Source organism: Halorubrum sp. BV1, from assembly GCF_000746205.1.
In the GTDB taxonomy this organism is placed as follows: domain Archaea; phylum Halobacteriota; class Halobacteria; order Halobacteriales; family Haloferacaceae; genus Halorubrum.
In genome coordinates this window covers 1-57,122 of sequence record NZ_JQKV01000005.1, presented here as the reverse complement: position 1 = coordinate 57,122, position 57,122 = coordinate 1, and the positions used below count along the sequence as shown (strand labels likewise).

Here is a 57,122-nt window from a genome sequence, read left to right as displayed (position 1 = left end):
CGTGCTGTACGTGTTCGTCCGGGTGTTCGGGTTCTGTGGGTGCCTCATCCGCCGCAGTGTGTGCTTCGTGCTCCGAGGGGTGGGACTGCTGCTCGGATGACGCGTGGGCTGATGCTCGTGGTTCCGACTCTGTTTTTAACCGGCAAATTCGACAACAGTAGACGGGTCCTTCGGATTGGTTCGAGGTGTGACCCTCTGCAGAGGGGGTTTCGGAGTTCTCGTGGTCTGGATGGTTGCTCATGGTGTGGGTGTTGGTGCCGTCCCTCATTATGCTGTCCAGACCCTGATACGGAGCGGTACCGTCAAGAGGGCCGGTGTCGAACGAGAACGGCGGTGCGCTCGTGGACGTGCGTTCCGGCGTTTCTCAGGCGTGGGAGGTGTATCCGGCGTCCTCGACGGCTTGAACGAGTGACGTGACGTCAGCGTCGCCGTCGACGCTCGCCTGTTCGGCCTCTCGATCGGCGGTCGCGTCGGTCACGCCGCTCACTTCTCGAAGCGCGTCTTCGACTGTCTGTTCACAGTGGCCGCAGGTCATGCCTTCGACGGTGATCGTCTGCGTCATACAGCTATACGTATGAGATGCACGTCTTTGTCAGTTACTGCTTCGAATCCAAAGTCAATCCTGAAAATGAAATGGCATACGAAGCCCAACGCTGGGAAACAATATTGTAATTCGAGATACCTACAGATAGATATGCGTGATTTAGATGAGACTGACATGAAGATCCTCTCGCTACTGGCAGAGGACGCGCGACGTCCGTTCAGCAGCATCGGTGAGGAGGTAGATCTCTCTGGTCCGGCCGTATCAGACCGCGTGAAACGGTTAGAGGAATCCGACATCATCAACGGGTTCACCGTCGACGTGAATCGCGCACAACTGCGAGCTGGCGTTCCGGTGTTCGTCCGGCTCGAAAACGATACCTCTGTCATCGAGCCACTTCGAAGCCGACTCCACGACGCGGATGGTATCGAACACCTCTTCGTTACTGCCGAGGGGAAAATATGGTTCTACGGTCGTGCGGAGGGGCAGAACGTTCGACGGTGGATCGATGGGCTTCTCGAGGAGACGCCATCGACGGACTACTCGGTAACGCTCGTCGACGACCTCGAATGGACACCCTCGCTCGACGGCACTGAGTTCGCAATTACATGTGCCGAGTGTGGGAATACGGTCGATAGCGAGGGCGAATCCGCTCGAATCGACGATGATGTCTATCACTTCTGTTGTTCGTCGTGCCGTGGTCGCTTCGAAGACCAGTATCAGCGACTCGAAGAAGGAGCGTAAGCTGTAGTCGCTGTTTCCTCTCTGGGTGGGGTCGTTGATATTGGCTTCCTTCGGCGGTGTAACGTTAATTTGCTTTAGAATCTGAATTCTATACTTGTCTAAAGCCCTGTTCTCGAAACAGTAACTGCACTAAGTAAGGACCACGTATTGTAGGGTACGAATGGGAACGCGAACTGTCCACCTCGATATCACGGGAATGTCCTGCGCCAACTGTTCGGCGACGATCCAGGACACCCTCGAATCCCTCACCGGGGTATCGGAGGCGAACGCGAACTTCGCCACCGACGAGGGCTCCGTCGAGTACGACCCCGAGGAGGTATCGCTCCGCGAAATCTACGACGCTATTGATGATGCCGGCTACGGCGCCGTCTCGGAGACGGCCACCATCGCCATCTCCGACATGACGTGTGCCAACTGTGCTGAGACCAACGAAACCGCGCTGGAGGCCACACCGGGCGTCATCGACGCCGAGGTCAACTACGCGACCGACGAGGCGCAGGTCACGTACAATCCTGCCGACACGTCGCTAGACGCGCTGTACGACGCCATCGAAGACACGGGGTACTCACCGGTTCGTGAGGACGACGGGGAATCCGGTGAAGATGCCCGTGACGCCGCACGACAGGCCGAGATTCGGAAACAGCTCCGGCTGACCCTGTTTGGCGCGGTGCTGTCGGCCCCGCTGCTGTTCTTCCTCGCCGAGAAGTTCCTGCTCGGCGGTGGCGTCCTCCCGGAGACGATTCTCGGGGTCGAGTTCGGCTGGGCAGAGTTCCTGCTGGCGACACCCGTCCAGCTGGTACTCGGCTGGCCGTTCTACAAGAACTCCTACAAGGCGCTCGTGAAGAACGGTCGCGCCAACATGGACGTGCTGATCGCGCTGGGTTCGACCACCGCGTACGTCTACTCCGTCGCAGTCTTGCTCGGCGTGATCGCCGGTGGGCTGTACTTCGACACCGCAGCGCTCATCCTCCTGTTCATCACGCTCGGGAACTACCTCGAAGCCCGCTCGAAGGGGCAGGCCGGCGAGGCGCTGCGGAAACTGCTGGAGATGGAGGCCGACACCGCGACCCTCGTCGACGAGGACGGGAACGAGGAGGAGATTCCCCTGGAAGACGTCGAGGTCGGCGACCGGATGAAGGTGCGACCGGGCGAGCAGATTCCCACGGACGGCGTCGTCGTCGACGGGCAGTCGGCGGTCGACGAGTCGATGGTCACGGGAGAATCGGTCCCCATCGAGAAGAGCGAGGGCGACGAGGTGGTCGGCTCCACCATCAACGAGAACGGCGTGCTCGTCGTCGAGGCGACGAAGGTCGGGAAGGACACGGCGCTCCAGCAGATCGTGCAGACGGTCAAGGACGCCCAGTCGCGCCAGCCCGACATCCAGAACCTCGCTGACCGCATCTCCGCGTACTTCGTGCCGGCCGTCATCGCGAACGCCGTTCTCTGGGGCGTCGTCTGGTACCTGTTCCCCGGAACTCTCGCGAGCTTCGTCGAGTGGCTCCCGCTGTGGGGTGCCGTGGCAGGTGGACCCGCAATTGCTGGAGGGACCGTCACCGTCTTCGAGTTCTCGATCATCGTGTTCGCGTCGGCCGTACTGATCGCCTGCCCCTGTGCGCTCGGGTTGGCGACGCCTGCCGCGACGATGGTCGGAACGACCATCGGCGCACAGAACGGCGTCCTGTTCAAGGGAGGTGACATCCTCGAGCGAGCGAAGGACGTGGACACGGTCGTCTTCGACAAGACCGGGACGCTGACGAAAGGAGAGATGGAGCTGACCGACGTGGTCGTGTTCGATAGTGACGGCCAACCGGTCGCGGACGGCGGCGACACCGCTGCCGATGGGGGTCAGCTAACCGCACGTGACCGCCTTAGCGAGGAAGACGTCCTTCGGCTCGCAGCCACGGCCGAGAGCGGGAGCGAACACCCGCTCGCCCGCGCTATCGTCAACGGAGCCAAGGATCGTGGCATCGACGTGACCGACCCCGAGGACTTCGAGAACGTCCCCGGACACGGCATCAAAGCGACCGTCGGTGACAGCGAGGTACTGGTGGGCAACCGGAAGCTGCTCCGCGACAACGGGATCGACCCCTCGCCCGCCCAGGAGACGATGGAACGCCTAGAGAACGAGGGGAAGACAGCCATGCTCGTCGCCTACGAGAACGAACTGGTTGGAGTGGTCGCTGATGCCGACACGATCAAAGAGAGCGCGAAGGACGCCGTACACCAACTACAGGAACGTGGTGTCGACGTGATGATGATCACCGGCGACAACGAGCGGACCGCCCGCGCGGTCGCCGAGCAGGTCGGCATCAACCCCGAGAACGTTCGCGCGGGGGTTCTCCCCGAGGACAAGTCCGACGCCGTCGAGACCATCCAGGACGAGGGCCGGAAGGCGATGATGGTCGGTGACGGCGTCAACGACGCGCCCGCCCTCGCCGTCGCGTACGTGGGGACGGCCATCGGCTCGGGGACGGACGTCGCCATCGAGGCCGCCGACGTCACGCTGATGCGCGACGACCCGCTCGACGTCGTGAAGGCCATCCGCATCTCGGACGCGACGCTCGCGAAGATCAAGCAGAACCTCGTCTGGGCGCTCGGGTACAACACCGCGATGATTCCGCTGGCGTCGCTAGGCCTGCTCCAACCGGTGCTCGCTGCCGGGGCGATGGCGTTCTCCAGCGTGTCGGTGCTGTCGAACAGCCTGCTGTTCCGACGGTACACCCCCGATCACGACTACAAACTGCTCGGGAAACTCCGCTGAACGCCAAATCCACTTGCTCCATGTCGTCTATTTCCCGCCGCACGGTGCACGCGTACCTCGTCGAGACGGCCGATACTGAGCCCACGTACCTTCGGGCTCGGGATATCGCCAGCGACCTCGACGGATCGCCGAAAGCCGTCGCACAGTATCTGAGCCAGCTCCAGGACGACCTCACCGACGTGTCGCTCGAACAGTGGGGACGCTCGAAGAGCACGACGTGGCGACTGGAGGTGAGCGAGTCGTGAGCACCGTCACTCACCGCGTCGAAACCGCCCTCCCCGCCACTGGAACTCGGGAGTGGTGGGTCCTGTATCTGCTCGCCCCGGTCGTCCTCGTCGGTGCAGCACTCCTCGCATTCCCGACGCTCGTCTACGACCGATTCGTCTGGCAGTATCTCTGGGGCCCGGTCGTCGCTGACGCTGCCGGCCAGCCAGTCACGCACGAGGGAATACGGGCCGTCCGCGGATACAACGCCGTGAACACGGTGACGTACCTCGCGGCAGTCGTGTACAGTCTCCCCGGGCTCCGAGCGTATCTCGACTCCCTCGATGTCACGTACGACGCTCGACTCGCGTACGGGTTCGCGCCAATCATCGTTGCTGGCGGAGCGATGCGCGCCCTCGAGGATATCGGCCTGCTCGGTGACTACGCCGTGCTGTTCATCACGCCGTCGATCTACTTCGTCGTCACCGCCGTCACCGTCCTCTCACTCGGCGTCGGCGCACTCGCGCGTAACCGGAATATCGGATCCATCCCGTCGATAGTCGGTCTCGTTGGAACGGTCTGGGCGATCGGTGCCGTCGGGTGGGCGCTCTGGTATGGGCTCTCGACGTCGGCTCCACTCCGCGTGTGGGTGCCGGTCGCGACGACGGGGATCGCCCTCGGCGTGACCGCGCTCTACTACTGGGGCGCGAGTCTTGTGGATATCGCACACCTCCGACACCCGTTGTCCCTGCTGGCCGTCTTCGGCCAGATGTGGGATGCGGCGCAGAATCTCATCGGCGTCACGTTCCTCGGCTATTCACCCAAGCTGGTCGTGACGAATCTCGTGTACCAGGCGACCGGATTCTCGGGATCGACGTTCGTCCTCAAACTCCTCGTGACTGGCGGTATCGTGTGGTACCTCGCGGACGCGAAAGAAGAAATGAATCACACTTGGTGGTGGCTCATGACGTTCTTCATCGGGGCGATTGGGCTCCCGATGGGCGTCCGTGGATCGCTTCGGATGATGCTCGGAGTCTAACAATGGAGACGATGAACACGAACGGTACGACACGGCAGTACGGCGCGGCAATCGCACTCGTCTCGGGAGTCTACTCGCTGCTCTCGGCGGTAACCGGCAGCGGGATGATGGAATCGAACAGCGGGCTCCTCATGGTGCTCCTCGGCGTCATCGTAGTCGTGCATGGCGTCGTTCTGCTGACGCCGTACGCGGATCGGCTCGGGAACACGAGCGGACCGCTGATGATCGGCTACTCGCTCGTGATGTTGCTCAATCAAGCGCTCGTCGGCGTCACCGGGAGTATGAACTGGGGAATGGGGTCCGGTATGAACGGCGGAATGGGTGGCGGGATGAGCGGCGGCATGGGGTCGTCGATGACTGCCGGGATGGGCTGGGACCTCGGAATGGTCGCGCTCGCAGTCCTGATGTTGATCAGCGGCGTGATTATGACGAACCGACGAAACGACAGCTCAGGGATGTAATTCGGCGAGACGAATGACATCCGCACCTACAGCGACCACGAATCGACTGCCCAGCTATCTCGCCCCACTCCCCCGGCGCGTTGAGGACCTCGCACTTCGGTACGCGTGGGTCATCGTCGCGATTAATCTAGCCGGGACTGCGTTCGGGTTCTGGTACTACCGCTTCCAGCTGGCCCAAACCCCGATAGTGATGTGGCCGTTCGTCCCCGATAGCCCCGCCGCGACGCTGTTTGTCGCGCTTAGTCTCGCCGCGTGGAAACTGGACTACGACGTCGAGTGGCTCCACATGCTCGCCTTCTTCGGCAATATCAAACTCGGGCTCTGGACGCCGTTCGTCCAGCTGGTTCTCAACGGGCCAGGTGGTATCGAACCCTGGCTCTACTGGTTCCTCATCGTAAGCCATCTCGCGATGAGTCTGCAGTCGTTCCTGATCTATCGCTACGCCGAGTTCTCGGTTGGTGCGGTCGCCGTCACCACCGTCTGGTACGGCCTCAACGACATCGTGGACTACTTCGCGCCGCTCGTCGGGGAGTTCCACCACACGTTCCTGCGGGCCGAACTCGTCAACGGCGCACTCGATCACTCGGTGCGAGCGCACGACCTCGCAGCGGCCGCGGCCGTGACGCTGACGCTCGCCGCGACGTTTCTCGCACTAGCGACACGGGTGAAGAAGCTCGAAACAACTGAGGAGTCCTCCGCACGAGGGGTGCGCCGATGAACGGCTATTCACGACGGTCGGTACTTCGCCGGAGCCGGAGTGTGCTAGCAGTCGGGGCAACCGCGATTGCTGGCTGTCTCGGAGGTAGCGGCCCGTCGGGTCCGACGGTGACGATGACGGGCGACCTGCGATTCGATCCGGCTGACGTCGCAATCGACCCCGGTCAGCAGGTCACCTGGGTGAACGAGAGTGGAGTCCCCCATACCGCATCGGCATACGAAGAAGGGATTCCCGACGAGGCGTCGTACTTCGCAAGCGGCGGCTACGAGTCCGAGCAGGCTGTCCGGCAGAGTACGTCAGCGAGAGGGTTTCTCGAACGAGGCGAAACCTACAGTTACACGTTCGACGTCACGGGGACGTACCAGTATTTCTGCCTGCCACACGAGGAAAGCGGGATGGTCGGACGTGTCATCGTCGAATGACCACGAGAGTCGACCTCACTCGATCACTGACGGTGGGTCGATGGGTATCCCGGCATTCCATCGGCCATCCATAGCCAGAGCCCCAGTATCGTGACGACGGTTTGCCCGAGTACATACGGGGTCGGAGACAACAGCGCGAGCAGGTCTCCGACCGTCTCGACGTGGTGATAGTCAGTTACGACCGGCCAGAACAGAAACAGTAGCGTCTCCTCGGGGACGAACAGGTAATCCACGAGGTCCGCAGCGAGGTGTGATCCATATCCGAGCGCGTACGCCGCGCCGACCCCCCACCGGTCCCTGTGTTTCGTGACATAGAAGACAATCAGGACGACGAGTGCCGCGGTGAACACCGAGTGCGCGACCGACCGACTCGGGAGCGATGGAAGTACAAACGCGAGTGGTTTGTCGACGAGATCCGGGAGCAACGCACCTCCGAACAGGGCGAAGATCGGGACATCGTCACATCGGTCAGTAGGGCCACCAGAAATGCCTCGGTAAACGAGATACGCGACTGCAGCGTGGACCCAAAAGAGCACACTCGACAACACTGTCCAGGCTATTTAAATCGTTCACGCACTGCTGCCCCGTCAGCATCACACGCTATCGATTTCGGAGCGAATAGTCTCGCGCTCGAAGTAGAGGATCTCCAGCCCCAGGAGGACGACCGTCACAACGAGAACCACACTGAAGACGGCGGGTTCCATCACGGCGAGGTGGTACACTAACGAAGGAAAGAACAGTACTGCACCCACCACGCCGACAGCGGGGAGGATACCTGTTCGAAGCCCCGCTCGATGCCTGAACGCGAGGAAACTCATCGACCCAAAGACGGTGATGAAGGCAAGCGACGCGAACGACGTGATTCCCTGAAGACTACCGTAGGCGGTGAACGCGGCCGTTATCAGGCCCAAGACGAGAAGTGTTCGCGTCGGAGCACCGTCGGCATCGGCGTCTCCGATCCGGTCGGGAAGTAGGTCGTCTTCAAGCATTCCCGTCGCAAAGTGGGCCGCCGAGAACAGCGTGGCGTTGATCGCGCTCCCAGTCGAGAACAGCGCCGCCACGGAAATGAGGATGAACCCCATCTGCCCCATGAACGGTTCGGCCGCGATGGCGAGTGACACCTCGGGGTTCGCGGCGATCGTTTCGGGCTGAAGCAGACCCGTCGTGACGACTGCTACGAGGACGTACAGCCCGAGAGAAGCGGGAATTGAGAGATAGATCGCCTGCGGGATGGTCGTCCGGGCGTTCCGAAGATTTCCCTCGTCGTAAAAGAGTAGCTGCCAGCCCTGAAAGGCGACAAATGAGAGGGCAGCGGACATGAGCAACCCGCCCGTCGCGACGGAGGAGAACCCGGTCGTCAGCTGTCCTGTCCGCGCTCCAAAATAGAACCCCCACACACCGAAAATGAGGAGAATCCCGACCTTTGCCGCGACGAGGAGCACCTCGGTCACGCCACTCGCCCGGGCGCCGAGGACGTTCAGCAGTACAAACCCCAGGACGCTGAGAACCGACACGACGGGGCGGAGTGGAACCCCGAGGGCTGTTTCGACGCCGAGAAGTTTCGTCGCGAAACTACCGAACGCGAACGCGTACATCCCCATCGACCCGATATAGCCAAACAGAAGCGTCCACCCGACCATCCCAGCGACCGTCGTCGACTCACCGAACTCCTGTAAGAAACTGACCGAACCGCCGGACACGTCGCCAAGCCGCTGGAGACGAACGTACGAGTAGCCAGCGCAGAACGCGACGACACCGCCGCCGGTAAAGGCGAGCCACGCCGCAGGCCCCGACATTTCCGCAACGACGCCAAGTACGGCGAAGATCCCACCCCCGATCATACCACCGAGCGCAATCGAGACTGCACCGAGACGGCCCAGCTTCTCGCTCATCGTCTCTCCGTTGGGGTGCCATCTTTAGACTTCTTGTTGTTTAGAATCCAAACCACCTCAGCCCGAGAAGTAGAAATCGTCTACTTCGATGCTCAGGTTCCGAAAAGCGAGTAGAACCACGCTTCAGTGTCCGGATGGAGACCGTTATGGACTGTCCGGACCGCCGCAGCGATTGATACTGCGAAGATAGCGTGAAGAAGATGTGTCGGAACCCAGCCGACCACGACTGCACTTGCCCCGAGGACGGCAGCACAGAGCGCTCCAACGCCGATTCTAAAAAAGAACGGCCGCTGAATCACCAGCACGGAGTCCCCGTAGAGCAGAGTGTAACAAAGGAACGCAAGCCCACCAGCGACGACTGCCGAGAGTAACGAGAAGAGGAGCGCCATCATCGGGATTCTCCCCCAGAATACCCAAGTCGCGGGTGAATATATCCGAGTGCGCCGAGTACGACTATGACACCGAGGAGAGCTCCGGTTTCCACTGCAGCGAGCAGGCCATGCGGAAGCGGTGTGAGCATCCCGAGATGGGCGATCCCGAACAGTAGCCCAACGAGCGGTACGCCAACGAGTAGGTGTCCATATATTCCCTCGTACTGGTGCCAGATAGCGGGCGTTTTGCTCACCGTGTACGCGGTGCTCGCGAGAATGATACCCGTCAAGAGAAGTTCGCTGTAGGACGTAAGCATACGACTATCTTCCCCAGCCAGCCACAAGTCAATTACTCCGCACCCGAAGTGGCATACCCCTTGATTCTAAATTCTGCTAGGGTTGTGATGCTGGTATCCAAAGGATCACAAACGATATATCCCACAGATGTAGCCACAACCGCATTAGGAGAGGAGCCCCTAAATGTAGGCCACCAAGACAATGGACAGATCAGATTACGCGATCCTCACGGTCATCGCCGTAATCACCGTCACCATCGGCATCGTCACGACGACGAAACCGCTCGGGACGTTCATCGTGGAGAGTGCGAGGCAGGCCGCGACGACGACCGCCGCGATGGCGTGGATCACCTGGTGGGCACTCGTCATCGGCTTCGCCATCGCCGGCGGCGTCGAGGCGTGGGTCTCGACCCAGCGGATCTCAGAGCTGCTCGAAGGCCACGGACCCCGCTCCATCGGCCTCGCGACGTTCTTCGGGTTCGTCTCCTCGTCGTGTTCGTACTCGGCCATCGCCACGGCGAAGAACCTCTACAAGAAGGGGGCGTCGGCTGCGGCGGCGCTGGCGGCATTCCAGTTCGCCTCGACGAACCTCGTCATCGAGATCGGCATCGTCATCTGGCTGCTGCTGGGTTGGGAGTTCCTGCTTGCCGATGTGGTCGGTGGACTGCTCCTCATCGGCCTGATGTCGGTCGGCTTCGTCTACGTCGTTCCCGACGAGGTCCTCGATGAAGCACGCGAGAACGTCACCGACGACGAGGGCATCACTGTCCAAGACCCGGTCTGTGGAATGGAGGTCGATCCTGAGGAAACCGACTACTCCATCGAACACAACGACCAGACGTACTACTTCTGCTCGCAGTCCTGCAAGGACTCCTTCGACCCCGAGGAAGCGAACACGTCGATTCCGGAAAAGGCGACCTCGTGGTCCGGGTGGAAATCGCTCGCGGACAAACAGTGGAAGGAGTGGGCGATGCTGTGGGACGAGATCGCCATCGGGTTCATTTTCGCCGGGCTCATCGCCGGGTTCATCCCCGAAGCCGTCTGGACGAGCGTCTTCTCCGGAGCCGTATTCGGCTTGCCGGTATACGTCCTCTGGACGGCCGCGCTGGGTGCGATCATCGGCGTCGTCACCTTCGTCTGTTCGGTCGGGAACGTCCCGTTCGGGACCGTCCTCTGGACGCGCGGGCTCCCCTTCGGGTCGGTGCTGTCGTACATCTTCGCGGACCTCATCGTTCCGCCGATCATGAAAGCCTACGACGAGTACTACGGGACGACGTTCGCGGCGGTGCTGTCCCTGATGATCTTCGTCACCGCCGTTATCGCCGGGTTCGTGGTTCACTTCCTGTTCTTGGGCCTGGGCCTCATCCCGTCGCGGGCCTCCGCGCAGATCGCCGAAGTGTCCATCGAACTCAACTACAAGCTCGTGTTGAACGTCCTCGCGACGGCGTTCTTCGCGTTCCTCTACTGGCTCCACAAACAGGATTCGGTGGCTGGCGGGGAACGCGGTGACGAGGGACATGTAGCAATGACGGACTGATTCTACCCCTGAGTGAGTAGCCGGCGAAGAACGAGGTGAAGGATGCCCCCGTTCTCGACGTATCGAACGGCTGCAGGCGTCCCGACCTGCGCAGTAACGGGGAATTCAACGGTCGATCCGTCGTCACGTTCGGCAACCACCGTGAGTTCCTCGTTCACGTTGAGACCATCGTCAAGCCCGTGAATCGCGACCCGTTCAGAACCGTCGAGACCGAGTGATTCCCACGAGTCGCCCTCGGCAAATTGGAGCGGGAGGACACCCATGCCGACGAGGTTGTCACGGAAGATGCGCTCGTAGCTCTCCGCGATGGTTGCGCGAACGCCGAGAAGGTCGGTCCCCTTCGCCGCCCAGTCGCGGCTCGATCCAGTGCCGAGTTCCTCGCCGGCGAACACGACCAGCGGCGTGTCGTCCTCGCGATAGCGACGGCTGGCCTCGAAGACAGTCGTTTGCTGGTCTGTAGGCTGGTGGATCGTGTAGCCACCCTCGACATCGTCGAGCATCTCGTTCTCGATGCGGACGTTGGCGAAGGTGCCGCGCATCATCACCTCGTGGTTGCCCCGGCGAGCGCCGTACGTGTTGAAATCGTGGGGTTCGACGCCCTGTTCGACGAGCCACTCCCCGGCCGGCTGCTCACGAGAGAACGGGCCCGCCGGGCTGATGTGGTCGGTCGTGACCGTGTCACCGAGCAACATGAGCGTCCGAGCGTCCTCGATATCCGCGACGCCCGGTTGCTCCAGCGGGAAGTCCTTGAAGAATGGCGGTTCTCGGATGTACGTCGAAGAATCGTCCCACTCGTAGACGTCACCGGTCGGCGCGTCGAGCGCCTCCCACCGCTCGTCACCCTCGAATACCTCAGCGTATTTCTCCTCGAACATCGACGAGTCGACGCTGTCGTGAACCGCCGCGTGGATCTCGTCAGCGCCGGGCCAGATATCCGCGAGGTAAACCGACTCGCCGTTGTCATCCGTTCCGAGCGGGTCTCGTTCGAGGTCGATATCCATGCGACCAGCAAGGCCATAAGCGACCACGAGCGGCGGACTGGCGAGGTAGTTCGCTCTGACCTTCGGGTGGATGCGCGCCTCGAAGTTCCGATTGCCCGAGAGGACGCTCGCCGTCCAGAGGTCCTCGGCGTCGATGGCGCGCTCGATGGGTTCGGGGAGTGGCCCGGCGTTCCCGATGCAGGTCGTACAGCCGTAGCCGACGACGTTGTAGCCGAGGTCTTCGAGATACGGCAGTAATCCCGAGGCTTCGAGGTATTCGGTGACGACGCGGCTCCCGGGCGCGAGGCTAGTCTTGACGTACTCGGGGACATCCAGGCCGTACTCGACGGCGTTGCGGGCGAGCAGGCCTGCGGCGAGCATCACCGAGGGGTTCGACGTGTTCGTACAGCTGGTGATGGCGCTGACGACGACGCTCCCATGCCTGATTTCGGTTGTCTCGCCGTCGAGGTCGACGTCGACCGTGTCGTTTAGTTCGCCCACGTCCGGTTCCGGGAGGTCGGCGTCGGGGCGGTCGGCGGCGACGCTGCTCTCGCCCAGCCAGCGGGTGAGTGCGTCCTCGTCGATGTCGTCGAGTTCGTCTTCGAACTCGCCGTGGACCAGCCCCCGGAAGTGGGTCTTCATATCGTCCATCGGGACACGGTCCTGGGGACGCTTTGGTCCCGCGAGACTCGGCGTGATCGTCGAGAGATCGAGCTCGACCGTCTCCGTGTACTCCGGATTCTGTTCGCCGAACAGCCCCTGCGCATCGAGATATTCGCGAACGAGTTCGATGTGCTCCTCGTCACGACCCGTGAGTTCGAGGTAGTCGAGCGTCGCTTCGTCGACGCCGAACATCGAGATGGTCGAACCCTGCTCGGGGGCCATGTTCGCGATAGTCGCCCGGTCGGGGACCGTGAGGTTCGCCACGCCGGGACCGAAGAACTCGACGAAGCGATCGACGACGCCAACCTCGCGAAGCTGTTCGGTGACGTGAAGCACGAGGTCAGTCGCAGTTGCACCCTCGGGGAGTTCTCCGGTAAGGCGGACCCCGACGACTTCGGGGAGGTTCATTGTGATGGGCTGGCCGAGCATCGCGGCTTCGGCCTCGATGCCACCGACGCCCCAGCCGACGACGCCGATGCCGCCGATCATCGGCGTGTGACTGTCCGTGCCGACAAGCGTGTCCGGAAGCAGCCAGTTCTCACCGTCACGCTCACGAGCGTGGACCACTTGGCCGAGATATTCGAGGTTTACCTGGTGGACGATGCCCGTTCCCGGCGGGACGACGCGGAAGTCGTCGAAGGCCTGCTGAGCCCACTTGAGCGCTCGATACCGCTCGCCGTTGCGCTCGTACTCCAGTTCGACGTTCTTCTCGTAGGCATCCTCGGAGCCGAAATAGTCGACCTGGACGCTGTGATCGATCACGAGGTCAATTGGAATCTCTGGCTCGACGATCGCGGGATCCTTGCCTTTCCGGTCAACCGCTGATCGGAGCGCAGCGAGGTCGACGACGGCAGGGACACCGGTGAGGTCCTGCAAGACGACCCGCGAGGGTGTGAACGGGAGTTCGACGTCCGGTACGTCAGGTTGCCACGACGCGACGTTTCGAACGTCCTCGGCGGAGATCGTGTCGCCGTCGACGTTCCGAAGGACGGATTCGAGGAGGACACGGATGCTGACCGGGAGACGGTCCAGTTCACAGAGTCCCGCCTCTTCGAGGGCGGTGAGATCCGCCATCCGATAGGCATCTCCGTCGAACTCGAACTCGCGTATCGCGTCGAAAGGATCGGTTTCGGCCATACCCTGAGCTACGGCGACCCGGCTCTTGAATCGTTTCCCGTAAGCCATCGGCTAGGCTGGACCGATTCGCTCCTTGGACCCAATCAGCAGTGAGACGCTCCGGTCACAGAATCCGGTCGAGTGTATCTGTAATCGAGGGAGATTCGACGATTCGGAGCCCTTGAACAGCCACGTCCGTCGGTTCGCTTGCCGGGATGATTAGCTCCCGTGCGCCGACTGCCCGCGCCGCGCGCGCTTTCCTCTCGATCCCGCCGACGGGAAGCAACGCGCCCTCGTCGTCGACGATCCCCGTCATGAGCGTCTCCTGTGAGAGCGACTGCTGGTGGAGGCTAGCAACGAGTGCGACGGTAAGCCCGGCCTCCCAACTCTTCCCGCGGAGTACAAGCACGCCGGAGGAGGGGGGCTCGAACGTGATGTGCGTCGCCATGTTGGTGAGCGACTTTCCGGTGAGACCTGTGGCCGTCTCCCTCGCCTCTCGGAGCGCGAGCTGGAGGTCGTGACGGACTTCGATTCCGTTCAGGTTGGCGAACAGTTCACCGTCCCCGTCGGTGAACTCGAACTCGAACGGGACGACGAGGCCGTCGCCGGAGCCGTCGACCGCTGGAAGATAGTAGCGTGTTGTCGCGGGAAGCGTGGCCCCGCCCGCAAGCGTCGCCAGCGACTGAAACCCGTCTCCCGCTCGCGTGAGACCGAGAACCACCCCAGCGCCGCCGACGCCCCCCAGGCCGAGTCCTGCGAGGAACCCTCGCCGTGACAGAATCGTCTCTTCTACCCGTCCTACAACGTCTCTTTCCGTATCGGACGGGCGAGAGACGGACGCGGAATCATCGGTGGGCATAGCAGTATGGTGCGTGGCTACGCTGGGGCTTGCGTGGTACTATGTAACACGGGTACAGTAATAAATGCTCTTCGTGTACGCGTTTCGAACGGGTACATCTATTTCGGTGTGCGCTGACGTATAGACACAGTCTCATCACCACTCATGACGCTCCGGTATCGGTCACTGGTCGGGCTCGTGGGCGTGAGCAGCGTTGTGACCGGGGTTGGCGTGTGGATCGCCTACCAGTTCGAACTTCTCTTGCTCGGAGTGACGACCCTCGCGACCTGGTCACTTCTGGTCGGACTCGTCGAGGAGGCATTCGTCCGGTTCGTCCCGCTGATACTCGTCTTCTACGGCTGGAGTTACCGTCGGGGGACGCTCCTCTCGAAGACCGAAGGGTTACTCGCGACCGTGGCCTCCGGGCTGACCGTTGCGCTCCTCGAACTCGTGCTCAAACTCGAGTATCTGTCGCGGCTGGAGGCGACAGTCCGGTTCGACTCGCTCGTGCTCCCGCTGGTGTTCGTCCACCTGCCGTTCGCGTTACTCGCCGGGCGGTTCGCGTACGCGCTCGGCGAGCGGATTCACGGCTCCGACGCCATCGGGCTCCCATCACTCTCTCGGCGAACCCTGGCGGCGCTCGTGCTCGGGTATCTCGCCCTCGCGTTCGCCCACGTCGGGTACAACGTGCTCATCTGAGAGCCGCTCGAACAGAGGGGAGTACTGCAAGACCGACGATCACCACACCCTGGACGAGGTGGGGATACTGCAACCGTTTCCCGAATCCGATGACAACCCCTTCGACGAGGACCCAAACGACGAGCGCGACGCCGACGGCGATGGCTGCCGGCCACGCCCATCGTTTTCGACGGTAGAGACCGTACACGACGACCAGCGGAAACACACCGAGGACACTGAAGAGGATGACCCCGGGAATCAGATAGCTCTCGAACGGGGAGCCAGCCAGAAGCGTCGACGAGATACCGATAAGACGCCCCGAGGGAGCGAGGATGAATTGGCCTCCGCCAGCGAGTCCCGACACGCCCAGCACACCAACCGTCGCGATGAGTGCCCAGAGCGAGAGTGGTCGATCTTGTTGCTGTGTTGAAATACCCATTCGTCGACGCTCCTCGGTCCTGATAAAAAGTACTCGCTACGACGGGAAAATTATGTGTCTCAGTGGCTGTCTTCTTCGTGGTCGTCACCGAGCGCCGTCCGAATCATCCCGTTCAGCTCTTCGAGCTTCTCGCGGACGCTTTCCGGCTTATCGGCCGGCGGCTCTTCGAGGGCGACCTGCTCGTGGGGGTCCGGCTCGCCGACGATGACGCTGCCGAGCATCCCGAGGCTCTCGTGGGGCGTGCAGTAGTAGTGGTAGACGCCCTCGGTCTCGAGGGTGTGTTCGAACGTCGCGCCCTGCTCGGAGACGATACCGCTGTCCCAGGCCGCAGCCCCGTCGGGAACGAGCTGGGGCTGATCGTTGTCGGAGTGGTAGGCGGTCGTCGAGTGACTCCCACTCTCGTTGTTCCAGGTGACGGTTCCCCCGACGTTCACCCGCACGACGTGTGGCTCGAAGTGGTAGCCCCCGTCCTCCGTAATCATGTTCACTTCGGCCGTATCGGACGGCGCTCCGACCGCTTCGTCGTGACCGCCCTCGTCATCGTGGCCGCTCTCTTCGTCGCTGTGACCGCTCTCCGTACCTTCGTCGTTGCCACTCTCGGTCGGCGACGCGTTTGCCGCCTCGCTGTCGTTATTCTGCGTTCCAGTGCACCCGGCAAGCCCAACGACTGCTGCACCGCCAGTCAGCTGGAGCATCCGTCGACGCGTGATTGAGTCGGTCATGCCATCGGTCACCTTACAGGTGAACCTACACGGGCTGGGCATATAATCCGGAAAGCAGATTTGCTGGGTCAGCAAATCGGCGTTTCTTTATATACCCACCCACAACAACACGGATTGTGAGTGAGGAGCGAGATATCTCGAGGATTCTCGAAATCCTTGACGACGACTATGCACGCGCGATCCTCGAGTCGACTCGCCGAAAACATCTGTCCGCCAAGGAACTCAGCGAAGAGTGTGACATGTCAGTCTCGACAGTTTCCAGACGGGTCAACACGTTACTGGAGTACGATCTGCTTATCGAGCGAACGCACGTTGATCCCGACGGTCATCATTACAGTGAATACGAAGCCCAACTCGACCGCGTCGAGGTCCAGCTCCTCGAATCAGGATTCGACGTCCGTATCGAACTTCGAGAAGACGCGCCCGACAGATTTGCTCGGTTGTGGAACACAATGAGGAACGAATAACCATGCACCCCGGACTCATCGTCGCAAAGCTCGTCACAATGGTTCTGGGATTCGTGATCGCCTATCAGGCCTATCGAGGGTACCGACGTAGCAACAGTCAATCGATGCTGTACCTCGCGGTCGGGTTCGCCATTATCAGCTTCGGCGCAATCGTCGAAGGAATCTTGTTCGACGTGGTTGGCCTGACCTTACATAATGCGGGAACGGTGGCAACAACCATCGTCGCGATTGGCATGCTTACGATCCTCTACGCTCTATACGGACGTGACCCGCAGAAACTGGAGGACTGACTAATGGTGGATACGACAACAGCCGTTCTCGTGGCCGTCCGCTTGGCTGTCCTTGGCCTCGGTATTCTGATCACGTACTACAGTTTCAAGGCGTATCGACGAACGAGGACGTACTATATGAGAAACGCTGCAATCGGATTCGGGATCATCACCCTCGGTGTGTTCATCGAAGGAGTACTGTTCGAGTTCGGGGGGCTCGATCTCGCTTTCGTCCATATCATCGAATCGGTCGCCATCGGTCTCGGATTCGTGGTGCTTCTCATCTCACTTCGCTGGTAGCTCGAGCCACGGCTATACTCCTCGAATGGTTAAAATGAGCTCATCTGAGTTCCGGAGATCCTGTTCGATCACACTTCCGAGGAGCCGTCGTGAAAGGCCGGATCGTCCGTGTGTTCCCATCACGACGAGGTCGTTCCCGTGTTGATCCAGTATTTCCTTATTGCCTGATGAGGAACGGCGTGAGTGATCTCAGCAACGACTAAAACATCGTCGGCAGCTGCCCGGGACTGGACATTTTCGACGACAGTCTCTCCGTTTTGCTCCAATACTTGCTGCAGTTTGTCCCACGTCCATTCCGGACGAGACGCGTAGGCACCTCTATCCACAATGTAGAGGGCATGAGGTGTCGGATCGTACGTCCGAGCCAAATCAAGAGCGTGAGTGACTGATGATCGTCGAGCCACGCCGCAAGGTCGCGGGCGTTCCCACTGTGTCGGTCCATCCGGATGGGGAGCGTCTTCGTTCCGCGAAGGACGAGGAAGCACGCGAACGGGTCCGGTGTCGCTCCCACGCTGTTCTGGTAGAACCCCAACTGCTCGTCCAAGCCTTCGTCGTCCGTGACCAAGGCGCCGCCGACGACATCGGAGTGACCGCCGAGGTACTTCGTCAACGAATGAGCGACGATATCTGCGCCTAACTCTAATGGGCGCTGGAGATACGGTGTCGCGAACGTGTTGTCCACGGTACAGAGAGCGCCGTACTCGTGTGCGATTTCGGCGATCTCCGCGATATCGACGACCTGCATAAGTGGATTCGTCGGCGTCGCGAGCCATACGACTTCCGTCGCCGAGGAGACCGCCTCTCGGTCTCGGTCACGTATGGTCTCATCGGGATGCTCGTCGGGGCCGTCTTCAACCGCCTAGCCGGGATGTGGCTGATGCTGATTCTCCCGATGCTCGATATCGGACTGTTTCAGGATCCGCTGTTTATTCAATCTGAACCTGATTGGTGGATGAAACTCTTTCCGGGCTATTGGCCAGTCCGTGTAATGGTCGATACCGGACTCACAACCGACGTAGATACGGCTCTCTCGTTGGTGTGGGCTACTGGATATCTTCTCCTCGTAGCCGTGCTCGCAATTGGTGTTTACTACCGAGCCACACAGGCGAGTTGATCACAAGAGAAATCAGTCATAAATAAAACAAAACAGGTCACGGGATCGTTCTGAAATCAAAGGTATCGGTGAGGGCGGTATTCTCTAATCCCCGAATCACTTGACCCCGGTGAGTTCACCCTCTCACGGTGGCAATCAGTTGGAGATGTCCTCATCAGTAGCATCTAATCGCTCACGGCGACGTCTATACTCCTCCTCGTCAATTTCGCCCCTGGCATAGCGGTTCTGGAGCGTTTTTCTGGCTGAGTCGTCGGTAGTCGATTGAGGAGATTTTTGGTTTCCAAGCCAGTAGAGCCCGCCACCGAGAACGCCCAGCATTCCGAGTACGCCACCAACAGCTGGTAGCCCTCCAACTCCACCTCCGTTGCGGCCACTCATCATTCCAGAACCACCTCGTCCCATCATTCCACCACCAGTATTCCCGCTTCCATCGCTGCTTGAGCCGTAGGCGACTGTACCCTGGTCAACAATCGCCTCACTCGATGGGACCTCTCCATCCGGGATTGAATCCTCCTCTGCCGGTCCGCCAGGACTGCCAACTACGATCCGTCCGACCATCCCAATCGACTTGTGCGGGATGCAGTAGTAATCATACGTCCCTGGCGTTTCGAACGTATATTCGAAGCTCCCGTCTGAGATCGTCCCACTATCGAAGGCGGAAGCGCCCTCCGGAATACGATCTGCGTACGCCGTAGCGGAATGTGCCCCCGCTGCGAGTTCAAATTGAACGGTTGTCCCGGGATCAACACGTAGGCCGATTGGGTCGAAGTAATTGTTTCCCATCTCCACGATGGGCGTCTCCTGTGCGTTCGCTGACTGAGCAAAGCCGGTGCTGGCGACTGCGCTGGCACCGACAATGCCTAAGAATTGACGTCGGCTGTGATGTGTCATGTGGTCTGTATCATTCGTCAGGGGGTAGCTACGCGCGATACTGGTGCGAAGACTTCGGACGTGGCTCACTCCGAACTTGTCGTTTGTTCCCATTACTACTCATAACCATATGCTGAATCGAGCACACCATTTCGATGTAACGGAACGATGCTGCCGAACGGTAGGTTTCGATACCCTCGAGTCGATCCGCAGGTGTTCAAACGGGTGAAACGCGGTTTAGGTAGTGGTCACTCTGATTGTTCGAGCTTTTCTCGTCGGGCTTCGAACTCTTCGTCCGTGAGATCGCCACGAGCGTACGCCAGACGTAACTCTTCCATCGCGGGATTATGAGACGTCTGTGTCTCGCTCATCCGCCGGAAGATGAGATATCCACCGCCCAGAAGCGCAAGGAGGAAGATGACCGGGACGAGCATCCCGATGAGGGGCCACCAACCACCTGTGGTACCGTACTGGCCCATCATTCCTCCGTATCCCATCATCCCACCGAACCCCATACCCATTGTGAGCAAGGGAAGGAGGATGAACGCTCCGAGGACGATGAGCAGTATCGTCGTCGTATCCAGTTGATCCGATGATGCCATCAGAGATCAGGCCTCCGATGCGGATCCGAACTCGTCAGTTACGGCTGCCAGTACGCGATCGAATCGTTCGCTGACCTCGGTCGCGACGGAGTCAAGCGCGTCGTTATCAGCGATCCCGACTAACTGTTCCGGGTCGACCGCACTCACCACGATGACGCCGTCATCGTTCTCGTAGACGATGACGTTACAGGGCAAGAGCGCACCGAGTTCAGTTTCTGCACTCAACCCTTCGTATGCCAGCGGAGGATTGCACGCACCGAGGATGCGATACTGGCGGAACTCCTCGCCGAGTTTCTCCTTGAGCGTCGCCTGAATGTCGATGTCACAGAGAACACCGAATCCCTCGTCTTTGAGCGCGGCATCCGTTGCGTCGACGACATCGTCGAACTCTCCATCAATCTTGGTTTGTATTGTGTAAACCATGTAATACTGTATCCTGTAAACGCACTTAAGCGTTCGGTCCCGTCGCCCCAACTGGCAGACGAGAATTTTTTCTCGACGATGCTCCTTCTATTTCGGTCATGGGCACTACTCGAGTTGCTTTCGTCGACGTTCGAACTCTTCATCGGAGAGTTCACCGCGAGCGTAACGCTCACGAAGAACCGAAAGCGGCCGACTATCACTCCTCTCAGAATCTCTGTTGAGGAGTGAGTAGACGAGATAGAGCGGGACGACGATTAGGAGCCCCATCCAAAGGAAGCTCCAGAGGCCCATTCCACCGCTGAAGACCCCCCAACCGCCGCTACCCATCATACCGCCGCCGTAGCCTCCACCACCGTGAGCCGCTGCGGTGCCCGTTGCTACAATCAACAGCGGAACCGCTAGTATTGCGATTCGACGAGTCGTCCGCCCGAGAGTGTTGGTGTAGTGTGTCATTGTGATCGTTGAGTCAGTAAGTCGAATATCTATCGTGTCAGACGAGGATCCGAACAGGGATCGTTAGCAGCCGTACCCCTGTCCGTTCATCCCCGTCGCGGTGTGATTGTCGTCCGCCATATCTTGGGCCATCTCGTCGACGGTCACGCCCATGTGCGCTTCCATCTCGTCAACGGCATTCGGGCCCATGTAGTCGGTCATGTGACCTTCCATCCAGGCCGCCCAGTCTGCTGCACTACCATCGGCTGGCGTCCCTTCAGCTGCCGTCTTGTTCCCCTGGATCGGTTCGTCACCGTGTGCGCTAACTACCGGGGCGGCAAACGCGAGTCCGACAATCGCGAGCGCCACGAGCAACCATCGTCCGAGGTTTCGGTTGGTCATTGTCTTTCGCCTCACGTAGTCATACGGTGGGTTCGGAGTTATCTTCGTGGGAATGAACTCAAACAGGAGAGCGTTCAAGAACGTCTATAACGCCATCTAAACGTTTTCTACTGACAGGATCGTTCATACCTGCCGAATTCGAGAGGATCAGAGGAATGGTGAGAGCAAAGGGGATCCGTCGAGACTGTTCACCTCATTGCGGCGATCCAGACAATAACCACGGTTCAGGCGGCGAGGGAGGCTCAGGTATTGCTAACCACGAACGAGATGGGTCAGTTCCCTCGGAACTGGTGATACTGCCTCGTGAGTGCCTGACGATGGTAGAGGATTCCAATCGTCACGAGAAACAGAATGGTCGCAATCTCGTAGCCATACGCACCAAGCAATAGCATCGTTGAAGAACCACTTAGTCCGCCTGCAAGTAGAACAGCAAACAACGGACTAACGCAGGCAGGACACGCTACAATCCCGACAATTCCTCCGACCGCCGACTGCGAGAAATCAAGCAACGCATCATAGACGAGATACGCCAGCGCGAACAGGCCAACCGCCTGATAAGGAATGAGCGAGACCGTGATCAGGTCACCTGTATAGATGAAGACCGGACTCCACCCCAAAGATCGACCCCACGTTATTCCGAAGCCGTTTGGTCCAGTGAGCTGTCCGAAATGAGAGGTGCTCGGTCCAAGTAATCCTGAAAAATAAAACATCACGATGAGGTATAGAGCAACGACAAGTGCGGCACCAAGACGATACACGCGACGTGTCGTCTCAGGTCGGGTGTGCCAGATCACCCAGAGTGAGGCGGTGAACCAAATGAACGGAAGGACGAAATGGGTCCACCGACTCCCCATATCTCCTGTGAAAAATGCATACACCAGCCCGGCAATCAACTGTGCGGCGAGGAGGAGATTCAGCCACGTGCTTGACTTGAGAAGTCGGCTCACATGATCGCTTTCGAGTGTTGCTTGTGGCATGATGGGGTAGTGTGTGTATGAAGTTCTAGGTTTGTTGGTTCTGTAGATCATCACTCGGATACACGCGATAGGTCCGACCCTGTCGTTCCCGATACAGCAGCCCGCGCTCCTCGAGTGAACTCACAGTCTGGCTCACTTTACTCTTCGAGAACTCAGATCGATCCCGAAGTTCGATCTGCGTGATTCCGGGGGAGTTCAAGACGGGTTCGAGGACGCGTCGTTCATCATCCGGTAAGAGATCGAGAACGCGTGCTTGTGGGTCCGATTCAGGATTGATAGACGTCGCCGGCGAGGCTTCATCGTCCCTCGACGTAGCCGTTGCCGATGTCTGTACGGAATCGACAGGCGTCGTTGTGTCAGCCACTTCTGGATCGGTGAGTTCTCCCCGGACCACGTAATAGACGGTACCGATAACGCCAGCGACTAGCAGGGTTCCAACCACGTACCAGAGGGGGTCTGTGCCGTGCATCGTCCCCATAGATGAACCCATCATCGACCCCATCGATTGCTCGATAGCCCGACGCTGTTGATAGGCTCGCCAACTGAGTACCCCGCCGGCCAGGAGAATGAACCCGACAAGTACACCGACGACAGTATCTGCTCGGCGGCGATTCATATGACGGCCCCGAGTTGCGAGATTTGACTATTCATACCGTTTATTTGGGTACAGTAGTTGTGACAATTGCGGATTGAAACTGTGATGATGAACCCCTTCACAGCGGATGGACCACAGTGCGATCATCAGTGGTCATGGTCGTGATCGTGGCTCGATATCTGCGGGCTTTGATCAGCAAATTCCGTGGGTTCTTCTTCGAACGTACGCTTGCATTTCTTTGAGCAAAAATAGTACGTCGTCCCATCATGGGATGCACTCGGGGCCTCATCGTCGGTTCGCATCCCGCACACTGGATCACGATACTGACCCGGTGCGCCGAGTCCGCGCCGGTAAACGTAGAGAAAGAATCCAGAGAGTGCGAAAGCGATAATATTGAGATAGAACGTGTAGTTGAGCTCGAAGTACGTCTGCTCGGTCGCCGTCTCCCCGCCTGCCAGGTCTGGAACGATACCCAGCGCGTCGAACAGCACCTCCATGAGGAAGCCGGTGAACGCCATCGTCACAAAAAAGACGCCGAGGATGTACAGCATGATCTTCCAGCCGTAGTACTTCCGGTAGACGTTCAGCACGGGAATCGTGATGAGGTCGGCGTAGACGAACGCGATGATCCCGGCGAAGCTGACGCCACCGCCCCACAGCGCGACCGCGAACGGGACGTTGCCCATACTGCCAACGAAACTGAGGACGGCGATGGTGACACCCATGATCGCGTTCTCCGCGGTCACGAGCAGCCCGTCGCCCTGGATGAACAGGGTGTTCCAGACCCACTGGGGGACGAAGACGATGACGAACCCAGAAATAAGGAAGCCAGCGACGATGTCCTTCCAGATCATCGACCACTCCTTGCGGTACTGATTCCCGACTTTGTACCAGCCCCCCCACGACAGCAACTCGTCACGCCACCCACCGCGACTCGACGTCTCCTGGCGATAGGTCTCCATACAGCCCTCCGAGCAGAATTTGAGCGTCTCACCGCCGTCGGTCATGAGCGTGTATTCGTCTTTGCCTTCCATCCCGCAGGTCGGGTCTTCGCTGACACCCGCCTCACGGTCGCGCTCGTTGAGCGTCTCCCGGACCTCTTCGAAGAGATTCTCGGGGAGCGTGAAGTGGACGATGACGGCCATCACAGCGATGAGGATGAGTCCACCGAGTAACTCTGCGACCAGGAACTCCCAACCAAGCAGAATCAGAATCATCAACCCAAGTTCGACGATGAGGTTGGTCGACGCGAACATGAACGCGAGGAAGTTCACCGCGTGCGCCCCCTTCTTGAACAGGCCCTTCCCGATGGCGACGGCGCCGAAACTGCAGCCACTGCTTGCTGCTCCGAACACAGTCGCCTTGGTAAGTCCAGTTAGATCTCCGTCACCCAGCTCCTGTGCCATCCGCTCCTTCGAGACGTAGACCTGGACCAGACTCGTGATCGTGAGGCCCATAATGATCGCCCACGCCGCCGTCCAGAGAAATCCGACACCGATACGGAGGGATTCAAGAACTCCGTCGATTATCGTCGCCTGCATAGTTGTATCATTGTAGGGATCATCTATTGCGGTTTTGATTAGAATATGCTGCCTATGAGGGTATCTGTACTATGGTATCCTAACCGTCGGCCATAGATGATCTATCGTGAAGAGGGAAAACCTTGCAAACCTCCACAAGCCCCGCGGAATCCGACCTCAGATTCAAAAGGAGAATCGGATTAAGTTACGCCGACGTATTAGAAGCTGATGGGGCCAGTAGAGACCGATGAGATCCCAAATGAGGGGGACACCACCTGGAGGACCAGCGTTCGCCGGCCTGCTCGGTTGTCCAGTATGGTAACTGTCACATCCACTTCCTAATTTACGATGGCTGTCGATCTGGCAATCCACGATACACTCGTTCTCACAGCCGACGAGCGGAACCGGCTGTACGAGCGCGGCACAGTATGCATCACCGATGGCTGTATCGAAGAAGTCCGGCCGTCACGTGCAGGAGACGGAGAAATAGAAGCGTCCACCGTTATCGACGGGAACGGGAAACTAGTGATGCCAGGATTGGTTAATGCTCACACGCACCTGGAGATGACGCCGCTCATCGGTGCGTTTAGCGAACTCAACCTGACAGAGATGCTTGGGAGTGGGACGACCTTGTTCAACAGACTAGGGAACGGCGACTTCGAGTATCTCGTCGAAGCGGGCGTCGAGCTCGCAGCGCTCAATTTCCTCCTGGGCGGTGTCACGACCGTGAACTCCATGGACGCACGGCCTGCCGGAGGTGCAGAGACGTTCGGGGAAGCAGGGCTCCGCGGATTTTTCGGCCCGGCGATCTCGGACCTCTTCTGGGACCAACCAGTCGATCAGCAGTTCGCTCGTGCTCGCGAATTCATCGAAACATACCACGACACGTACGAGGGCCGAATCAGGGCGACGATCTGCCCGCACGACGACTGGTCGTGTACCAGGCAGCTGTGGGAACGGACCGCATCCCTCGCCGCAGAGTACCCGGACCTGCTCGTCCACACGCACTTGCTCGAACTCGAGGAAAGTAACACGATGGCACGAGCGAACGGCGGCGAGGACTCGGTGGGGCTACTCGACGATGTTGGACTCCTGGACGATCGACTGGTCGCTGCTCACTTCCGCCTCGCCGACGAAGAGGACATCCAGCGAACCGCCGAGGCGGACGCGGCTGTTGCGCACTGCCCGTCCGTCTTCTGTTACTGGAATCCGGACGGGGAGACGCAGTGGACGCCCGTCCCCGAGCTTCGAGCCGCTGGTGTCGATGTCGGGGTAGGGATTGACGACCACTACTGGCACGACTCGTACAGCATGCTCGGTGAAGCGCGGCAAGCCCGTCTGGCGGCAAATCTCAAGCGTTCAGCCGGGCAGTTCGACTCGATGGAACTGATACGAATGCTCACTATTGAAGGCGCACGCGCGCTGGGGATGGGCGACGAGATCGGCAGTATCGAAGCGGGAAAGCGCGCGGATATTATCCTCCTCGACGCCGACAAACCGAAGTTCACGCCACGGACCAATATTCCTGCACAGGTCGTGAACAACGCGGTGCCGGCCGACGTCGAGACAGTGATCGTCGACGGCGACGTCGTCCTCCGGAATGGTGTGCCCGAGACAATGGACTCGGACGACGTGCGACAGCGAGCAAATCAGGCTGTCGAACGCTTCGAGGACGAGACGGGCTGGGAGTTACACGTCGGTGGTAGCGAACCGCCAACCAACATCGAGACTGTCCGGGACCTCCCAAAGCGTGGCCCTGCGCGACTCCTGACTCGCCTCGCGATTCAATCTGCGCGTGATCGGTTCCCATTCTAAGCGGGTGGCAAAGAACAGTCCACACCACCCTTCAGCGCGATAGACGGAGCAGCCGGTCTTGCAGTACGCTCTTCAAGGATTCGCCGACTATGTACAGCTATGCCCGGTAGACAGAGTGATTCCCCACTCAGTCGGGTGATTGGTCTCGTTGTCGCCGGCCTCGCTGTGGTGTTGCTGGTGTTGGATCAGACCACCGACCTGCCGGTTCCCTACGGATATATGGACGTGGCTTTAGGTTCCTGATCGGGGGTGTAGTGGCACTTCTGGTCGTGATTGTCCTGGGGTGGCAGTATCGTGATATTTTTTTAAGTAATTCGCTCGGGGAGCAACTCGCTTTTGCGCAATCAGTCGCGGGACTCGTACAGCTGTTGTCTCAGTTAGTTCTGAGTCGCTTCGCGATCGTCGCAATCTGATCAAGGAAAAATCCGAGATCGGCGTTCTCTTGGCTGGTGACTATCGGCGTCTCTCGAACGTATAGGTCCTCTTGGACGATTTGAAGCAGAAAATCGGCGACATCAGCCCGTGAAATCGGCCGGGCACTGGCATCAATATCGGCACCGTGGACGTATTCCCCGGTTCGCGGTGCGTCCGTCAACCCTCCGGGCCGTACGATCGTCCAGTCGAGGTCGCTTTGCATGACCAGTTCTTCTTGCCGTGCCTTGTCTGCCATCAGATCGTGGAGAGCGGTTGCGTTTACAATTCGGATATACCACGGAACGGTTTCAGAGCTCGAGCCGAGGCCCATCGACGTTAGCACGAGTAATCGGCTGACTGGCCGGTCATCCATCGCCTCGATAATGTTCCGAGTCCCCCGCGACACGACATCCGGTGGGTTATTCGGCGTTCGCCCAAGGAGACAAACCACGGCGTCTGTATGCTCGACTGTTTCAGAGACTGCCCCTGGCTCCAAGACATTTCCCTCGATAGCTGTGATCTGCTCACCTGGCGGGAGTTTAGCCTGGGTTCGGGTGAGGGCCCGAACGTCATAATCGGCTGCGAGCGCCTGCGTTATCAAACGTCGTCCTGTCCCGCCAGTCGCCCTGAATACAGCGAGTTTCATGAGAGTGAGCTGGTAAAGCGGTTATACAACCCAGCAAACAGGTAGGTGAATACACCAGTAATGACCACGGCTTCAAGGATTCCAGCGATAGTCCCAACGGGTGTCGGCGTGAAGAACAAATGCCACTGCTCCATCATCCCGACCCCACCTTCGTAGACTCCAATCGCCCCGAAGAGGCCGAGTAAAAGCATGATCACAGCTGCGACCGTAGCTGCTGCCACAGCAAATGGAAGTGGATCGAGACCCGGTGATACCCGACTGAATTCCGGGATCTCACGAACGCCGGTTTGCTCGGGTGGAGTGCTCATATGAGATACTACGAGCGGGTAATTCACTGAGTTTGTGGATACGATTCGAAACCGGCTACATCAAACTGCTACCCGCCAAAATATGATGACAAAAAAGCACCACGGCACGGGGTTTGACCCATTACTGAACCCTTCTCTTAGCACGATCCAGCCCGATGAGTCAGCGTGACAGCGCGAAGGCTCCCAGAATGAGATTGGATTCGAACGCAGAACTGTTGCAAAGCTGGGATGTCGAAAGTATTCCCGAGGTAGCCCACAAGAAGGTAAGACACAATCGCATTGAATAGGGAACTCGTATTGAGAACTGGAGACGCATTTCACGGAGGGAAAATATGTCTGACAAAACAGACGATACACGACTCATTACGATTGTTCTCATTATCATCGGTGCGTTCGTCCTCTTCCCGATGTTCTTCATGGGCTTCGGGATGATGGGAGTTGGCCCGATGATGGGTGGCACATGGGCGGCCATATGTGGGGAGACGGGACCATACCAACTTGGATGTTTATCGCCGGTATCATCATGCAGCTCCTTTTTTACCTGCCCTCGTCGGCGGTGCCTACCTCCTCTACCAGGCAATTACGGGAAGTGAGAGCGACTCAGACGACGTCACCGGTAGTAGCCAAATAAACGAACGACGGAACGAGAGTCCGGTACTTATACGCCGAACGTCGCGCGCAGCATGTCCCGCGTGCCCGGGCCGAGCCCGACCGCGAGCACCGTGATCAACAGCAGCAGCGTGTACCGCGGCGACTCCTCGTACATTTCCCCGTTGAACACCCAGACGACGAACGTCGCGGCCGCGAGCTTCACCAACAGAAACGGCCACGCGTCGCCGGTGACGGAGACGATCGACGCCGGCAGCAGCCGCCCGGTCCAGTCGACGATCAGCGCGTTGACGACGTGTTTCGGGACGAGGTTCGCGGTGCCGGTCAGGGCGGGCATCCAGTTGAGCCCGATCACGTTCGCGACGCCGTCGATCGCGTGCCCCCAGATGATCACGATCCCGGCCGCGCCGGTCCCCTGTCGGATCGTCGGAATCTGCCGGGTCGCCAGCGCCCACGTGCCCGCGGTCGCGGCCGTCGCGATGACGAGCGTGGGAACGAGCACCTGCGGATAGAAGGTGACGTAACCGGTCGTGGCCGCGAGATAGGACAGATACCCGACCGCGAGCGCGAGCCCCGCGGCGCCCGACGCGAACAGCGGCCGCGCGTAGTCGTCGACGACGCCACGGCGTTCGAGCCCGAACGCGGCGAGCACGCACGCGAGCGTGAACAGGAACACCGTGAAGTAGATGAACGGGCTGATCAGCACCGCACTCGCCGGGAACGCGATCAGCGGTTCGACGCCGGCCGCGGTCGCGGCGACGCCCGCGTCCTCGACCGTCCGCATCGCCCCGCCGAACAGCATGAACGGGAACAGCGCGTAGAAGAAGCGGAGCTCCGTGGCGATGTCGAGCCGGCGGAGGAGGAAGACGACGCCGATCAGCATCGCCAGCAGGATCACCACGTAGCTCACCGTCGAGAAGGTGGTGTACCCCGGGGCGGCAACGACCTCCCCGGCGCCCCGAGCCGCCTGACACGCCGCGGTGCTGCCAAGCAGCTCCGTCCCGCCGGCGTCGCGGACCGCGCACTGCGCGCCCTCGCCGTCCGCGACCACCGGCCCCCAGAAGTAGCGCCAGAGGAACTGGTCGTAGACGACGCGCGGGAAGACGACCGATCCGACCGCCAACAACGCCGTGACGCCGCCGACGACCGCCGCCCACGCGCGCTCCGGCGACGGGTCGAACCCGTCCGCCACACCTGTGCTCATGGTCACCGTTCGGGGAGGTCCCGAGTTGAGCGTTCCGGTCCCGTAGCGCGGGCGGCGGCGCCACGCGCTCCGCTACAGCGGCGGCCCGGGCTGCTCGTAGTCGGTGCCGAGAATCACCATCGTCTGCGAGCGCGAGAACCCCTCGGTCTCCGCGATCCGCTCGAACATCAGCTCCCGGAGCCGGTCCGTGTCGGCCGCGACGACGCGGAGGATGATGTCCCACTCGCCGGTGGTGAGGTGGATCTCGCGCACGCCGTCGATGCCGCGGAGGCGTTCGAGCGCGTCCTCGAACCGGACGACCCGTTCGTCACCACCTATAGAAATGTAGTGGAAGAGGCGGGACACTCCTGTCCGACTGCCTCGAACGCCTACCGGATCGTCCGGTTCGGGCTCGACGCCCTGTATCCCGACGACTTTCCAGTTCGGAGCGAAACCAAGGTGCAGGCGGCCGGCCCGCAGGACGATGCTGCGTACGGCGTGATGAGCCGCATCATCTCGTACGTGACTGCGCGACCGACGATGATGGATTCAACGGGCTCGCCGGCGGCTACGGCGGCCGCCGCGACCTCCTCGTCTTCGACGCATTCGACCCGGACACGGCGGAGCTGACGTTCCGATTCCGGCGAACCGACACGGACGAGACCGTCGAAGTGGCCTACCACGTCAGCGACGTTCCTGGCGGTGACCCGCGATCGGGAACCTCCAGGGGATTCTCGACGGATCGGCAAGCGACCAGCAACGGGAGGCCTTCGCTGACGCCTGGCACCGCCGCGTGCAAGTCGTTCTCAGCGACGACTCGGTGTTCACCGTCGACGCGGTGTGAACGCGGCGGTGTATCCTTCGTACTCGAAATACGAGTTACCGGGGTATACTGTCGATCTCGTTGAGCGCCTCGGTGGCGACATCCCCCAGTTCGCCGGCCTCGATATGCGAGTACCGCTCACGGACCATTTCCTCCGAATTATCGAGATACCGGGCGGCGACAGTATATCCGAATGCTCGAACGAGCACTTCACCCATCCCACGCCGACCACCGTGCGGAGCAAGATAATCGTGTTTCGGATGGTCGATATCGATCTCTGCGGTCTCCGAGAGCCGCTGAAGAATCGACCGTGCGCCGTCCGTCGTGATCGACGGCGGCCGAATGTCCTCCTCAAGCGCCAGGAGGAGGTCGCGAGCGTACTCCGCACGGCGTTCGGCGATTGCCTCCGGATGTTCCCCTCGTTCGGCTAGCTCTTCCCGGACGAGCCCTGCAAGCGTCCGTTGGTCGAACGTCGGGAACACCGGCCAGCGCTCAGTTGGTGGGTCCATAAGCCGACGATAGCTCCGCAGCGGCGAGATCACCGGATCGGGGAGACTGGCGGCGTCCCACTGTTGTTTCTTCCGGTAGACGTCCATACTCCCCTCGTCAAGCGAGAGGTCCTCCCAGCGGACGCCACGTCGACGCGGATCGTTCGGGTCCCGGAGAAGTTCACCGACCCGAACGGCGGTGTACGCGAGGACGAACACCAGCGCCCGGTCACGAGCCGCCTTCAGCGCCGCGTAGCGCGCTCGCTGCTTGTCGAGGGGGTCAGTATCCTCTAGGAGTGTCGTGTACGCTTCGACGGCGTCGCGAGCCCGTTCGTCGACGTGGCGGGTGAGGGCGTGGCGCTGTTCGGACGTCCAGGCCTGCTGGTCGCCGGGCTTGCGGCCGTCGTCCTCCGGCAGCGGCGCCATCGCACTCGCTCGCTGCGCGTAGTGGGCCTCAAGATATCCCTCGTTGACGCACCAGCCACACCACGCAGAGATATAGCGATAGTAGGTTTGTACCGTGTTCTGTTTGAGTCCTCGATCGCCGGCGAGATGCCGGGCGTACTCCCGGAACACGCGTTCGTCGAGGTCCTCGAAAGTGGGGTCGCGGTCGACGTCGTCGGGGACGATCCCGGTCCAGTCGTCGCCCCCGCGGTCGCCGGCGGCCCACTCGGCGAACCGCTCGAGTTCGCGGGCGGCGTTGCGTCGATAATTCCCGCCGTCGCCTCCACGGCCTTTCCCCTTGTCCTGGAGGTAGCGCTCGAACGACTCGGAGAGTGAGGTCAATGGCGTCCGTTCCGTCGGTGTATTCCGGTCCATAGTGCTCTCCTGAACTGTTGAACGTAGTCAGTCACACAGACAGACGCCGCCTTCCCGAATCTGGCTCACTGCGAACTGATGGACAGCGCCGGCGAGGTCAGTCATTGCTTCCGCCTGCTCTTCGGTTGGACGCCCCCCGCCGTAATAACTCTCTGTCCGGTTCTCGCTGTAGAGGTCCTTCATCGCCTCTGCAGTCTCCCGCTCAAACAGCCCAATTTGGTGGGCACGCTCGTAGCTGAACTGGTGGTCCTGAAAGTCCTGAAGCGTATCGTTCGTCATCGCGAGCGCGTACGCCTCGATCGACCGTTCAATCGCGCCGAAACAGACTTCGATGACGGCCGTGTAATACCCATCCTGTGATTGGAGCGTGTCCACGACCTCGAGGAGGCGGCACGCTTTCGTCAACTGTGTCTTCCAGTCTTCGTCGGCACTAATCCCGTCCTCGAACGCTGTTCGCCCGCGTCCGACCATCTCGAAGGCATCCTGTGCGCGGTCGAGTGCTGTGAGCACAGCGGTCGGGTCCGAGCCGTTACTCATCAGAGGCTCCTTCCTCCAAGAGGAGGTTCTCGACGGTTTCGAAGTCATTCGTCTTGTAGACCGGAATCCCTGAAACGACGATTTCTCGGATGTCTTCGGTGTACGCCGGGATCGCCTGGACGGCCTCGACATCGATATCGTAGGCGTATCGGTCACCATCGAACTCCGTGTCTTCGAGGTCACGGGCAATGGTGTTCGCTTCTCGTTGGCTTTCGGCCCGCCCAGACCGGGTTAGCACCCAGAGATCGATATCGCTCCGTCGGTCAGCCTCGCCTCGAGCCACACTCCCATAGAGGATGATGCCGACGACGTCGTTGATGTTCTCACGAAGCTCCGTAACCGCAGCTTTGACGGGTTGATGATACTCTGGTTGGGGGATCCGGAGGATCGGATCGTCTGGAATCGACAGGCGCTGTCTGTTGATCTGGACGAGTCGCTGGTTGCTTTCGGGCGATTCGACGACCAAGTCGTTCGCGCTGAGAACGTTTACTGCCCGTCGGACAGACTGGTGTGAGTGACCGATCTGTGTCGCGAGTTCTCGCAGTGAGAAGTCACTGAATCGGTGGTTTGTTAAAAAGAGAAGGACGTCGCTCGTCGCCTTGTGTTTGAATAAAGTCGGATCTGAAGGGGGTATTGAAAGAGAAATAGCTGCTCCAGACGAATTCGTACTATCCGTCTCGCGGTTCATGTGCCGTATCACGGACCACTACTATAAAAACATTATATGTGAGTCGGAATCAGCCTAAATATTCATCTGCCAGCAACGGACGTGCGGAGAACGAGGTCCGTCACCTCCGGGTCTCACCGCGTTCGGTCGCTGGGGCTAGAAAGTCCCACTCTCGGATAGCAAAACCCACAATTTCGATTCGCCGTTGGAGCTGTTCCCACTCACGCGCGATCTCTCGGCGACGATCCTCTTCGGTGACGTCGAGTACCTGGTCAGCGATCGTCTCGCGAAGTTGGTTCGGTGACTCGACATCGAACTCGACCTTCCATCCTCGGATCTGAGCGTTCATCTCGGTGAGCCGTTCGGTGAGGTCTTCGACGGTGTAGTCGCTGTCCCGAAGGCGTATGGCCTCCGTGAGCGCTTGACGGCGATAATCGGGGAAGTATGTCGTGTGGCCCCCGGTGTCGTCACGGTGGAGGATGTCGTCGTCGACGAGATGTTCGAGGACGCGTTTGGTCGGCCCGTGTGACCAGTCTGCTTCGGAGGCGATCCAGTTTGCTGTCCGCGGGTCTGAAACCTGTCGGGCGACCATCCGCACCCGGTCTTCACCCGTGGGTTGGCGTTCCATCGGACCCTCGGAAATCGATTCACCTCCAGTCATATAACCCCGTTCGTGCCGTGTCATAAAATAGGTCACAGGCATTTAGTCTATCACGAGGACTGCCCTCGCCATCTCCGCGGACTCGGCTGAAAAGAGTCAGAGAAATCTCGAACCCTGTTCTTGGCGGCTCTACCCTGGGGGAAGCGTCTTTCTGAGCCGATTGCAGCATTCGTGCTTCACCGACGGCGGTGGGGTACTTCAAAGTGGTCGTGATTATTGGAGTAATCAGGACCACTTGCTGTATTCGGCTCACCGGAAGAATTCGGGAGTCTAGAGTCTCTTACCGTCGGAATTCCGCACTACAGGAAATTGTATATCGTATATCGCTATACAAAATCTCGGGCCCTGGAAGGTGAGACTACGGCGGGTTTAGCGGGGCTGTAATGCGTGGTTTCGGGCGAATTTGTGAGGGGAGGACGCTTCGAATCCTCTTTCGAGGATCTTCTCGTGTCGTACTACCGACCAGATCGGTGAGTTTCCGAGATCCCCGACAGCGTTGCCACTCAGGAATCCGCATTGCCCCGGACCGAGTACCGCCCTATCCAATTCCAGTCTCCTTCTTCAGCAGCGTCAGCGTATTGTCGGCCGTCACAATGGGTGAGTGTTCGTACTCACCCGTCAACTCGACTTGGACGAGTAGGTCGACTGCTCGCCAAATCGAGTACAATAAACAGGCGAACGCGAAGTAGAAGAACCGCAGTCCGAAATTCGTCGACGTCGTGGCAGCCATGAATCGCTTGATCGACCGATAGCCACTCTCAATCTCCCACCGATGGCCGTACTCACTGAGAAAGCCGCCACCTCGGTTGGACATGAACACCGAGTACTGCCGGTGATCGTCGTGTTCAGAGTTCTCTTTACGTCGGTAGATCAGCGTCGTCTCGTGCCACTCATTCTTCCCGAGATGGAGCTTCCGGTCGGTCTCGTACCGGTCTTGCCCCCGTTGGAGGAGTCGTTTTGCCTGGGCTTTCTCGCTAGCCTGCATCCGCTTTGGGACAACAGAGGAGAGTCCCCGCTGGCTAATCATCTCCAAGAGGTGCTGACTATCGAACTCTCGGTCCATTAGCACGTTATCGACGTGAACGAGCTCTTCAGCGGAGTTGAGCAGGTCCTTGACGATCTCCTTTCGTGACTCGCCTCGTCGAACTGGGCGGGCATCAAGCACGAGCGGAACAGCGTTGCCGACCAGCTGGACGGTCGCCCATTGGTAGGCGTACTCGTCGTTCTTCTCCTTCGTTCCGATTATCTCGTCCTCGTGGCCGGTTCGGTCGCCCGTGAAGGGATCGTCCTCAGTGATGTCGATCGCGACGATTCCAGCTCGGAAGAACTCCTCCGTCCCCGCAAGTTCGTTGGTGAGTTGCTGGACGGCCTGTCGGTACATCTCGCGGATCTGCTCGATAGGGAGGTCACGAATCTGGTCGCGGTGGCCGTGTCCGAGTGGTGTTCGATCACGCGTCGACTCGTGGATGAAGCTCTGAGCGCCCTCGTTGGCGGCCAAGTTCTCACGGAGCCCCAGATAGGTCTGTAAGCCCCAGTAGGCGTTCTCAGGAATCTCACAGCCCTCGCCCCGGTTGAGCGAGAACGCGGGGAACACGACGCGACTGATGTGGTCGGTGATCTTCCCTGCCTTGTCGAGGATGGCTTGGTCGTTTGGGTCCGATTCAGTAGCGTCGTCGCCTCGCCCCGGGAGGTTTCGTTCTGGTTCGCGTGGTACCGCGACACCTGCGTTCTGTGCTTTGATCAGGATTGTTCGAGCCGCTTTCTGGACAGTGTCCCGAAGATCTCGCGTGAAGCGCTCGTTCCATGTGCGCCACAGTGTCGATTGATCGGGAACCGTCCCCAACTCTAGGCGTTCACAAAGTTCGGGATGGCTATCAAGGTACTCGAGGAGTGCTGTTTCGTTCTTCCATCCGTGGAGTTCTTTCAGCATGAACACACGAAAGAGGGTATCCATCTCGTAGCATGTCGATCTTCTGTAGCGGTCGTGGGCCTCGAATCTGAAGTAGGCTATTGGGAGTGTGCAGATGAACTGCTCCAGTGAGTCGTGTTCGTGGTGAGTAAACCAGACTTCCGAGACGATTTGAATATCCGATTCTAATCCGGCGAGTGAGGTTTGATCGTACAACGGCGTCAAATCATAGACTGGCCACTGGACGTACGGCTGTTGAGCGATTCGTCGAAAGACCGTGCGCTGTGACTCCCAGGTCGCAACCACTACGAGATACTGGCCACGACCCGGCCAAGAATCCGTCTAACTGATCAGTATAGAGGATCTAGTTACCGCAGCTGTCCGGCGACCGAGCGGTCCGGAGGACCCGGAAGGTCGCCGGTTCGCTCGCCGAAGGCGAGGCCAAGAGCCGACCATCGGGAGGCTCGCAGGCTTTTGGTCGAGCTTTTTCCAAGGAGCGAGCAACGCGAGCGACTGCAGCAAGAGGTCGGTGTGCGGGAGAGTTTAGCAGGAGATTCGCTAGTTACTACCCCGAAAGAAACTGTGCGTGAACTTTTCTATGACACGCTCGCAGAAAGTAGTTTTACTCAAATCTCACTCCGCTACAGAGTGGCGAATACAAGTCGTCCTTCCCATAGGCTATATTACTTAGTAGTATAACTTGGTTATTGATGGCAAAGACTCAGATCCAGCTGGCCAAAGCAGGCGAAATCACATCTGCTATGAAACGAGTTGCCGAGCGCGAAAACTGTGATCCGGACTTTGTTCGACAGCAGGTTGCCGACGGACAAGCCGTCATTCCGAACAATCATGCGCACGAATCGCTTGACCCGATGATTATCGGACGGGAATTTTCTACAAAGGTCAACGCGAACATTGGCAATAGCGACACGACTAGTGGTATCGAAGGCGAACTCCAGAAACTCCACACTGCGGTCCACTATGGTGCCGACACTGTGATGGACCTTTCAACCGGCGAGGATCTTGATGACATCCGTAGCGCTAATATCGAGCATTCACCCGTGCCGGTCGGAACCGTCCCGATTTACGAGGCTGTCAAGCGTGTTGACAGTCCCGCCGAGATCACCCACGAACTGCTGCTCGACATTATCGAGAAGCAAGCCAGGCAGGGCGTCGATTATATGACTATCCATGCAGGCGTGCTGATGGAACATCTTCCACTGACAGACGGCCGAAAGACTGGAATCGTCTCGCGAGGGGGGTCTATATTAGCCCAGTGGATCGAAGAGAATGGGATGCAGAACCCGCTGTACACGAAATTCGAGGAAATCTGCGAAATCTTCGCGGAACACGACGTGACGTTCTCATTGGGCGATGGCCTCCGTCCCGGTTGTCTCGCAGATGCGAGCGACGAAGCCCAGTTCGCCGAACTCGACACACTCGGCGAACTGACTCGGACCGCATGGGACCACGGCGTTCAAGTCATGGTTGAAGGCCCCGGACACGTCCCAATAGACGAGATCGCCGATAACGTCGAACGCCAACAAGACGTCTGTGACGGTGCACCATTCTACGTCCTCGGCCCGCTAGTCACCGATGTCGCGCCGGGCTACGATCATATCACAAGCGCGATTGGGGCGACCGAGGCTGCTCGTGCAGGAGCGGCGATGTTGTGTTATGTTACACCGAAGGAACATCTCGGTCTCCCTGACGAAGAGGACGTGAGAGACGGTCTCGCAGCCTATCGGATTGCAGCCCACGCTGCTGACGTCGCGAATGATCTTCCGGGTGCACGTGACTGGGATGATGCACTTTCCGAAGCGCGCTACGAGTTCGATTGGCGCAGGCAATTCGAACTCGCACTGGATCCCGAGCGTGCCCAAGAATACCACGATCAGACATTGCCTGGCGACAACTACAAGGAAGCTCGTTTCTGCTCGATGTGTGGTGTCGAGTTCTGCTCGATGCGAATTGATCAGGACGCACGGGATGCCGACGGTGAGATGTCTTCGATTGATGACGAGACTAACCTTGACGCTTCGCCTGCTGCGGATGTGAATCTCCCGCCGGTTGGAACCCATGACACGAGTCGCGTTCCTGATGAAGTCGAAATCAATGGTGTCACATTTACTCCTGCAGAATCACACGCAGACGATTAACCTTCAACAGTTCTGAAATTTATTTTTGGGCCACTCAATACGAGTGATCGCGACTTCGAAACCTGTGCTGACTATGTATCCTGTACTTACCGATTCCTCTCGGTCTATTTCAACCATTGTAGCGTGACCGACTCAGAGCGTCTATCTATCAGTCTGGACACTAGTGATTTCGAATCGTGCGCCTTCCTCGTCGCTGTCGGTCACGGTGATCTCCCACCCGTGAGCGTCAACGAACTGCTTGACGATATACAGCCCAGGCCCTCACCGTTGGTTGAGTCCTCCAATTCAAACACCTGCTCACCTACGTCTTCAGAGATACCCGGCCCAGCGGCTGCCACGTAGAAGCCGTCCTCCAACTCACCAATCGTCATAGGCACGTCCGCAATCCCGTATTCGACCGCATTCCAAATCAAATTCTCCACCCTTGCCGGAGCCGACTCGCATCAGCCTGAATTGTTTGCTCTGTGTCGGTGACCAGCGTCGTATCGGCTGTTGGAATGGTCTGCCAGCACTCACTGTCTCCGCAAGATCAATCGCCTCGACCTCGCTCCGCCTCACCCTCCATCCTTATCTGAGCACTGCCGTGAATGGAAACCCAAGAATTATATCTTCGTCAACTGGCTTGGCTAGCGTGGTTTACGAGACAGGAAATCGCACCGTCGACGACGCTGTCGCCCGCGTACTCGACGGCGAGACACTCGACCGCCGGGATGGACTCGCACTGATTGCCCAGACGGTCGAGCCCCTCGCCGAGGGAGCGGACTACGTCCGCTCCCAGCTCGGCGACGACACTGTCGACGCGTGTTCCATCGTGAACGCGAAGGCGGGCAACTGCGCAGAGGACTGTGGGTTCTGTGCGCAGTCAGTCCACTTCGACACTGGTATCGACACCTACGGCTTTCTCGACCCCGAACAAATTCTCAAGGCGGCCAAGCAAGCCGAACGCGACGGCGCCCAGCGCTTTGGCGTCGTCGTCGCCGAGAAAGGCGTCTCCAAGGAAAAACGCCCCGACGAGTGGGACGACGTCATCCGCGCAATCCGCTTAGTACGAGACGAAACCGACGTCGAAGTCGACGCCTCCCTCGGGATCCTCACCGAAGAAGAGGCCGCGATTCTCGCGGACGAAGGGCTCAATCACTACAACCACAACATCGAAACCTCGCCGCGTTTCTTCCCCGAAATCGTCGGGACCCATGACTTCGAAGACCGCGTGAAGACGCTCGAAGTCGCCAAGGAAGCCGGTATGGACCTCTGTGCCGGCGTTATCCTGGGCATGGGCGAATCGCCTACCGACCGCGTGGACGCGGCCATCGCGCTCCAGGACATCGGGGTCTCCTCGCTCCCCGTCAACATCCTCAATCCGGTCGCCGGGACGATGTTCGACGACCGAGAGGAAGCACTCATCTCCACGGCGGAGACCATCAAGACCATCGCGGTCTACCGACTGCTCCACCCGCACGCGCGAGTGCGGCTCACCGGCGGTCGCGAGGTCAACTTCGCTGAGGACGAGCAACACCTTCCCTTCGAGGCCGGCGCGGATGGCATCCTCACCGGGAACTACCTCACAACCGAGGGCCAGTCCCCCGGCGACGACATCGAGATGATGGAGCAGGCCGGCATGGAGCCCAATACCGAGGTCAACGATTTCGACCCGGAAGAAGTGAAATCCCGTGATGGCGACTCGGCCGACCCCGCGGGTACGGCGGTCGGGACAGCCACGAGCAAGGCGGAACTGTCTGATGACTAACACAGAGATACAGCAACAGCTATGAACGACATCAACTTCGCCGTTCTCGGCACTGGTGGTATCGGCCGTCGCGCACTCGAAGTCTCCGCGGACAAAGACGAACTCACCCCTATCGCAGCCTGCGACCGCCATGGAGTTGCCGTCAACCACGACGGCCTTGATGTGGACGAACTGCTGGCCGCAACGGAGGGGAACATCGCTTCCGACGGCGGGACTACCGTTGAATCCGGCGGTGACGACATCAAGGAACACGGCGACGACAAGGGCGTCGTCGCCTCCGCACAGGCCGAGCCGACGGAGACGCCCATCGAGGACATCATCGCCGAACACGAGGCCATCGACGCGGTACTCATCGCGCTTCCGAACCTCGAACACGACTTCATTCCGACTGTCGCCGAGCGCTTCGCGAACGCAGGCTACGAGGGCGTCCTCGTCGACGTGCTCAAGCGTTCACGTGTCATCGTCATGCTCGACGACCGCGAGGAACAACTGGAAGAATCAGGCATCACATTTGTCTGCGGTGCGGGCGCGACACCCGGCCTCCTCACGGGCGCGGCGGCACTCGCCGCCCAGTCGTTCATCGAGATCGAGGAGGTCGAAATCTGGTGGGGCGTCGGCCTCAAATCCGGCTACGAGGACAACCGCGGCACCGTCCGCGAGGACATCGCCCACCTCCCCGACTACGACATCGAATCGGCACGCGCCCTTTCGGACGAGGAGATCGAGGAAATCGTCGACGCTCACGACGGCGTCATCGAGTTCAACGACATGGAGCACGCCGACGACGTGCTTCTCGAACGGGCGGGTATCTGCGACGCTGAGGACGTGACCGTCGGCGGCGTCCTTGACCTTCGCAACGACGAGAAGCCCACAACGACGACCGTCAAAGTCACCGGTCGCACGTTCGATGGCGAGGTCGGTACCAACACGTTCGAACTCGACGACGACACGAGCATGGAAGCCAACGTGAACGGCCCTGCACTCGGCTACCTGAAGGCTGCCGTCCGCCGCAACTGGACCGGCGATTACGGCGTCTACGGGCCTGCCGAGCTCATGCCCGGGTTCTGAACCGTGCAGCAGCAGATGGATCGAGGGTTCGACCTCGAAGCACGCCTCCAGTCCCGGGAAGAGCGTGGGCTCCGTCGCGACCTCGCTCCTGTCGACCGTGTCGAGCCGAGGGCTCGCCGGGTGCCCGACCCCGGTGCCGACGTACCGGCCTTCGACGCCGATGCCGAGGAAATGCTGGTGTTCGCAGCCAACGACTACCTCGGGCTCGCGGGAGACGCCAGACTGGCCGAGGCAGCCGCCCGGACAGCCCATGAAGTCGGCACTGGCGCGGGCGCCAGCCGGCTCGTCGTGGGCGATACATCCGCTCACCGCAAGCTCGAACACGCACTCGTCAAATCGAAAGAAACCGAGCGTGCGCTGGCGTTCTCCTCGGGGTACGCCGCCAACATTGGGACGATTACGGCGCTCGCCCCCGACGCGATCTTCTCCGACGAACTCAACCATGCCTCCATCATCGACGGCTGTCGGCTCTCCGGCGCCGATATCGAGGTGTACGACCACTGTGACGCCAGCGACCTCCGGGCGACCATGGATCGCCGTGCCCGCGAAGCAGATGGGGAGGAATCCTGGCTGGTCGTGACAGATTCGGTATTCAGCATGGATGGCGACATCGCTCCACTCAGAATGATATGTTCGGCCGCCGAGCGCCACGGCGCGTGGGTGATGGTCGACGAAGCCCACGCGACGGGCGTGTACGACGGCGGCATGGTCGGTCAGCTGGGACTCGAAGATCGGGTTCATGTCCAGTTGGGGACCCTCTCGAAGGCGCTCGGTGCCCAGGGCGGGTTCGTCGCCGGGAATGAGATGCTCATCGAGTACCTGGCGAATGCGGCCCGTTCGTTCGTCTTCTCGACCGGGCTCTCCCCGCCTGCGGCGGGTGCCGCACAGGAGGCGCTACGTATCGCACGGGAGACGGACCGGCCCCAGACGCTCCAGAATCACGCCGATTACCTCCGGTCGGGGTTTGAGGACCTCGGCTTCGAGGTGCTCGGTGAGACCCACATCCTGCCCGTGCTGGTCGGAGACCGGGAGGATGCGGTCGCGCTCGATGAAGCGCTCCGCGACCGCGGGGTGCTCGCCCCTGCCATCCGCCCGCCGACCGTTCCGGTGGGGATGTCACGGCTGCGCGTCGCTCCCACAGCCGCACACACGCGCGAGCAACTCAACCGCTGTCTCGACGCGTTCGAGGCCGCCGGCGAGGAGGTGGGGCTGCGATGAGTTTCTTCGTGCTTGGCACCGGGACAGGTGTCGGCAAGACTGTCATCACTGCCGGCCTCGTGGGCTGGCTCCGCGACCGCGGCCGCGATGCAGTCGGTATCAAGCCCGCACAGACTGGCTTTCCACCGGACGACGACGCTGGCTTCGTCGCCGAAGCCGCGGGAAGCGAGGACGCCAGTGTCTGCCTGCGCTATCTCGAACCCGCGCTTGCCCCGGCAGTTGCCGCAGATGTAGAAGATGTCGCCCTCTCTTACGACGAGATCCTACAGGGTTGTCGGCGCGAACTAGAGGCTGCTGACCCGGGTATCGTCGAAGGGATTGGCGGTCTCCGGGTGCCGCTCGCTGAGGGGATGGAGGTCGTCGACCTAGCCGCCGATCTCGGGTTACCGACGCTCGTAGTCGCACGCTCGGGACTCGGCACGCTCAATCATAGCGCGCTGACCGTCAAGGCTCTCGAACGGCGCGGTCTTGACGTGTGCGGTGTCGTCCTCAACGATTACGCTGGCGAAACGCTCGCCGAGCGGACGAACCCCGACGTACTCGAATCGATGGTCGACCTGCCTGTGTACACAGTGCCGGGACTCGACCTAGACACGCCGGGCGAAGCGGTGACAGCGGTAAAGGAAAACCTTCCGCCGAGTGTATTACCTGAATAGCGCCTACGACGGACCCAGAGGAATTGATAGATTCTGGGATTGATCCGCCTCAAAGCCGTATGCATTGAGACAACCAGTCTCAACTTCTGTTGGTAGCGTCAGATACGGCGAAATCCCGAGAAAGCTGGTCTTGAGCGGCTACAACAGCCTACTCCGGCGTTTTCCCACTGGAGATGGACGAAGAGCGGGTACAGAGGCCTCGCCCTCGAAAGTGACTCTCGACCGCCGGCGTTGAACCCTTGCTCGGCATTAGAACTCTCGAGAATTGAAGCAGACCGATCCACATCTTCAGAACCAATCCAGAATACGTTGCCTGTTACAGGCGTCTGTAAGGGGTTTCTGCATCTCGCCTCTATCCAGCGTCAGCCCCGGCCCCGTGGACGTGAAGTTCCAGACGAGCGTCTGTACCGAATTTCTGTAACAGGCCTCTGTCCCGTCTTGCCCCGCACAGAGAACCCAGCTGGCTATCGTCACCGAATGTTCGTAACGGACGGCTGTAACTACTGGCTGTTACAGATATCTGTAACGCCCATCTGTATCAGACAGCTCGTCCCGCGGTCGCGTGCCAGATTACAGCAATAGGCCCCAGAGACAAATTACAGACTACCATTACAGTCAACAATTCCAGACAGAGGGTTTAATTTCCAATATTCGGGAAATGCACTCATATGGGCCGCTCGGACGTACTATAGCATAAATTACCTCTATTACAGATGGCTGATACAGACTGCTGTTGCAGATTGCTGGCCCGATTGTCTGACACAGATATATGTAACAGGCACCCAAATAGAAGGAGTGTATGATATCCCTCGTCGTCTACTCCGAATCAGGAGGCACGTACAAGACCACTACGACCGGAAACCTCGCAGATGCGTTCCAGCGCGCAGGTCTTGATACTCTCGTCATCGACCTGGACCCCCAAGAGGGGAACCTCACCACCCTCTTCGACGTCGGTGAAGACCGTAGCGACCCCGACGCAGACAACATCGTTCGTCACATTCTGGAGCGACCAAAGGGGCCATTCAAGGACCTGATCAAGACGAGCAGTGAAGGCGTCGACGTCGTCCCGAGTCACGATATGCTCGGTGACTTCACAAGCAATCTCGAACAGAAGATATCCTACGAGGCTCAGATGGAGGGGATGGACAAAGAGGACTACCCGCGGTTCGAGCTTCTCTACAACCTCCTCTGGGAACAAGAGGAACTCCAAAAGGAGTATGATGCTGTTCTCATCGACCCGAACGCGCGTGCAGAAGACCTCCTCTACAACGCGATCTACGCCCTTCGAACTCTCGTTGCGCCTGTCAAACCAGCCGGGAAGGGGAACCTGAGTCTCGACGGCCTAGAACAGCTGGTCACTGGCATGGAGGACAAACTGGATATCCAAGTCGGACTCTCCTGTGTGGTTCCGAGCGGCGTCGGGCAGACGAACGCCCACCAACAGTATCAGCAAAAGTTCGAGGGGACTGAAGAGTTCGCGACGCCAGTCTCGATAGCTGACCGCGAGAGTATGATGGACGAGATGTGGGAAGCACGTGGGTCGGCGTTCAAGGTAGTCGAAGAACGCTGGAAGACCCACGAGGTCGACGGCAAGATGGTTTCTGAACCGGGCCAGCGCCGCGTTCCTGACCGTGAGATAGATACCCTGGAAGATCTCTGGACGCTGGCGTACTTCATCGGGACAGAGACGTTCGATGCGGACATCCCAGAAGAGCTCACGCTAGAGATTCAGGACCACGAGAATGTGACTCTCCGCCCCTCATTCGGTGAAGAGCCTGAGGTGACTAACTGATGGGGGGTATGAAGAAGGGGTCTGGCAACCTCGATTTCGGAGAAGAGGACGACGACTCGGACAAGAGTCCAGAACCCGAGTCTAGCGAGGAACACGAAGAGTCCGAAGCAACCAGCACCGAGGAGGAGACCGACGTGACGGTCGATGGCCCGAATGGAGATGATGCAGGACGACCGGGTGCATCGACGGCCACGGAGGAAACGAAGTCAAATTCCAGCGAGGGTTCGTCGAGGTACCCATACTTCGTGCGTCGGAGCAACGTCGGAGACGAGCGAGACAACCGTCTGGAATTGTTCGCACGCGACGAGGTCGTCTCCCAGGAATCGGAGTTTCGGAGTCAACTCGCGTCGGAATTGGGGGCCGATGACATCGCGAAGACGGATGCTCGCGAGTATGCGCTTCTCGCGGCGTTCAACAACGTCGAAGAGGTGGCAGAATTGATGCGTGAGGACGGGTACGGCGAACTCGATTAGCACCGGCGTCTTTCACTTTCACCCCGGGACTGCTGAGGTTTTATTCAGAGTTCAACCTAAAACAGTCGCTCGATATAGAGGGGGGGAATAGCGGATAGACTACCGCGGGTCAGTGTGACGGTAGCCCTGAACAAAATGGCTGACAAAGATTCTGCACCACTCGTCCAAATCGATGAACTCACGAAAATCGCATCGATAGATTTGGAAAACATTGACAACGTGAGCCTTCTCTTTGAGATGACCTTCTCGCATTTCTGCTAGCACTTGATGACGAGGACTATGCATCAGTGGCGGAGCTCTGCGGACATGTCTGAAGACCTAGAAATGCTAGCAGACGAGTGAACAACCTCGCTATGAAACGTCATGGTGGGCAGCCGTGTTAATTTGGGCTGTCAGTTGCTGCTGTGTGTCGAGACCAGTATGGAATCGGTTGATAATCTCGGTTTGATGCTTCGGGCAGGTGAGAATCGCGACAGCACCGTCCCCAACCGGGACGAGCGGCTGGTGTGGCGTATGTGCTGCGAGGCCGCAACTGGGACAGCTCACGCCGCCAGCAGGCCGGTGGTTGAGGAGGTCAGCGGATGCCTCCGACGTGTATCCACAGGTCGAAGCGAACTGCTGTAGGTGGTCGTCACAGCCGATAAGTGGAGCTGTAAGCTGGTCGAGAAGCAGGAATGACAGCATATGCCGGTCTGGGGACTGGAGGGCTGACTCGCACGCATCGCACTGCATCGGGGGAAGATCCTGGTTTACAGCTGAGTCGTGGTGCAGCGAGTCTCCGAGGTCCATCTGAGATCGTCGATTGCCACGCCGGACGGGTAAGTGATAGGGAGCACGAAGCCGTTAGATACCCATAGAGAGTTTAACCAACATCTGGTGTAGTTCACTCAGTTTGTTGGTTAAGTTCGGTTTACCTCAATAGCTTCAAATTACTCGTGGATTGCCCGTCGTGTGAACAGCAGAACTACCACAGCCATACATTTCTGAAAACAAGAGTGAAAGCGTATCTCCGGGTCGATCTACAAGATATCTCGTTCACACGAGATTCGTGGTTTCGTGTGTACATACCAGAAATCGCCGGCCACGACGCGCAATCCCGTGGAGTCCTGTAGAGAAGTGCTGTTACGTATCGGCCTTCACGGTCACAAAATCGGTTTTGACCATTCGTGTCCGCATTCGGAGCACTCGAAAATATAGCTCGGTTCCTGCTCAATAATCTCTCGGCGTTTCGCCTTCACCAGCCGATACCCGCAGTTTGGACAGGTCGCAAACGCCATTATCCACGGACAATATACGGCCGTGGAAAAACGTCCACCCTATGGAGTTAGGTTCTCTATTTCGTGCTTCTTTCAGCAGGATTTCCGAGGGGACTGCGTGTCTGGGGCCGGTTTCGGCTGGAGGCTGAGCGGGGCGTGGGGAGTGTTTTGAATTGGTGGCCTTAGCCACACTATCGGGTACAAAGCCGCCGACTAGGGCCCCTGATGTAACGCGTTCTTCCCCATCTGATGAGATGCTTATTGGCTGAGATCCGATTCCGGAAATTCCCGGAAGCCCTAGTTTTCCGTAAACAGGAATCGAGTGACAGCGTAGGAATTGAGATTGCTCTTGTGGTGTTACTTGGGTCGTTTCCGGAAACGACCCGGTCACGCTTTTAGGGGTAGACGAAAAATGAGACGACCACAGACAGATGATCCGCGATGCTCGCGTCCTCCGCGCCGGGTTCGTCCCTCGAGAAGTCGAGCATCGCGACGCCGAAGTCAACCACCTCTCCAGCGTTCTCGAGCCCATCACGAACGGAGAACCAGCCGACACAGCTATCGTCACCGGACCCAGCGGAACGGGGAAAACCTGTATCTCGAAATTCGTCACGGAACGACTTCGGGAAGAAGTTCTCGACGTTGAGGCCATCTACGTCAACTGCTGGCGCAACTACACTCGGTTCCGCACGCTCTACCAAATCCTCGACGACCTCGGCGCGACCATCGACATCCACCGCCAGTCGACGCCCCACGACGAACTCGTCGACCGCCTCCAACAGCACGACGGCGCACGAACCGTCGTCATCCTCGATGAGGTCGACCAGCTCGAAGACCCCAGCGTCATCTACGACCTCCACAGCCTCCCACAGTTCGCGATCATCTGCATCGCGAACAAGGAAGAGGAGCTGTTCAGCCGCGTCGACGACCGCCTCGTGAGTCGCCTGCGCTCCAGCGAACACGTCCGGATGGACAAGTACCACGACGAGCAGCTGTACGACATTCTGCGTGCTCGCGCCAAGTGGGGCCTCAACGAGGACGTCATCACCGACGACCAGCTTTACCGAATCGCCGACGCGGCCGCCGGCGACGCCCGCCTCGCAATCGGCATCCTCCGGACGGCAGCCAGCACGGCCGACCGCGAAAATCAAGAACAGATTACTGACGACATCCTCCGCGACTCGGCTGACGACGCCCGTGCTCAGATTAAACAACGAAGTCTCGATTCGCTCACGCCCCATCAGCGGGCTGTCTACGACATCGTTCGTGAGCACGGCCCGCTCGGACCAAGCGAGATTCACGACCGCTACACAGAGGCGGTTGACGACCCACGGACGAAACGAACCGTTCGGACGTACCTCTCCAAGATGGAACAGTACAACCTCCTCGAGGCAGAGGGCACAAGTCGAGACCGAGAGTACTCGCTCGTTGACTCGGCAGCTGCATCGCCGATGCAGTAATCGGGAAGGGTCGCGTACGCACGTCCCGCAGGTAGCCGATTTAGGCGGAAGTTCTATGTATTGGTATCTCGATAGAGATATCTAGAAGCGGAAAGCGACAGCGCAAGCAGGAGGTGATTTCAATAATGAACGAGTTAATGGATGCCACCGCTGCGAAAATTGTGTTAGCCATCCAGCGTGGCGATTCTATCAACCGTATCGCGAGCAAGATCGACGTCTCATACTCGTGGGTGTACGACTGGGTTGAGCGGTTAGATGACGCAGAAGTTATCGCTAATACTGATAATGGAATCCAGGTCGTCGATCACGAGATGCGCCAGCAGTACGCCGAGATGATGGCTGCGTTGCACAGCCGCGACACCATCTCTCAGGAAGACGCGTACGTCATTCCACACTTCGCCGGAATGGAGTTCGCGTACACGGAAATTGACGCGGCATACGTCTGGACACACGGCGGCTTCCAGATCGCGCGGAGCCACGACGACTATCCGGTGTTCATCGAAGTGCACGACCGTGACGTCGAACGGTGGATTGCGTTCTTCCAGCAGTTTGGCGTCGACACGACGATCAACGAGCGCCCGGATGCCAACGACGTCGACGGAAACGTTCACTACGTGTTGTTCCCCAAGACCGGCGAGATCGACGCCGAGTGGGTCGACGGTAACCCCGTCATCCCGTTGGACGATACCGTCAGCCAGATGATGGAGAATCGGCCAGCATACGAGCCCGCCTTGGAGATCATCGCCAACGAGTACAACAGGGACATCGATGCATCACATCACAGTGCCATAAGTGCGAACGAACAGATGGAATGAGTCTTCCCGAGCGACAATCCGAGCTGATTGACACGCATCGCGCGGTCCAGGATGCCGAACTGCCGTATGTTCTCGTTGGCGGCTGGGCAGTGTCCGCGTTCCAAACACGGTTTACGACCGATATCGACACCGTGATTCCGGACACTGCACTCGACGACTACGATATCCTCCTTCGTGACCTCGGATACGAGAAACAGTTCGAGCAGGACGTCTCGAACGAGTACGACGGGCGAATTGTTCAATACACAAAGGGGGTCGGAGCGAACACCGTCAAATTCGAGGCACTCGTAGATGCGATGGGATGTCGACAGACGGACGCGGAGTGGTCGTACCGCTATCTTCACGAACACAGTACCATCGAATCACTTGACGTCGCCGACGACCTGGACGGGCGAATCCCGGAACCGGCCCTGCTGTTCGCGATGAAACTCCACAGCGGGCGAAAGGCCGATACCCGCGACCTCGTCGTGATTAGCTTGCGTGCGGATTTCGACCGCATCGAGCGACACGTCCACCGTGGCGACCCGGAGAAGCTCGATAAACAGATCGAGATGGTCCTGAATCGACTTGAAGAAGATGGGTTCGAAGACTCGTTCAAGGGCGTCTTCCGACAAGAGGAACTGCCAGCAGACGCGGTTGACAACCTCGTTTCGTTCCTAGCCGAGCAGCGAAACCAGCTGTGACGTATTAACCAACAGAATACACGAAAACTCGTTTTGTTGGTTAACTCTCCAATACGGGGGAACTCAGTTCTGGAAACGTTCTCGGAAACCATTAGCTATCCACAGAAACCCGACGACTGGGAACAAGTTTCCCACCTGTCTCGTGCCTTCCCTGAAACGCGGAAGCGCCACGCCGCGGCTTATCGGGAACGTAGACAACTAGTCGAGTATGAGAGAACACTCAACGTCGAACCGATTAGCGGTGGACCAGCCGACACGAGGAGCTGACCGCAATCGGTCCCTCGCTGACCAGGCCGATCCGGCTACGGACGAGATGCTGCTGCCGCAGCTCGACAACGGCATCACCCTGCTCGACGTCGAAGGAGGCCGCGGCGTCCCGATCCTGCAGTCGCTCGTGCTCGACCATCTCCTCCTACACGACGGGCCCGCCTTCTGGGTCGACACAAACGGACACGCGACGACGACGACACTCGCCCAAATCGCCCCTAGTCAACGGTTGCTCAACCGAATTCACGTCGCCCGTGGATTTACCGCCTACCAACACTACGGCGCCGTCTGTGATCTCCCGACGGCAGTGAATAAGGTAATCCAGACATCCACCGCCGACGCCCGGGCAGCCGGTCGAGGGGAACCGAGTCGTGACGAGGACACGTCGTCCCACACACCCGCCCTCATCGTCGCCCCGGCCGTCGACGCCCAGTATCGCACCGACGATACCCTCGGCGAAACACACGCGAAAACCCTCCAAGCCCGCACCCTTGCCCGGTTAGCGACCTACGCCGAGGGGTACGACATCCCGGTGCTCGTTACGCGTAACGAACGAAACGAATTCACCGAGTCAATCGCGACGGTCGCCGACCAGCACCTCGAGTGCGAGCAAACTCGGATGGGGCCACGGGTCGTCGGCGAGAACTTCGAGACACTCGTCTATCCCGTCGATGACGGCGCGTACTACCAGACGACATTCGCGTACTGGCGGCAGCTGCTCGCGGCACGCGCCACGCAGGTCGGCGTGGAACCGACGACGCCGACGCCGTCGACGCCGACTCCGGAGGGCGTCACAGCTGACGGTAAGACGGTGGCGGCCACCGCGGACCCCTTGCTCGATGCGTGGACCGCGACCGGGACAGGAGGCCGATAGCGATGGGGCGCACAAACCCGACGTACCGGGATGCACTGCGGGCCATCGAAGAGCGGTGGGCGGAGTTCCGGCGGGCACTGCGGCGTCGCGACCAGCCGCGCCTTGACCGGCTGTTCGAGTACGCCCGCGAGCACGCCGACGCGAGCGGGCTGTTGAACCACCAGAATCCGCTGCTGCCGTCGCTGCTTAGCATCGATCTCGAACAGGAGGCCCGCCTCGACGACCACGAGGAACGCCTGACAGAGCTTGAGGAACGGCTTTCGGAAACTGGAGGAAAACAGCAGCAATCGCCTGCCGAAGGTGACACTGGAGGTGCAGAATGACTGAGTTGACGACAATCGCCTTCGACATCGAAACAACGGGGTTCGAGACCGATGACGAACTCACAGTAGTTGGGTTCGACTCGACGGTCTCGTCGCGAGTGTTTCTCAATATAGACGGAACGACACCACAAGCAGGCTTCACAGATCGGCTCAACGACACCCTCCAGACACCCATACAGCTCTCACTCCACGACAGCGAACAGGAACTCCTGAACGAACTGGCGACGTTCGTCACGTCGACACTCACCCAACGCGATGCAAAGCTCGTCGCGTACAACGGTGAACGGTGGAACGGGGGATTTGACTTGCCGTTTCTCCGGACTCGTCTCTGTACCCACGGGCTCGAGTGGCCCTTTGGAACGCTGCCATACGTCGACGTGATGGATGTCTTCGAGACACGCTTCAATACGAGTGAGGATACGCTGAGTGGCGTCTACGAGGAACTGATCGGCGCCGGAATGAACGAGGTCGATCCATTTACCGACAGTAGTGAGGCAGTCACTGCGTGGGAGGAGGGCGCCTACGAGCCACTCATCATCCACAACGTCGCCGATATCCGACGAACTCGAGCGTTGATGGAACTTGCAGAACAGTACTGCTCGAAGTCGGATTTCTCGATGAAATCGCTCGAACCAATCGTCTGAGGGCTAGTTGTACCCGTTCCGAAAACACGAGTCCCCCGCCAGTAGGACAAGGCGGACACGCCTATCGTCTAAGAATCAAGCTATGGCGGGTTCTCAGCATCGTTGATCCCTTCGAACGTCTCGTTGGTATAGGCGTATCGCCATCGTTGGAGAATCGCTCGTGTCACAAGGCCGGTCTCAGACACAGCAATACAGGATTCCTCGACGGGACGACTCGGAGCGTCGGGTGGTGGATGGAAGTGTCGTCTCGGCGCGTCCGGTTTCGGGTGGCAATCGAACCGGAAATTCTGATTCCGGTCGTCCGTGTAGTGGACCGCATAGTTTTCGGTTAGACTCCACCGGATGTCGATCCGAGCGGTTGACGCTGCACCGACTCCATCGGACAGTTCGACCGAGAGCGTCTGTGGATTCAACGGATCGTCTAGTGACGCTGTCTCGGCCAGCGGCTCCTGCTCCATGATCAGGTCTCGAATCTCACGCAACGCCCCGGGGTCAATAGGCCCAAATACCTCGGATTGCTCGACCGGCTGAGACTGTTGAGAGGGGGTCTCGTCGCTGGTCATACGACGATGGAGGTATCGCTATCGCCCTCATCGTCGGGATCTGTGCCAGTCAGGTGGCCCGTATTGCTTGCTTCACCGATTGCGAGTGTTGCTTGTGCGAGTGCGAGGTTGCGTCGCGTCGTTTGCCATTCCGTGAGGAGGGCACCGTAGTCGCTATCGACGTCGTCGACGTCTCGTTCGCGGGCGAATTCTTCGGGTGAATCGACATCATACTCCTCACGCCATTCCTGTATCTGTGCCTTCATATCCGCAACACCGGACGCGATCTCTTCGGGGGACAGTTCCGCGAGCAGCGACTGTGCATGTTCGGTGACAATCGCTGTTTCCGATCGTCGATAGCACGTCGTCTGCCCGTCTTGGGAGGTTGTTACTTCGCCAGCGCTTTCGAGCGTTCGCAAGTGCTTCCGTGCCGTGGTTGCCGAGACGCGGGCGCGGTCGGCGATCTCTCCGGCGGACGCAGGGTCGTAGGTAGTGCGGATGATTTCGTACACTCGTTCAAACGGCGTCGTCTCCTCAATCCAGTCTTCTTCGACGACATCGTTTACGTCGCGGTGTTCGGTCCCGCCATCCGGAATCATTCGATTGGCTGGGGCCATCTCCTCGGACATGATATACCAAACAACGAGAGGGCAGCATAATAATCTGTGGGACAATATTTTGTTCTCTTGGCTGCCTACTGCCGTTCCCACAGCGTTTCGATTCGCTCTTCGACGTAAACTCGCCATTTAGGTTGGAATGTCCCTAGTTCCACAGATGAAACGAAGCTAGTGCGGAATCGCCGTCGGCCTTGGGGAGGGGTTCGATGTATTGCTCAGGCAGGATCGCATCGTCAATCGAGCGAGAGTCGCTATCGACGAACTACTCGGCGTTGCCGATCGCGGGCAATACGGACTAGAGGTTGATCGAGGTTTGGGCCAGGAGATCCACGACGCGCTTGAACACAAGGTAACGTCTCTCGGGTGGATGCGAATAGAAGATTACACTCCCAAGCCCATCGCTTCGATCTGTTCCTGGTAGCGGTTGCGGATGGTGACTTCGGTGACGTTCGCGACGTCGGCGACTTCGCGCTGGGTTTTCTTCTCGTTGCAGAGGAGGCTTGCCGCGTAGATGGCGGCGGCCGCAAATCCGGATGGTGATTTCCCGGAGAGTAATCCTTGTTCGGCGGAGGTGTCGATGATTTCGCGGGCCTTCGCGATGGTTTCCTCGGAAAGGTTGAGGTCGCTTGCGAAGCGGGGGAGGTATTCCTTGGGGTCGGTTGGCTGAATTTCGAGGGAGAGTTCGTGGGCGACGTAGCGATACGTTCGTCCGATTTCCTTCTGGTCGATGCGGGCGACTTCCGTCACTTCTTCGAGGGTTCGCGGGATGCCCTCCTGGCGGCAGGCGGCGTAGAGGCAGGCAGTTGCGACGCCCTCGATGGAGCGCCCACGGATGAGGTCCTCGTTGAGCGCGCGCCGATAGATGACCGAGGCAACCTCGCGAACACTACGTGGGACGCCAAGCGCGGACGCCATCCGATCGGTCTCCGAGAGCGCGAACTGGAGGTTGCGTTCGCCCGCGTCCTTCGTCCGGATGCGCTCCTGCCATTTGCGGAGGCGGTGCATCTGGTTGCGTTTCTTCGCGTCAAGTGAGCGACCGTAGGCGTCCTTGTCCTTCCAGTCGATCTGGGTCGTCAACCCCTTATCGTGCATCGTTTTCGTCGTCGGCGCGCCCACGCGTGATTTCTGGTCGCGCTCTGAGGAGTTGAACGCCCGCCACTCCGGGCCGTGATCGATTTGGTCGTCCTCAAGAACGAGCCCGCAATCCTCACAGACTCGTTCGCTCTGATCGGTGATCACGTTGGATGAGTTGCACTCCGGGCACTGCTGTGCCTCGTCGTTCGTTTGTGCTTGCTCACGCTGTTCCTTTTCACGTTCCCGAGTCGCCCGTTCCATTCACCATATGACAACCTAGTAAGTATATATAGGCCTTTGCTTGTCACCGGCCAAAGAGAGACAGATCGCAGTGCGGATTAGCTTATACCGGCGACTAGTAGCATCACGCCAAACCGGCATCTCGGAAACAAGCTGGAAATCAGTCCGACAGACGCTAACCACCAACTTCGGCGGCATACGGACTAATCCCTCCCTTCTCCGAAATCCGGAATCGACACGCCATCGGCTATGAGACAGCGCCGTGTTTCCGGAGAGAGGGTTGGAAAATGCCATTTACCATCGACTTTCTGGACGACGGCCGCGTCCTGGAGTGGGAGACAACAGCCGACGGCGCCGTCGCAACAGAACGAGACAAGTACACCCCGCGCTTCTACGTCGCCGCTCGCGACCCAGAGACCGACCTCGACCTCACGACACTCCAGTCGGTGTACGACCAGCACCCGGACGTCGTCGCGACCGAGATGGTTACGCGACGGCCGGGCTTTCGACGGGACGAGGAATCAGTCCTCGCCGTCGACGTCGCCCACATCGACCGCGTCACCCCACTCGCCCGGCAGGCACGCCAGCTGTCGGACTATCCAGTCGGGGATCTCGCCTGTTTCAACGTCGACTTCTCGCGAGAGTTCCGGTACTGTCTGGAGACCGGCGCCGATCCGACGCCGGCGAGCGAGCTGTCGACGCTCCGGCTCAGCGTCCCGGTGACCGAAACGAGCAACGATGTCTACGAGAAACTGTCCGTCGCCGGCGACACCGTCACCGGCTCGCCGACGGATATCCTGACCGCCGTCCAAGGGGCACTCGAAGCGCACGATCCGGATGTCCTGGTCTGCTCGACGAGCGAGATCGTCCCGACCCTGTACGAAATGGCGACGGCTGCCGGCGTCGACGACTTCTCGCTGAGTCGGTGGCCGGACGTCGACTACCAGCAGCTCGCGAGCCGGTCGACGTACTCGAGTTACGGCCGCGTCGGCCACTCGCCGGCGCGGTACAACATCCCCGGCCGGGCGATCATCGACGAGTCGAACACGTTCTTCTACGGGGAGACGAACCTCGACGGCGTCCTCGACCTCGTGTCGCGCTCGAAAAAGCCCGTCCAGGAACTTGCGTGGGCGTCGATCGGGAACGTCCTCACGGCGATTCAGATCTGCGAGGCCCACGACCGCGGTGTCCTCGTCCCGTGGAACTCCTGGCGCCACGAGTTCTACAAACCGATGGGGACGCTCCACGACGCCGACCGCGGCGGCTTCATCTTCGCACCCAAGGTCGGGCTTCACGAGAACGTCCACGAACTCGACTTCTCCTCGTTGTACCCGAACATCATCTGTACCCGGAACGTCTCGCCGGACGTCATCCGGTGTGACTGCCACAGCGATCGCGACGACGTCCCCGGCCTCGGATACTCGATCTGCGACGACCGGGGCTACCTCGTCGACGTGCTACAGCCGATCATCGACGCTCGCGACGAGATCAAGGCGGCCATCCGTCGCGAGAAGGAACGGGACGACCCCGACGAGGACCGACTGGCGGAACTCGAGGGACGGTCGGGAGCGCTGAAGTGGATCCTCGTCGCGTGCTTCGGCTATCAGGGGTTCAGCAACGCGAAGTTCGGCCGCATCGAGTGCCACGAGGCGATCAACGCGTTCGCTCGCGAGATTCTGCTGACGGCGAAACAGCGACTGGAAACTGGCGGCTGGCGGGTCGTCCACGGCATCGTCGACTCCATCTGGGTGACGCCGGACCCCGACATCGACGACAAGGACCGCGAGGACCTCGAGACGCTCACGACGGAGATCACGGAACGCGTCGAGATTCGGCTCGAACACGAGGCTCACTACGACTGGGTGGCATTCGTCCCGCAGCGCGAGAGCGACGCCGGCGCGTTGACGAAGTACTTCGGGAAGGTCGCCGGCGACGACGACTTCAAGATCAGAGGTATCGAAGCCCGGCAGCGCTCAACCCCGCCGTTCATCGAGGACATCCAGCGGGACTGTCTCGGCCGGCTCGACGCGACTCGATCTCCAGACGCCGTACTCGACTGTCTCCAGGATGCTATCAAGCGCCTCCACGCTGGAACGGTGCCGGTCGAGCAGCTCGTCGAACGGAATCGTGTCTCCAAGCCGCTGGAGGGATATACGCAGAACACACAGAACGTGGCGGCGCTGAAGCGGGCTCGAGAGCAGGACCTCGCCGTCCACCCGGGACAGGACATCGAGTACGTAGTCATCGACGACGAGAAGAGCTCGCGAGAGCGAGTCGCGTTAGCCCACGAAGAGATAGAGTCGTACGATGCGTCGTACTACGAGACGCAACTCGTCAGAGCTGTCGAGAGTGTGCTGGCACCGCTTGGCTGCGATCGGACGGAGATTCAACGCGAGATCGCGGAAACTCGGGAAACGGACTTGGCCGCCTTCACCGAGATTGAGAGAGGTTAACCAACACTATCGAGGTATCGGGAGATTTGTTGGTTAATGCTGAGTGGAGACGCGGAAGGGAGCTGGAGAGAATACCTCACCCACACACCCCTCGTCCAGAGTGAAAAACAATCAGAGGTGTGGGGTAAGGTCCACGGGAAATAGGGGTTCTCGTGAGAGAAGATCAGCAAGAATCACGGAAAGACTGCTTGAGAAGAGAGAACACGGAAGAAATGGAACAGCGAACACGAGCAGCGGTTCGAAACCACCCGGACGAATGCCGCCTTCGTCCTCATTTGTGTGCTGAATGCACTTGGAGAGTGGTAAGGAGCAGGTAGTAATAAAACTTCTAGGTAATACTAAGTAGATTGGTATGTTTAGAGGATCCTTGGCTGTGTGACGACTGCTGTTAGAGGGATAAACGTCTCATGCCCTGTGATTTCGGCACTTCCCAGCCGACTCGTCGTGTGGTTTCCGCCCGGTCAACCGAGGGACTCTCGTAGCGTTTCACTCTGGACGAGGGGTGTGGGGGTTCGATTCCGTCGTCAGTGTATTATGAGACGTTGAAGGAACAATCGTCATTCTGACTATTCGCTAACCAGCTAAGCGGCATCAAAGCCGAAATCGGGATTGGTATCTCTCGTTCTTCCTCGTCAACCGGAATCAAGATACCCAATCCCGACAGTTCCGGTTGTACCCTGCTTTGCTTCGGTTGGAGATCTGGTCAGCGTCTTCACTCTTGACTGGGGTGCCGACGAACGCTCGTCACCATCACTCGAGGTTCACTTTCCACCCCAGCTCGTCACACCGGTGTTTCACTCTGGACGAGGGGTGTCTGCCGTGCGTCAGACACCCAGTGCCGTTGTGTCCTCTCATAGAGATGATTGATTACCCGGCTCGGGAGATACACTCTGGACGGGGGGTGTCGTCTCAACCAACTACGCTGCTCACCGGGTGGAGGGCTATTCACTCTTGATCAGGGGTGTGTCAAACCCGCTCCAGTCCGGCGTTTTCACTCTGGATTAGGGGTGCCGGTCTGCGACGGTAACGAACGCTTCGAATCCGATTTCACTCGGGACCGACTCGACCCTTTGTGAGGATGATACGGCAGCGACAAAACATCAGAAGACGACCATAGCCCGATTTACACTCTGGTCGAGGTAGCCAAATCATTAAGTAGGTCCCATCCGCGATGTCTGATATTGATGGCTGAGGAACCGTCCCAACTCTCTGACTTCGACGGCCGCTACGAGGATCCCGCTGACGATCCCCTCTTCGACTTTGATGAAGACGACCCCGACCGAGCCAACATTTTCGCTCGCAAGGAGCTGCTGAAGGTTGGTCACGTCCCTGAAAGCGGACGTATCGTCGGCCGAGATGGCGAGATCAAGGCCGTGGCTGCTGAACTCAGGCCAATCGTTCGTGGCGATCCGCCCAACAACGTGATTATTTACGGCAAAACGGGAACCGGGAAGTCACTAGTTGCTCGCCACGTCACAGAACGAGCCCG

General features: G+C 59.5%; 57 protein-coding genes and 3 pseudogenes (1 of these 60 running past the window's edge). 30 read left to right on the top strand and 30 right to left on the bottom strand.

What is annotated here, in order from left to right:
- On the top strand, positions 1-100 hold the final stretch of the coding sequence (locus tag EP28_RS14405) for a hypothetical protein (RefSeq protein ID WP_196219628.1). Its footprint begins 113 nt before the window's first position; the window shows 100 of its 213 coding nt (coding positions 114-213); its start codon lies off the left edge, out of view; the stop codon is at positions 98-100.
- Between the two features lie 264 nt (positions 101-364).
- On the opposite strand, the gene EP28_RS08950 is transcribed toward EP28_RS14405, so the two are convergent.
- Positions 365-562, bottom strand: a complete 198-nt coding sequence (locus EP28_RS08950) for a heavy-metal-associated domain-containing protein (RefSeq protein ID WP_049983694.1) — start codon at positions 560-562, stop codon at positions 365-367.
- Positions 563-694: 132 nt separating this feature from the next.
- Here EP28_RS08950 and EP28_RS08945 point away from each other — a divergent pair, with 132 nt between their 5' ends.
- From EP28_RS08945 to EP28_RS08915, 7 genes are all read left to right on the top strand, one after another.
- Complete coding sequence (locus tag EP28_RS08945) at positions 695-1,285, top strand: AsnC family transcriptional regulator (protein WP_049983693.1); 591 nt, start codon at positions 695-697, stop codon at positions 1,283-1,285.
- Between the two features lie 160 nt (positions 1,286-1,445).
- Complete coding sequence (locus EP28_RS08940; protein WP_049983692.1) at positions 1,446-4,046, top strand: heavy metal translocating P-type ATPase; 2,601 nt, start codon at positions 1,446-1,448, stop codon at positions 4,044-4,046.
- Between the two features lie 44 nt (positions 4,047-4,090).
- On the top strand, positions 4,091-4,291 hold the full coding sequence (locus tag EP28_RS08935) for a DUF7123 family protein (protein WP_230455299.1): 201 nt from the start codon (positions 4,091-4,093) through the stop codon (positions 4,289-4,291).
- Positions 4,288-5,289, top strand: coding sequence for a DUF63 family protein (locus tag EP28_RS08930; RefSeq protein ID WP_049983690.1), 1,002 nt, complete (start codon positions 4,288-4,290; stop codon positions 5,287-5,289). The genes EP28_RS08935 and EP28_RS08930 overlap by 4 nt, the downstream gene beginning before the upstream one ends.
- Positions 5,290-5,291: 2 nt before the next feature.
- Complete coding sequence (locus EP28_RS08925; RefSeq protein ID WP_049983689.1) at positions 5,292-5,750, top strand: hypothetical protein; 459 nt, start codon at positions 5,292-5,294, stop codon at positions 5,748-5,750.
- A gap of 13 nt (positions 5,751-5,763) precedes the next feature.
- Positions 5,764-6,468 carry a DUF1405 domain-containing protein gene (locus tag EP28_RS08920; protein WP_049983688.1) on the top strand — a complete coding sequence of 235 codons (705 nt, stop codon included), beginning with the start codon at positions 5,764-5,766 and terminating at the stop codon, positions 6,466-6,468.
- Positions 6,469-6,581: 113 nt separating this feature from the next.
- Complete coding sequence (locus EP28_RS08915; protein ID WP_230455297.1) at positions 6,582-6,890, top strand: plastocyanin/azurin family copper-binding protein; 309 nt, start codon at positions 6,582-6,584, stop codon at positions 6,888-6,890.
- 23 nt (positions 6,891-6,913) lie between these two features.
- Here the strand turns inward: EP28_RS08915 and EP28_RS08910 are convergent, their stop codons facing one another.
- From EP28_RS08910 to EP28_RS08900, 3 genes are all read right to left on the bottom strand, one after another.
- Positions 6,914-7,426 (bottom strand): metal-dependent hydrolase, encoded by a 513-nt coding sequence (locus EP28_RS08910; protein WP_049983686.1) that lies wholly within the window; start codon positions 7,424-7,426, stop codon positions 6,914-6,916.
- 57 nt (positions 7,427-7,483) lie between these two features.
- Positions 7,484-8,782, bottom strand: coding sequence for an APC family permease (locus EP28_RS08905; RefSeq protein WP_049983685.1), 1,299 nt, complete (start codon positions 8,780-8,782; stop codon positions 7,484-7,486).
- A 92-nt stretch (positions 8,783-8,874) separates the two neighbouring features.
- Complete coding sequence (locus EP28_RS08900; RefSeq protein ID WP_147437802.1) at positions 8,875-9,171, bottom strand: hypothetical protein; 297 nt, start codon at positions 9,169-9,171, stop codon at positions 8,875-8,877.
- A gap of 480 nt (positions 9,172-9,651) precedes the next feature.
- Here EP28_RS08900 and EP28_RS08895 point away from each other — a divergent pair, with 480 nt between their 5' ends.
- A complete protein-coding gene (locus EP28_RS08895; protein ID WP_049983683.1) occupies positions 9,652-10,986 on the top strand; it encodes a permease in 1,335 nt (444 codons plus the stop codon).
- A 2-nt stretch (positions 10,987-10,988) separates the two neighbouring features.
- Here EP28_RS08895 and acnA read toward each other — a convergent pair whose 3' ends face one another.
- Together acnA and EP28_RS08885 are read right to left on the bottom strand one after the other, a co-directional pair.
- Complete coding sequence (acnA, locus tag EP28_RS08890) at positions 10,989-13,766, bottom strand: aconitate hydratase AcnA (RefSeq protein ID WP_049983682.1); 2,778 nt, start codon at positions 13,764-13,766, stop codon at positions 10,989-10,991.
- A gap of 103 nt (positions 13,767-13,869) precedes the next feature.
- Positions 13,870-14,466, bottom strand: a complete 597-nt coding sequence (locus EP28_RS08885) for a S16 family serine protease (protein WP_049983681.1) — start codon at positions 14,464-14,466, stop codon at positions 13,870-13,872.
- A 282-nt stretch (positions 14,467-14,748) separates the two neighbouring features.
- Between EP28_RS08885 and EP28_RS08880 the strand changes: the two genes are divergently transcribed.
- Positions 14,749-15,282 (top strand): hypothetical protein, encoded by a 534-nt coding sequence (locus EP28_RS08880; RefSeq protein WP_049983680.1) that lies wholly within the window; start codon positions 14,749-14,751, stop codon positions 15,280-15,282.
- On the opposite strand, the gene EP28_RS08875 is transcribed toward EP28_RS08880, so the two are convergent.
- Both EP28_RS08875 and EP28_RS08870 read right to left on the bottom strand, forming a co-directional pair.
- The gene (locus EP28_RS08875; protein ID WP_049983679.1) at positions 15,275-15,700 is read right to left on the bottom strand and encodes a hypothetical protein; all 426 of its coding nucleotides are present in this window, start codon (positions 15,698-15,700) and stop codon (positions 15,275-15,277) included. The genes EP28_RS08880 and EP28_RS08875 overlap by 8 nt on opposite strands.
- A 59-nt stretch (positions 15,701-15,759) precedes the next feature.
- On the bottom strand, positions 15,760-16,422 hold the full coding sequence (locus tag EP28_RS08870; RefSeq protein ID WP_049983678.1) for a cupredoxin domain-containing protein: 663 nt from the start codon (positions 16,420-16,422) through the stop codon (positions 15,760-15,762).
- A 116-nt stretch (positions 16,423-16,538) separates the two neighbouring features.
- Here EP28_RS08870 and EP28_RS08865 point away from each other — a divergent pair, with 116 nt between their 5' ends.
- The 3 genes from EP28_RS08865 to EP28_RS08855 are packed head-to-tail and all read left to right on the top strand — an operon-like array spanning position 16,539 to position 17,458.
- Positions 16,539-16,889, top strand: coding sequence for an ArsR/SmtB family transcription factor (locus EP28_RS08865; RefSeq protein ID WP_049983677.1), 351 nt, complete (start codon positions 16,539-16,541; stop codon positions 16,887-16,889).
- A gap of 2 nt (positions 16,890-16,891) precedes the next feature.
- The gene (locus tag EP28_RS08860) at positions 16,892-17,179 is read left to right on the top strand and encodes a DUF7521 family protein (RefSeq protein ID WP_049983676.1); all 288 of its coding nucleotides are present in this window, start codon (positions 16,892-16,894) and stop codon (positions 17,177-17,179) included.
- 3 nt (positions 17,180-17,182) lie between these two features.
- The gene (locus EP28_RS08855) at positions 17,183-17,458 is read left to right on the top strand and encodes a DUF7521 family protein (protein WP_049983675.1); all 276 of its coding nucleotides are present in this window, start codon (positions 17,183-17,185) and stop codon (positions 17,456-17,458) included.
- A 12-nt stretch (positions 17,459-17,470) separates the two neighbouring features.
- On the opposite strand, the gene EP28_RS14755 is transcribed toward EP28_RS08855, so the two are convergent.
- From EP28_RS14755 to EP28_RS08825, 10 genes and pseudogenes are all read right to left on the bottom strand, one after another.
- The gene (locus EP28_RS14755; RefSeq protein WP_394297601.1) at positions 17,471-17,608 is read right to left on the bottom strand and encodes a universal stress protein; all 138 of its coding nucleotides are present in this window, start codon (positions 17,606-17,608) and stop codon (positions 17,471-17,473) included.
- Between the two features lie 208 nt (positions 17,609-17,816).
- A pseudogene (locus tag EP28_RS08850) lies at positions 17,817-18,287 on the bottom strand (PLP-dependent transferase); the annotation flags it as partial.
- Positions 18,288-18,707: 420 nt separating this feature from the next.
- Positions 18,708-19,556, bottom strand: coding sequence for a plastocyanin/azurin family copper-binding protein (locus EP28_RS13750; RefSeq protein WP_230455295.1), 849 nt, complete (start codon positions 19,554-19,556; stop codon positions 18,708-18,710).
- 134 nt (positions 19,557-19,690) lie between these two features.
- On the bottom strand, positions 19,691-20,044 hold the full coding sequence (locus tag EP28_RS08840; RefSeq protein ID WP_049983674.1) for an SHOCT domain-containing protein: 354 nt from the start codon (positions 20,042-20,044) through the stop codon (positions 19,691-19,693).
- A 6-nt stretch (positions 20,045-20,050) separates the two neighbouring features.
- Positions 20,051-20,467, bottom strand: a complete 417-nt coding sequence (locus tag EP28_RS08835; RefSeq protein ID WP_049983673.1) for a DUF302 domain-containing protein — start codon at positions 20,465-20,467, stop codon at positions 20,051-20,053.
- 105 nt (positions 20,468-20,572) lie between these two features.
- A complete protein-coding gene (locus tag EP28_RS13745; protein WP_049986201.1) occupies positions 20,573-20,920 on the bottom strand; it encodes an SHOCT domain-containing protein in 348 nt (115 codons plus the stop codon).
- 63 nt (positions 20,921-20,983) lie between these two features.
- Complete coding sequence (locus tag EP28_RS08830; protein ID WP_049983672.1) at positions 20,984-21,301, bottom strand: hypothetical protein; 318 nt, start codon at positions 21,299-21,301, stop codon at positions 20,984-20,986.
- Positions 21,302-21,573: 272 nt separating this feature from the next.
- Positions 21,574-22,278, bottom strand: a complete 705-nt coding sequence (locus EP28_RS14130; protein WP_147437804.1) for a DUF7546 family protein — start codon at positions 22,276-22,278, stop codon at positions 21,574-21,576.
- 25 nt (positions 22,279-22,303) lie between these two features.
- Positions 22,304-22,894: a helix-turn-helix transcriptional regulator gene (locus EP28_RS13740; protein ID WP_080506109.1), complete on the bottom strand. Its 591-nt coding sequence runs from the start codon at positions 22,892-22,894 to the stop codon at positions 22,304-22,306.
- Positions 22,895-23,019: 125 nt separating this feature from the next.
- The gene (locus EP28_RS08825) at positions 23,020-24,414 is read right to left on the bottom strand and encodes a permease (protein ID WP_049983671.1); all 1,395 of its coding nucleotides are present in this window, start codon (positions 24,412-24,414) and stop codon (positions 23,020-23,022) included.
- Positions 24,415-24,741: 327 nt separating this feature from the next.
- Between EP28_RS08825 and EP28_RS08820 the strand changes: the two genes are divergently transcribed.
- Complete coding sequence (locus tag EP28_RS08820; RefSeq protein WP_049983670.1) at positions 24,742-26,208, top strand: amidohydrolase family protein; 1,467 nt, start codon at positions 24,742-24,744, stop codon at positions 26,206-26,208.
- 373 nt (positions 26,209-26,581) lie between these two features.
- Here the strand turns inward: EP28_RS08820 and EP28_RS13730 are convergent, their stop codons facing one another.
- The 4 genes and pseudogenes from EP28_RS13730 to EP28_RS08800 all read right to left on the bottom strand — a co-directional run.
- On the bottom strand, positions 26,582-27,268 hold the full coding sequence (locus tag EP28_RS13730; RefSeq protein WP_080506108.1) for an NAD(P)-dependent oxidoreductase: 687 nt from the start codon (positions 27,266-27,268) through the stop codon (positions 26,582-26,584).
- Complete coding sequence (locus EP28_RS14580; RefSeq protein ID WP_230455292.1) at positions 27,265-27,576, bottom strand: hypothetical protein; 312 nt, start codon at positions 27,574-27,576, stop codon at positions 27,265-27,267. Before EP28_RS14580 ends, EP28_RS13730 begins: the two co-directional genes overlap by 4 nt.
- 658 nt (positions 27,577-28,234) lie before the next feature.
- Positions 28,235-29,389, bottom strand: a complete 1,155-nt coding sequence (locus tag EP28_RS08805) for a DUF63 family protein (RefSeq protein WP_049983668.1) — start codon at positions 29,387-29,389, stop codon at positions 28,235-28,237.
- A 72-nt stretch (positions 29,390-29,461) separates the two neighbouring features.
- Positions 29,462-29,683, bottom strand: a pseudogene (locus EP28_RS08800) (Lrp/AsnC ligand binding domain-containing protein); the annotation flags it as partial.
- Between EP28_RS08800 and EP28_RS14750 the strand changes: the two are divergent.
- Positions 29,672-30,212: pseudogene (locus EP28_RS14750) on the top strand (hypothetical protein); the annotation flags it as partial. The pseudogenes EP28_RS08800 and EP28_RS14750 overlap by 12 nt on opposite strands.
- 35 nt (positions 30,213-30,247) lie before the next feature.
- Here EP28_RS14750 and EP28_RS08790 read toward each other — a convergent pair.
- From EP28_RS08790 to EP28_RS08770, 5 genes are all read right to left on the bottom strand, one after another.
- Positions 30,248-31,498 (bottom strand): phage integrase SAM-like domain-containing protein, encoded by a 1,251-nt coding sequence (locus EP28_RS08790; protein WP_049983667.1) that lies wholly within the window; start codon positions 31,496-31,498, stop codon positions 30,248-30,250.
- Between the two features lie 27 nt (positions 31,499-31,525).
- Complete coding sequence (locus EP28_RS08785; protein WP_174955904.1) at positions 31,526-32,035, bottom strand: DUF8154 family protein; 510 nt, start codon at positions 32,033-32,035, stop codon at positions 31,526-31,528.
- On the bottom strand, positions 32,028-32,723 hold the full coding sequence (locus tag EP28_RS08780; protein WP_196219627.1) for a nucleotidyltransferase domain-containing protein: 696 nt from the start codon (positions 32,721-32,723) through the stop codon (positions 32,028-32,030). The genes EP28_RS08785 and EP28_RS08780 overlap by 8 nt, the downstream gene beginning before the upstream one ends.
- A 100-nt stretch (positions 32,724-32,823) precedes the next feature.
- On the bottom strand, positions 32,824-33,405 hold the full coding sequence (locus tag EP28_RS08775; protein WP_080506107.1) for a DUF7342 family protein: 582 nt from the start codon (positions 33,403-33,405) through the stop codon (positions 32,824-32,826).
- Positions 33,406-33,901: 496 nt separating this feature from the next.
- Entirely contained in the window at positions 33,902-35,578 is a 1,677-nt protein-coding gene (locus EP28_RS08770; RefSeq protein ID WP_080506105.1) for a transposase, read from the bottom strand.
- Positions 35,579-35,982: 404 nt separating this feature from the next.
- Between EP28_RS08770 and thiC the strand changes: the two genes are divergently transcribed.
- The 13 genes from thiC (at position 35,983) to EP28_RS08700 (ending at position 50,707) form a co-directional block, all read left to right on the top strand.
- Positions 35,983-37,431 (top strand): phosphomethylpyrimidine synthase ThiC, encoded by a 1,449-nt coding sequence (gene thiC, locus EP28_RS08765; protein WP_049983665.1) that lies wholly within the window; start codon positions 35,983-35,985, stop codon positions 37,429-37,431.
- A 631-nt stretch (positions 37,432-38,062) separates the two neighbouring features.
- Positions 38,063-39,178 (top strand): biotin synthase BioB, encoded by a 1,116-nt coding sequence (bioB, locus tag EP28_RS08760; RefSeq protein WP_049983664.1) that lies wholly within the window; start codon positions 38,063-38,065, stop codon positions 39,176-39,178.
- Positions 39,179-39,199: 21 nt separating this feature from the next.
- The gene (locus tag EP28_RS08755) at positions 39,200-40,246 is read left to right on the top strand and encodes a (S)-8-amino-7-oxononanoate synthase BioU (RefSeq protein WP_049983663.1); all 1,047 of its coding nucleotides are present in this window, start codon (positions 39,200-39,202) and stop codon (positions 40,244-40,246) included.
- 15 nt (positions 40,247-40,261) lie between these two features.
- The gene (locus EP28_RS08750; RefSeq protein WP_049983662.1) at positions 40,262-41,464 is read left to right on the top strand and encodes an aminotransferase class I/II-fold pyridoxal phosphate-dependent enzyme; all 1,203 of its coding nucleotides are present in this window, start codon (positions 40,262-40,264) and stop codon (positions 41,462-41,464) included.
- Positions 41,461-42,120 carry a dethiobiotin synthase gene (gene bioD, locus EP28_RS08745; protein WP_049983661.1) on the top strand — a complete coding sequence of 220 codons (660 nt, stop codon included), beginning with the start codon at positions 41,461-41,463 and terminating at the stop codon, positions 42,118-42,120. The genes EP28_RS08750 and bioD overlap by 4 nt, the downstream gene beginning before the upstream one ends.
- 799 nt (positions 42,121-42,919) lie before the next feature.
- The gene (locus tag EP28_RS08740; protein ID WP_049983660.1) at positions 42,920-43,912 is read left to right on the top strand and encodes a ParA family protein; all 993 of its coding nucleotides are present in this window, start codon (positions 42,920-42,922) and stop codon (positions 43,910-43,912) included.
- Positions 43,912-44,385 carry a DUF7970 domain-containing protein gene (locus EP28_RS08735; protein WP_049983659.1) on the top strand — a complete coding sequence of 158 codons (474 nt, stop codon included), beginning with the start codon at positions 43,912-43,914 and terminating at the stop codon, positions 44,383-44,385. The genes EP28_RS08740 and EP28_RS08735 overlap by 1 nt, the downstream gene beginning before the upstream one ends.
- A gap of 1,687 nt (positions 44,386-46,072) precedes the next feature.
- On the top strand, positions 46,073-47,101 hold the full coding sequence (locus EP28_RS08725; RefSeq protein WP_049983657.1) for a Cdc6/Cdc18 family protein: 1,029 nt from the start codon (positions 46,073-46,075) through the stop codon (positions 47,099-47,101).
- 137 nt (positions 47,102-47,238) lie between these two features.
- A complete protein-coding gene (locus tag EP28_RS08720; RefSeq protein ID WP_080506129.1) occupies positions 47,239-47,916 on the top strand; it encodes a helix-turn-helix domain-containing protein in 678 nt (225 codons plus the stop codon).
- Entirely contained in the window at positions 47,913-48,599 is a 687-nt protein-coding gene (locus tag EP28_RS08715; protein ID WP_049983655.1) for a hypothetical protein, read from the top strand. The genes EP28_RS08720 and EP28_RS08715 overlap by 4 nt, the downstream gene beginning before the upstream one ends.
- A gap of 208 nt (positions 48,600-48,807) precedes the next feature.
- A complete protein-coding gene (locus EP28_RS08710; RefSeq protein ID WP_196219626.1) occupies positions 48,808-49,740 on the top strand; it encodes a hypothetical protein in 933 nt (310 codons plus the stop codon).
- 2 nt (positions 49,741-49,742) lie between these two features.
- Complete coding sequence (locus EP28_RS08705) at positions 49,743-50,063, top strand: DUF8156 family protein (protein WP_049983654.1); 321 nt, start codon at positions 49,743-49,745, stop codon at positions 50,061-50,063.
- Positions 50,060-50,707, top strand: coding sequence for a ribonuclease H-like domain-containing protein (locus EP28_RS08700; RefSeq protein WP_049983653.1), 648 nt, complete (start codon positions 50,060-50,062; stop codon positions 50,705-50,707). Before EP28_RS08705 ends, EP28_RS08700 begins: the two co-directional genes overlap by 4 nt.
- Before the next feature lie 80 nt (positions 50,708-50,787).
- On the opposite strand, the gene EP28_RS13715 is transcribed toward EP28_RS08700, so the two are convergent.
- The 3 genes from EP28_RS13715 to EP28_RS08690 form a co-directional block, all read right to left on the bottom strand.
- A complete protein-coding gene (locus tag EP28_RS13715) occupies positions 50,788-51,270 on the bottom strand; it encodes a toxin-antitoxin system TumE family protein (protein WP_080506103.1) in 483 nt (160 codons plus the stop codon).
- Positions 51,267-51,878 carry a winged helix-turn-helix domain-containing protein gene (locus EP28_RS08695; protein WP_230455290.1) on the bottom strand — a complete coding sequence of 204 codons (612 nt, stop codon included), beginning with the start codon at positions 51,876-51,878 and terminating at the stop codon, positions 51,267-51,269. Before EP28_RS08695 ends, EP28_RS13715 begins: the two co-directional genes overlap by 4 nt.
- A gap of 369 nt (positions 51,879-52,247) precedes the next feature.
- A complete protein-coding gene (locus tag EP28_RS08690) occupies positions 52,248-53,201 on the bottom strand; it encodes a transcription initiation factor IIB (protein WP_049983651.1) in 954 nt (317 codons plus the stop codon).
- Positions 53,202-53,467: 266 nt separating this feature from the next.
- Between EP28_RS08690 and EP28_RS08685 the strand changes: the two genes are divergently transcribed.
- Positions 53,468-55,633: a type B DNA-directed DNA polymerase gene (locus EP28_RS08685; protein ID WP_049983650.1), complete on the top strand. Its 2,166-nt coding sequence runs from the start codon at positions 53,468-53,470 to the stop codon at positions 55,631-55,633.
- A gap of 1,184 nt (positions 55,634-56,817) precedes the next feature.
- Positions 56,818-57,122, top strand: a 305-nt coding sequence (locus EP28_RS08680) for an AAA family ATPase (protein ID WP_155118452.1), incomplete at its 3' end; no start/stop codon positions are given.

Coding starts and splice junctions, on each gene's coding strand:
- EP28_RS08755 (WP_049983663.1), top strand. CDS start 39,200: ATGAACGACATCAACTTCGCCGTTCTCGGCACTGGTGGTATCGGCCGT.
- EP28_RS08725 (WP_049983657.1), top strand. CDS start 46,073: ATGATCCGCGATGCTCGCGTCCTCCGCGCCGGGTTCGTCCCTCGAGAA.
- EP28_RS08775 (WP_080506107.1), bottom strand. CDS start 33,405: ATGCCTGTGACCTATTTTATGACACGGCACGAACGGGGTTATATGACT.
- EP28_RS13715 (WP_080506103.1), bottom strand. CDS start 51,270: ATGACCAGCGACGAGACCCCCTCTCAACAGTCTCAGCCGGTCGAGCAA.
- acnA (WP_049983682.1), bottom strand. CDS start 13,766: ATGGCCGAAACCGATCCTTTCGACGCGATACGCGAGTTCGAGTTCGAC.
- EP28_RS13745 (WP_049986201.1), bottom strand. CDS start 20,920: ATGACACACTACACCAACACTCTCGGGCGGACGACTCGTCGAATCGCA.
- thiC (WP_049983665.1), top strand. CDS start 35,983: ATGGCAAAGACTCAGATCCAGCTGGCCAAAGCAGGCGAAATCACATCT.
- EP28_RS08710 (WP_196219626.1), top strand. CDS start 48,808: ATGAGAGAACACTCAACGTCGAACCGATTAGCGGTGGACCAGCCGACA.
- EP28_RS08860 (WP_049983676.1), top strand. CDS start 16,892: ATGCACCCCGGACTCATCGTCGCAAAGCTCGTCACAATGGTTCTGGGA.
- EP28_RS08700 (WP_049983653.1), top strand. CDS start 50,060: ATGACTGAGTTGACGACAATCGCCTTCGACATCGAAACAACGGGGTTC.
- EP28_RS08830 (WP_049983672.1), bottom strand. CDS start 21,301: ATGACCAACCGAAACCTCGGACGATGGTTGCTCGTGGCGCTCGCGATT.
- EP28_RS08715 (WP_049983655.1), top strand. CDS start 47,913: ATGAGTCTTCCCGAGCGACAATCCGAGCTGATTGACACGCATCGCGCG.
- EP28_RS13740 (WP_080506109.1), bottom strand. CDS start 22,894: ATGAATCGCCGCCGAGCAGATACTGTCGTCGGTGTACTTGTCGGGTTC.
- EP28_RS08905 (WP_049983685.1), bottom strand. CDS start 8,782: ATGAGCGAGAAGCTGGGCCGTCTCGGTGCAGTCTCGATTGCGCTCGGT.
- EP28_RS08950 (WP_049983694.1), bottom strand. CDS start 562: ATGACGCAGACGATCACCGTCGAAGGCATGACCTGCGGCCACTGTGAA.
- EP28_RS08920 (WP_049983688.1), top strand. CDS start 5,764: ATGACATCCGCACCTACAGCGACCACGAATCGACTGCCCAGCTATCTC.
- EP28_RS13750 (WP_230455295.1), bottom strand. CDS start 19,556: ATGGGAACAAACGACAAGTTCGGAGTGAGCCACGTCCGAAGTCTTCGC.
- EP28_RS08900 (WP_147437802.1), bottom strand. CDS start 9,171: ATGGCGCTCCTCTTCTCGTTACTCTCGGCAGTCGTCGCTGGTGGGCTT.
- EP28_RS08840 (WP_049983674.1), bottom strand. CDS start 20,044: ATGGCATCATCGGATCAACTGGATACGACGACGATACTGCTCATCGTC.
- EP28_RS08880 (WP_049983680.1), top strand. CDS start 14,749: ATGACGCTCCGGTATCGGTCACTGGTCGGGCTCGTGGGCGTGAGCAGC.
- EP28_RS08870 (WP_049983678.1), bottom strand. CDS start 16,422: ATGACCGACTCAATCACGCGTCGACGGATGCTCCAGCTGACTGGCGGT.
- EP28_RS08875 (WP_049983679.1), bottom strand. CDS start 15,700: ATGGGTATTTCAACACAGCAACAAGATCGACCACTCTCGCTCTGGGCA.
- EP28_RS08835 (WP_049983673.1), bottom strand. CDS start 20,467: ATGGTTTACACAATACAAACCAAGATTGATGGAGAGTTCGACGATGTC.
- EP28_RS08915 (WP_230455297.1), top strand. CDS start 6,582: ATGACGGGCGACCTGCGATTCGATCCGGCTGACGTCGCAATCGACCCC.
- EP28_RS08685 (WP_049983650.1), top strand. CDS start 53,468: ATGCCATTTACCATCGACTTTCTGGACGACGGCCGCGTCCTGGAGTGG.
- EP28_RS08895 (WP_049983683.1), top strand. CDS start 9,652: ATGGACAGATCAGATTACGCGATCCTCACGGTCATCGCCGTAATCACC.
- EP28_RS08735 (WP_049983659.1), top strand. CDS start 43,912: ATGGGGGGTATGAAGAAGGGGTCTGGCAACCTCGATTTCGGAGAAGAG.
- EP28_RS13730 (WP_080506108.1), bottom strand. CDS start 27,268: ATGAAACTCGCTGTATTCAGGGCGACTGGCGGGACAGGACGACGTTTG.
- EP28_RS08705 (WP_049983654.1), top strand. CDS start 49,743: ATGGGGCGCACAAACCCGACGTACCGGGATGCACTGCGGGCCATCGAA.
- EP28_RS08925 (WP_049983689.1), top strand. CDS start 5,292: ATGGAGACGATGAACACGAACGGTACGACACGGCAGTACGGCGCGGCA.
- EP28_RS08695 (WP_230455290.1), bottom strand. CDS start 51,878: ATGTCCGAGGAGATGGCCCCAGCCAATCGAATGATTCCGGATGGCGGG.
- EP28_RS08720 (WP_080506129.1), top strand. CDS start 47,239: ATGGATGCCACCGCTGCGAAAATTGTGTTAGCCATCCAGCGTGGCGAT.
- EP28_RS08690 (WP_049983651.1), bottom strand. CDS start 53,201: ATGGAACGGGCGACTCGGGAACGTGAAAAGGAACAGCGTGAGCAAGCA.
- EP28_RS08750 (WP_049983662.1), top strand. CDS start 40,262: ATGGATCGAGGGTTCGACCTCGAAGCACGCCTCCAGTCCCGGGAAGAG.
- EP28_RS08825 (WP_049983671.1), bottom strand. CDS start 24,414: ATGCAGGCGACGATAATCGACGGAGTTCTTGAATCCCTCCGTATCGGT.
- EP28_RS08940 (WP_049983692.1), top strand. CDS start 1,446: ATGGGAACGCGAACTGTCCACCTCGATATCACGGGAATGTCCTGCGCC.
- EP28_RS08945 (WP_049983693.1), top strand. CDS start 695: ATGCGTGATTTAGATGAGACTGACATGAAGATCCTCTCGCTACTGGCA.
- bioD (WP_049983661.1), top strand. CDS start 41,461: ATGAGTTTCTTCGTGCTTGGCACCGGGACAGGTGTCGGCAAGACTGTC.
- EP28_RS08780 (WP_196219627.1), bottom strand. CDS start 32,723: ATGAACCGCGAGACGGATAGTACGAATTCGTCTGGAGCAGCTATTTCT.
- EP28_RS08740 (WP_049983660.1), top strand. CDS start 42,920: ATGATATCCCTCGTCGTCTACTCCGAATCAGGAGGCACGTACAAGACC.
- EP28_RS14130 (WP_147437804.1), bottom strand. CDS start 22,278: ATGCCACAAGCAACACTCGAAAGCGATCATGTGAGCCGACTTCTCAAG.
- EP28_RS08805 (WP_049983668.1), bottom strand. CDS start 29,389: ATGAGCACAGGTGTGGCGGACGGGTTCGACCCGTCGCCGGAGCGCGCG.
- EP28_RS08855 (WP_049983675.1), top strand. CDS start 17,183: ATGGTGGATACGACAACAGCCGTTCTCGTGGCCGTCCGCTTGGCTGTC.
- EP28_RS08790 (WP_049983667.1), bottom strand. CDS start 31,498: ATGGACCGGAATACACCGACGGAACGGACGCCATTGACCTCACTCTCC.
- EP28_RS08785 (WP_174955904.1), bottom strand. CDS start 32,035: ATGAGTAACGGCTCGGACCCGACCGCTGTGCTCACAGCACTCGACCGC.
- EP28_RS14580 (WP_230455292.1), bottom strand. CDS start 27,576: ATGAGCACTCCACCCGAGCAAACCGGCGTTCGTGAGATCCCGGAATTC.
- EP28_RS08820 (WP_049983670.1), top strand. CDS start 24,742: ATGGCTGTCGATCTGGCAATCCACGATACACTCGTTCTCACAGCCGAC.